Source organism: Halalkalibacter oceani (genome assembly GCF_040544555.1).
Lineage (GTDB): Bacteria > Bacillota > Bacilli > Bacillales > Bacillaceae_D > Halalkalibacter > Halalkalibacter oceani.
This window is the reverse complement of record NZ_JBEPKD010000015.1, coordinates 1-54735: the sequence shown is the minus strand read 5'-3', so window position 1 is coordinate 54735 and position 54735 is coordinate 1. Positions and strand designations below refer to the sequence as shown.

The window sequence follows — 54735 nt, the reverse complement described above, 5'->3', positions numbered from 1 at the left end:
CGACATCTTATTTTTAGAGGAACGCGACTTTTCCAGCAAAAAGCATCAACAACTTTACAACGTTATCAAGTATTTGGATGAGCAGAACAAACCAATTGACCTCATGACGGTTGTTGGAGAGTTTCACAAATTCGGTCAGGTCGACGAAATGGGCGGCGTCGAGTATTTGTCCAAACTGATCGACTCTGTTCCTACCACTTCAAACGCGGCCTACTATGCAAAAATCGTCCGATCAAAGGCCGTGAGGCGGCGTGGAGTGGAACTGGCTCGGGAGATTGAAAGGTTGTCCGGAGAAAGCTTCGACACAGACGAAGAGTATTTTGCCGCAGTGGAGTCAGCAGCCGAACGGATCAGGCCGCAGAACAGTGGAGAAATGGAAAGCCTTTCGCAGATTAAAGAGGGCTATTTCAAACATCTGACAACGCCTGTAAGTCGCATAAAAACGGGATTCGGACAATTTGATGAGTGGTCAAACGGTTTAGGGCGCACTGATCTGTTTATATCTGCCGGACGCCCGTCGATGGGGAAAACGGCACTGCTCTTGCAACGTATCAGGAACATTTTAGATAATCCGGATTGCGGCGTCGTCCTACTGTGGTCTCAAGAAATGTCTAAATACCAAATCATCGACCGTATGATTGCGAGCGCGACAGAAATCAAATTTCCTAAGATCAACCAAAAACAACTTGATGACTTTGAAATTGAGGTTGTGAGGGCCATGTACGAAAAACTCGAAAAAAAGCCGCTGTTCGTGCGCGATGCAGCTGGCGTTAATATCCAGGAGGTACGATCTATTTCCCGCCAATTTAAGCGCAGATACGGCAAGATTGACCTCGTTGCGGTTGACTATCTACAGATCATGGATATACCGCAGAAAAAAGGCGAGAGTCGATCTCAAGCAATTGGGAATGTAACGAGAGCTGCAAAAAACATCGCCAAAGATATGGATTGTCCCTTTATGTTGTTGTCACAAATGACCCGGGAGTCGGAACAGAAGAAAAAGCCTACACTGGCTGATCTAAAGGAATCAGGAAGCATCGAGCAGGACGCTGATGTCGTTGAATTCCTTTGGGAGAAGCCTGACGATGTAATGCGCGGCGGTAAGATAGTCCAGCAATTTATTGCGAAGGGTCGAAATATTGGTATCAACGAATTCCGGCTATTTTTCCGCGGCTATCTCCAAAGGTTTAGGGAGTTGTATGAATGATGAAGCGAATCGAAACCCCTGAACAAAAGGAGAAAGCACTCAAATGGATGGTCGAAATGGCGGGGCATCCTTTGGAGCCGGTTATCAAAGATGAAAAAACAAGGGCAATTTACGAGCGAACAGCAGCAGCAGTCCAAGACTACAATGATCGGTTTTATAAGGGGTTAGAGTACCCGTCTTTAGAAGAAGAAAAACAGGAGCCGCAGGAGAAGAAGCTTGATCTTAGTGGCTGGCTGGATTGAGGTGTGACATGGACTACTCAGAAGCTACTAGCCAACAACTCTATCAAATAGCAAATGACCGCACGGTGAGGCTGTCAGATCGGTATGAGGCGGCGAGAGATCTACAGCGGAGAAAGGGGAAAGATTATGCGTTATGTAGGAATCGATCCCTCCACTAAGACGGGTTTTGTCGCTCTAAGTGGAGCAGGCGAAGTCCTAAGAGCTAAGGAACTAACAGGAATCGGCGACAAAGACCCAAAGCGCATTACAACGTTAGTCCAGGAGGTTGTACAACATATAAAGCCCGGCGATGTGATTGGTATTGAGGGATTCAGCTACAACAGCCAAGGCCGCGGGATCGGATTTCAATTCGGCCTTGGTTATGCAATTCGGATAGCGATGTACAGCAGGAATCATTCATATACCGAGATCACGCCAGGGCAGCTTAAAAAATTTGCTACGGGCAGTGGAAATACGGCAAAAGCAGAGATGCCGGGACCGATAGCCGAGAATTGGGGTTACAGCCATCCGAGCGACAACGTTTTAGATGCTTATGTTTTAGCTAGGATCATGTTTTCGATCCGCAATAGGGAGCAGCTTACGTTTTCACTTACCGACTATCAAAAGGAAGTCATTGACATGATTATCAATCCAGCTGCCGCTAAAAAACCAAAGGCCAAGCGCAAAGCAAAGCGAGGTGATAAACGATGAGTCACCGAGATCAGCGAAACAAGCAGTTTAGACGTGAGATTTCTACCAAAATTGCTGAAATTCAATTTAAATATTGCCGTCCGTGCGAATTGCAGGAATGTGATAACTGCAAACAAGGCGAGAAGTTGCGGCATTATGGCGATCTACTGTTGAAAGATACACAAGAACGACGGAAAGAGCCTAAATTAAGCAAAAACCCCAAGGAGGTAAAACAGATGAAGCCAGCAGCCAGAATTTCAAAGACACCGGAGGAGGTCAACGGACTAACAAAAGATAAGTACAAAATGTTGAAAGATGAAGGGATTACCGATGCAGAGATAATTAAGGCCTATAAATTAAATACTTCTCGGTTCTCGTCAATTAAAGAAAAATGGGGGCTGCTGGGCTATCGAGGTACTGTCAGCAAGAACAAACAAAAAAGCCAAGCCCAAACAGTTGAAAGGCCAGAGTCCAAAAAGCCAGCAGAACAGGCGAATAATGCTGAGGTCGAACTAAGAAATCAACTCAATAAGATGAAAGACGAATTTAATGAACTGACTCAAAAGCACCAAGCCTTGGAGCAAACGCATGAAAAGCTCCTGAATGAAAACTCACAAGCAGCCGCTGAATTCCTGAAAATCAAGCGTGAGCTTGAGCAAACAAAAACTGCATTTGATGAGCTAGTTCTACAAAAACGCGACCTGCAAAATGACTTATCAGTTGCCGAGCGTAATCTTGATTTCCTGCGAGAGAAGGTTGAAGAAAAGGCAAATGACAGCTCCTACAAACAAAAATACTTAGTCATGGCGGCCGCGCTTAAGTTGCACTTGCCTGACGGGTTGGAGGTCAAATCATGAAATTCAATGGCATGAGTCCAATCGAACTGGAAATGGTACGGGATGAAATAAAGAAGGTAATCCCTGTTTTAGTTTCAATTGCTCCCGAAGTAGTAACTGCCACTTGCGAATATTACAAACACTATAACAAGCGCAATGACATCACTCCTCAGGAAGCCAGTGATCTTGCGGTAAAGACAGTGGTGAAAATTTTTGGCTTTGGAGGGTGAAGAATGAGAATGCTGATAGCTTTTGTATTGGCAATGCCTGTAATTTTTGCAGTTGAGGTCAGTTGGGTATACATTTTCGTTATTGGATTGCAGGTATTGGCGGGCTTGGATTTTGAATTGTTTAGAGAGAAATCGCAATTGAATAGCAGGATCAATGAGGAGAACAGAATCAATGCGAGAGATTAAGTATCGGGGAAAACGTATGAGTCTAAGATATCGGAGGCAAAACCATGAAAGTTCAAATTGAGGGAAACCTCTACCTTGAATCTGACAACCTATCATATCAGATCAAGGAATATAGCGGAGTGAAGAACAGCGAAGGCAAGGAAACATTCAACAGCTACGACGCTCTCTGAGCTTATTCTCGACGTGAAACTGATTGAGAAATACATTGAATCAAAGTTAACAGTTTAACGTCATATCAGCCTCACAGGAGCTTAAAACCATATCTGAAATTAAGGGAGCGAAAAACCATGCAAAAAACTGAATTAAGTGTTCTTTTCAAAAAGATGCAGAGAGACGACAAAAAAGATGTTCTTAAATTTGAATATCGGGGCAGTGAGGATGATCCGGTAGATGATAACGGCAATCCAACCAAGATCATTCTCCCACAAAACGTCTATGCGCTTGTTGGCGAAATGGTCAACATCGAAGTAGCCGGCTGCGAGTGCGGCCCAGTCACGGCAGAGCTGTCAAAAGCCAACAAGGACAGCAAAAAGGTTGTCCTAGACCTGAATCTCAAGGGTGACAGCAGCGACAAGGCTATTGATCTTTATCGCAAGGCCGGTCAAAACGTCACCTTGACTATTGAGCCAGCACAGGCCAGCTTGTTAGAGGATGAAGAGGCTAAGAAAAACGATCATGAAGGGATTGAGTATGCTGTTGATCTCGGCGGCAACGTAACAGAGATCAAGGACAAGAAAAAGGAAAAGGAAGTTGAGGAAAAGGAGACGGTTGCCGCTGCAGCAGAGGAAACGAAAGTGGATGTACCTAATGACGATGAATTGCCGTTCTAACGCAAAAGGGGCCGCTCGCCAGTAGCAGCCCCTCGACAAATTTGCATGTGGGCGCTTGTCCACATGCAGGCTTTAACTTAATTTGGTTAGTTATGTAGAGGGATAAAACAAAGTGGTAGGTAGCACTAAAGGTTTCGGAAGTAAGGAGTTGTCACTTACTTGATTCAAGGAACTGAACTCCCTTGTTTGTTATACCACTAATAACATAAGAAGTATTTCCATAATAAACATCTTCGACGTGAGCAACGAGGAGGTTATCTTCTTTAAGTTGAGCTATTACCTCAATAACAGTATTTTGATCATAATTTTCAAATGGGCCTTTAGAATAGAACTGATCGGATGCGATATCTTTAGTTAATTTACTAGCCTCAATTAATATAGTGACCATAATATCTTTTTTATTCAATGTGTTCATCCTTTCAGTTTATTAATTTACTATATTCTACCACATTGAGAAGACTATGCAAAAGCTGAAACCTCGTAAAAGGAAGTGAGAGAAAATGACATATGAAGAACGTATCCATAAGGCTAAGAAAGAACTCCAAGAATGGATAAAAATGCATGACGGAGTTATCCCGAGTGAAGATTTAGAGGCTTTTGAAAAAGATGTTGAGGAACGTCAGTGGCTTATACATCAAGCAGAAAAGGCCATCCGGTATGAAAAAACGCTAAAAAGAATTGCTACTCCTGGACTCGGTTTAGGCTATTGGGAAGCGAAAAAAGCGTTAGAAGATAAAAAGTAATCTGATCATTAAGCATATAAGGGTGGTAGCATTGGTAAAAATCAATGGAGAAATAGCAGAATACAGAGCTTCTTACGTGAAATTTGATGAATAGCACGACCGTATATCAAAGGAGGCCTCACATGCTAACAACTTTTCAAATCTTTTTATTTTATTGATTCTGCTCTTTGGCTTGGGGCCATGGGAGACAGAGATATAGAGAGAGATTACAATAAAGTTGCATATTAATTGCAGCAATGGGAACTATGACAGCAACATTTTTTGTTTAATGATGATGGGGTGTGATGCAAATGAGCTTTAACTTGCCGGAACTGGATAGAACAAGAACCAAAGAGGCCGTTGAAATCGCCCTTGAAAAGTATCGCTTGTTTAAATATCTTTCTTACGAAGAAAGGGAGGCAAACATAACGGCAAGTAGCGAGGAAAGGTTCCACGGCCCAACTAATGAGAGAAGCGATCAGACGGCACAGGTGGCTATTTATAACGCGGATCAACAGGAGTACAGGCGGCAGTTTTGCGAGCGGATAGAAAGGGCGGTTAAAAAACTACCTCCAATGGAAAGATTTTTGATCGAGAACCGTTATATGGTAAGCGATGCAGAGTATAAGACTGACCATAAGGTTTATTGTTTTGAATTTCAACCGCCTATTAGTCAAAAAACCTATGATAAAATTCGTTGGAAAGCATTTTATAAATTGGCCCTTAATTTAAATGTTGCAGTGACAATAAATGCCTAAAAGAGAGAGCTAACTTAGCTCTCTTTCTTTAGGTATGCCGAAGAACTTACCCATCTCAACAAAGGCTTGTTTAAGAGTTGAATCATGATAATTGGTTCTTCGGTACTCTCCATAATGATTATAGTAATACTGCACATAAGAGCTAAATGGGTCTGTATTCTTTTTGTTTTCCAACGATCTAAATACACTTTTTTCCTGGGATTGGAAAAAGTATGCTAGGCATTCTAAGTCATTAATTCCAATTTGATCCACAAATTTTACTGGGCTTGTAAATACAGATTGCAAGTCATTAGTAAATATCTCTTCATAAAAAGTTGGTGTTTTTGAAAGAGTATTGTATGTTGAAGATAAAATAAAGACTTTTTTTATATCAATAAAATAGCCCCTTTCCCTAAGTGCTTTGAATGTATCAAAGGCTTGTTTGTTTGGATTAAAGAAAAGTCGAGAAAAGTCCTTTCTAATAGTTTCAGTTGATGGTTTGGTTTTTGATTGTTTAGGGATTTTCCCGCTTTTTGCTTCAATAATCAATAAAGATTTGCCAAGTTTGATATATGCATCAGATGAACGCTTATTATCTTTATCATAATAAAATTCATCTATGTATTCATAAGATAACTTTGAATCACTTACACTGTTTTTCAATGTATCAGCAATATAAATTTCAAATAATCTACCAAAAAAAGTGAAAAATTTATTTGTTAATTTTTTGTCGTGTTCATAACATTTTATCAATTTGAAATATAAACCATCAAAAATTGACTGGTTGTGAATTTCGTTAGAAAACATAAACGCTCTATCGTCAATTTTAAAAAAAGGACTGGTTATTAAGTATTCATTATCAAATGCGTTATCGATTGTTTGAATCGCTTTATCTTTATATAATTTTGGATCTACAACAATATCGGCCAGAATTTTTGAAGATAAATCTGAATTGCGTAATTTGGAGAAATATGAATCTAGTTTTATTCCTTGTTGATAAAAATTGAATAAGTCTTTCAAACTATTCTTTAGCTTACCACTATGTCCTGCAGCTAGAAGAACATTAACATAGTCATCAATTTTATAACCGTAATATTGATAAAAGTCGTTATTGATATCCATATATTCATTTGGTTCAAACAATGATTTATTCTTTGCATATTTTTGAAAAAAAAGATTTTGTCTTATGATTGAACGGTCTATATTTGAATCTCTATAAAATAATGATATCTTCATATACATTTGTTCTATACTATCATTTTCATGGCTTAAATGTATGTGATCTGAAATCTGAAGTAGAATCATAACTACACGAACGACAAAATTACCAGCTGTAGTAACAGATGAAACAGTAGAAGGTGCTTTATTATTACCAAAAGCAAGAAACCATTTTATGGCGTATAAAATATTACTATTATCGAATGAAATTTCAAACTCTTCCTGCATTTTGACCGAAGCTTGTTCACAAATGATTTGGATTAATTGAGATTTAGAATCTTCATTAAGCCAATTCAAACAAGACAATACTTTCAAGGCATCCGATTGATTGATTTTATTTATATCGCGTTTTATTTTTTCAATGGGAACTTTGGAACCAAACAACCCCTCGTAAGTGATATAAACTTTCATATTTCTAATTGCTTTATCAAAAGAATTTTTCATATTGTCCTCCAATTGTGAAGAATATTTCTAAATTATAATGTAAATTACAGCCATGTACTTAAAAAACACTAAAAATTTATTAAAATAAGTCAAATTTAAGTTGAGTCATTTGTTTTTGCCTATGTTAAATTTATATCATCAGGAATTGACTAAGGGAGAAACCCCCTTCAGTCAATTCCTTTTCTTATGCGATTTCTTATATTTGCGACTCCATTCCTGGTTGAGCCAGTGTCTTCTCAGCTGGTTTAGCTTTATTTCACCTCCTTTCATCGTGACCCCAGCGATTAAGGTATGGATCGGGGCGGCTTGCCATCCGCCGCAAAAAGGGTGGTAAGGTTTGGTATCATTAAATAAAAGTTCACATTATAATTGAACTGTAAAATAAAAGGAGGGTTAAGATGAATAATAAACTAATTTGTCCAGTTTGCGATTTTGATCATATGCATATCTTGGGGTTTATTGAAGTGAGGGACGATGATGACTATCAAACAAAAGAGGTAATAGTAAACAATCAATACCGCATCCCAGTAAAGACTAGATATAATTATAGATCGCAAGGTAACATCCATCTCCTTTTTATATGTGAAGATGGTCATTTTTCGATCAAGAGCTTTGATGGTCACAAAGGTGTGGTTGTAATTGATGAGAACATATTAATGGACAACTTATCCTCATATTTAAACGGTGTATATAGAGAAAACCAAGCGTCTTGGGCGTTTAATTTCGAGCTTCTGGGCCATATTGAAAACTTTTTCCTTAAGGTAGAACAAGATAAAAGTCTTTATTAACTAATAGTTAGAGCTGGACCTGTAATATAGGCTCCGGCTTTTATTATGTCTAAAAGGTGATAGGATGGACAAAAGCAGTTGATGGTCCCAACCTGGGAGGGAGTCGTGTCAAAGGGGTTCGCCTGATAAGCGCATCTGGCTATGCACCTTCGACTGTTTTTGTGTGTTTGTAGTATTAGGTAATTTGTTGGAGGGTATTGGATTCTTTTGGCGAATTGTGTTTTGTGAAAGGGGGTTTTGAAGATAGGGGAAGAAGACATTAAGTTAATCTTCACATCGTTATTATCAGGCGCTTTGGGTACATTAATTGTTTTTTTCGTAACTTTAAATAATCAATATTGGCAGAGGAGACAAGAGAACAGACCGCATGTTAAAGTCGAGGAAGTCAGCGCGAATCTCAATTTACGAAATGTTGAATTTACAAAATACACCAAGTTGATAATTACCGATGACTACCAAGAAATTCTTAAAGAAGCGAAAAAACAAGGTGTTATTGATGACGAAGGTTTCGCAAAAACTAATTTCAATTATTTAAATGTTAAAAATGTGGGTAAAGGGAACGTATTAGAAGCTAAAGTTAAAATATCCATGATTTCGCATAGTGAGGAACAGTTGAAAAGCTGGTCTATTGTGGTTGATCTGCCAATTATAGAAGATGGCGAAGAGTTATTTGTTCCAACAGACAAAATGATAAGTGTCGGAGCATCTTATTATATTGACCACATCGAGTTATTCTATAAAAGTAACCTTGGAGAAAAATTAAAATATGAAAATAGTACTATTCATGAAGCGGACGATAGACGAACAATTATTGAAACTTTTTATAGAAAAAGGTTTCTAATAGGCGGATATAAGAAAATATATAATATTAAAGGTCGTTCAGTTAGTTGGATGTTACTGCCGATAAAAAAGAAATAATCCCGGCATAAATTAAGGGTTATTAAAGTAAAAATTTTTTCGATTCAAGGCTAAGCAACTTGAGATCACTTTAAAAGTGGTCTTTTTTATTACCTCCATAAAGCCCATCAAGAAACCGGTGTAGGATCGCAACCTTGCCGTTTTGTCTTGGTAGGCTTTTAGAGTTGATAAAGCTAAGGTGATGGGAATGAATAAATGCAAAGGCTGCATATGGGGGACAAAGCTAACCGACACTAAAATATTTTGTCACTTTAACCGCTGCGTCAAGCCGACGAATCAGGGCAAGGAGACAAAGTCTGAATCTCCTAAAAACTGGTGAGTGGACACTAATTAGCGTCCATCTTGAGTGGTAGCGGATTAGCGTCCAAAGTGGTAACTAATTAGCGTCCACTACTGGCAACTAATTAGCGTCCACTCAAACCAGTTTCTTCATTAGAGTGAAAATCCTAAAGAAAGATTTAAAGAAATATATTAAAGAAAACCTTGCAAATGTATTCGCAAGGGATTTTATTTTTTATTTTTGTAGTTAAAGGAGGGATCATCAATGCAGGTTAATTGTGATCAATGTCATGAGGATTTCAAGATAAAGCTCAAGACCAAGAAACACGGAATAGGAATCCAAGAGACTTATTTCAAGTGTCCTCATTGCAAATGTCATTACACATCTTTTGTCACCAATACGGAAGCAAGGCGAAGGCAAAAGGAAATCAAGTTAATGACAGATAAGCTTAGCAAGATAAAAGATGATGAGGAGTTATTGAAACAAAGGCAAGCGATCAGCAAGAAGAAAGCAGAGCTTAAGATCATTATGGATGGTTTGAAAAAGGTATATGGCTAAACAGGTCAATCCTTTTTACAAGTCAACAGCTTGGCTTAAATTCCGAGAGCTTGCTCTGCTTCGCGACAATCACTTATGTCAGCCTTGCTTAAGGCAAAAGCGGATCACGCCAGCAAACACGGTGCATCATATCAAGCCGATTGAGGACTTTCCTGAGCTTGCCTTAACTCTTGATAACGTAGAGAGTATTTGTCCTCCTTGCCACAACAGAGAGCATCCAGAGAAGGGTGGAGGACACAAGAAGAAAAGAAAAAAGAAAGTGAGAGTGATTGAGATGAAAGAGAATCCGGAATGGGTATAGCCCCCCTACCCCGAAAGTGTGGGATGGCTGGCCCCAGGACCGGGCGGGCCCTTCGCTTGTAACGCAGGAGTATTTTTCGTGCATAAGGGGGGGTGTAAATTTTCGTCTTTTGAGAGGGGGGAAAATAATTGTCTGGCGAGTACAAACCTAAAAACATCAGGCTAAAAGCAGCGAAGGAAGTTTTTTATACATTAGCTGCCGAATTAGAAAAAGTGGACAAATTTAACGACAAAACATATCTAATCATCAACAATTTTGCCCTTTTAGAGCAGATGAAGCTGGATTTAATTGCTGATATTCGCAAGCGTGGGGTTGTAGAGCTTTTTAAAAATGGCTCTCAAGAAATGATGAGAGATAACAAGTCAGTGGACAAGGTCATGAAAACCATCGAGCAGCAAAGACGTCTTCTCGCCGAGTTGCGACTCACGCCAGCTTCGGAAAGAGAGATAGTCGGGGTGGTGGCGACCGTTGAAGAATCAGACGAGTTCCAAAAATACTAAGCTCAAGACAACTGATTACGCCATTGCAGTTACCAGTCACCTTATAATCACGTCCAAAAAGGTGCATTTAGCGTGTAAAAGGCACTTATCAGACCTTGAAAGGCAAGGGAAGAAAGAGTTTCCGTATGTGTTCGATGAAGATCGCGGGTATCATCCGATTGGCTTTATAGAAAAGTTCTGCAAGCCGTCGCAGGGGAGCCATGACAAAATTGTCATGCAAGACTGGCAGCACTTCGTTATCGGATCGCTTTACGGATGGATTCATAAAGAGACTGGTTTACGTAGGTTCCGTGAGGGCCTTATTTTTGTTGCCCGGAAGAACGGGAAATCTGCTTTGGGCTCGGGGCTGTCGCTTTATGGATGCAGCAAAGACGGAGAAAGAGGGGCGAGGGTGTATCAGCTGGCAAACTCAAAAGCTCAAGCCCGGGTGTTATTCAACGAATGTAAAGCGATGGTTGAGACTTCGCCGGTGCTCAACAAGCACTTTGAGAGGACACTGTCAGAGATAAGATTCAGTGACACATTGTCCAAAATTGAGCCGCTTGCCACTGACTCAGAAAAGCTTGACGGTCTCAGCGCCCATATGGGCTTATTTGACGAGATTCACGAGTATAAGAACTATAAGCTTATCAACGTCATAAAAAACTCTACAGGGGCGCGTAAGCAGCCTCTGATGATCTATATAACGACGGCAGGGTATCAGTTGGATGGTCCGTTAGTTGATTACTATGAGCATGCAGCGGATGTGCTAAATGGAGTGGTCAAAGCTGATCGCTTTTTTTACTACCTCGCTGAATTGGATGAGGGCGATGACATTGACGATCCATCAAACTGGATCAAAGCCAATCCTAACCTGGGTGTCACAATTGATCTGGAAACTATGAAAGAGGAGTGGAATGATCGAAAGCATATTCCTGCAGAACGGGCTGATTTCATCACAAAAAGGCTGAATATCTTTGTGAAGGCCGATCAGCAATCGTTTTTGGATTATGAAGTGCTCAAGCGAAATGAAAAGGTTATTGATGTAAAGGAGTTATTGGGGCTCCCGTGTATCGGTAGTTTTGACCTTTCGGAGACAGAAGACTTTACAAGTGCATGTTTGGAATTTCCTCTGCCAGATACGGGAGAGGTTTTTGTATTGTCTCATTCTTGGGTTCCGCAACGGAAAGTAGAGGCCGACAATGAAAAAATTAACTATAGGGAGCTGTCCGATGCAGGATTATTGACGATTATACCGGGTGATTACATCAATTATGAGCATGTATTTGACTGGTTTGTGGAGCAAGCGGAGCTTTATGCCATCCAAAAAATTGCTTACGATCCGCATAATGCGTTCCATTTGATCAAAGCGTTGGAAGCTTACGGGTTTATAACAGAGCCGGTTAGACAAGGACATCTCACATTAAGTCAGCCGCTTAAGCATTTAAAAGAAATGTTTTTGGATGGGAAAGTCATTTACAACAACAATAAATTGCTCAAGTGGTACATCAACAATGTCAAGTTAGTGCCGGATCGCAATAATAATTGGATGCCAAGCAAACAAAACCGGTACCGGAAGATCGATGGCTTTGCTGCTTTGTTAACCGCGCATACGGAAGTCATGAAAATGATTGTCGAGCCAGCCGGTGACGGAAATATCAGCTTCGTCTCCGTCAATGACTTATTCAACTGAAAGGTGGTGAGAATTTGAAATGGTTCAGCCGATTTAGATCAGCTGCCAAAGCGGCTGTAGCAGGATGGAAAGGAAACGTATTTGACTTCTCAGGATGGGCCGGCCGTGTCTTTTGGGGCGTCGATAACGCTAAATTAGCCACAAATGAAACAATTTTTAGTGTGATTAGCCGACTTGCCAACACCTTATCCACACTGCCGATCAAGTTGTATCAAAGCTATGACATAGTGACTTCTCAGGTCTCCGATCTAGTCACTACGGCACCTAATCCAAACATGACAAGCTTTGATTTATTTAACAAGCTTGAGGTGGCGCGGAATGAGACAGGGAACGGCTATGCAATCATCATGCGCGACATCAGGATGCAGCCAGAGGAGATTTTACCGATTGATTCCTCACTGGTGACGCCTTTTTTAAATAGCGACGACGGTCATTTGTGGTATCAAGTCATCGGAGACAACGGTACTCACTATGTTCACAACATGAACATGATCCACGTTAAGCACATAACGGGAACGAGCCGGCTTGTCGGGATCAGTCCGATTAAGGTTTTGAAAAACACTCTGGAATATGACAAAGCTGTGCAGGAGTTTTCTTTGTCGGAAATGCAGAAGAAGGATAGCTTTATCTTGGAGTACGGTGCCAATGTGGACAGTGAAAAGAGACAGCGTATCATTGATGATTTCAAGCGATTTTATCGAGATAACGGCGGTATTCTTTTTCAGGAGCCCGGCGTAACGGTAAATGAGCTGGAAAGAAAATATTTTGCTTCGGACACGTTGGCGTCCGAAAAAATAACGCGGTCAAGAGTCGCGAATGTTTTTAACGTCCCTGCCTCATTTCTTAACGACTCGGAGGGAGCAAGCTTTTCGAGCAACGAGCAGCTGATGATCCAGTTTGTTCAGATGACGTTAACCCCGATAGCAAGGCAGTACGAACAGGAGCTCAATAAAAAGCTACTTACGCATGACCAGAGAATGGCAGGTTTTTATTTTAAGTGCAATCTCGGCGGGCTGCTGCGAGGGGATACTGCAGCAAGGACAAACTTTTATCAAGTAATGCTTAGGAGTGCAGGGATGACACCGAATGAAGTGCGACGATTAGAGGATTTACCACCTAAAAGCGGGCCGGCAGAGGAACTGTGGATTTCAGGCGACCTCTACCCGCTTGAGATGGACCCTCGTGATCGTAAGGCAAGCTCTGAGAAAGGGGGTGAAGAAAGTGAGCAAGCAGAAGAAACAACGTAAAAAGTTTTGGTCGATGAAGATGTCCGCTGACGGGAAGTCGGGGGATATTTTTATTTACGGAGAGATCACTAAATACGCTTGGGAAGAGTTAGGCGAAAAATCAGCGAAGGTATTCCAGCAAGAATTAGCTGATTTGGGCGAGGTTGAAACGATCAATCTATATGTGAATTCTCCAGGAGGTTCAGTGTTTGAGGGTTTAGCTATCGGTAATCAGCTAAAGCGCCATAAAGCTAGAGTTATAGCCCATGTTGATGCATTAGCAGCCTCAGTGGCAAGTGTAATTATCATGTCTGCTGACGAGATTAGAATGTACGAAAATTCAATGCTCATGATTCATAATCCGTGGGATTTTGTAATTGGAAATGCTGCTGAATTAAGAAAAGCAGCTGATGACTTGGATCGTATAGGTGAATCGGCCAAACTTGATTATTTATCGAAGGCCGGGGATAAGCTCACCGAAGAAAAACTCATAGAGTTACTTGACGCCGAAACATGGTTAAGTGCAAATGAAGCATATCAATATGGTCTGTGTGACGTTGTCTTGGAGGCAAATAATGCCGCTGCCTCTATTAGTGATAAATTATTTGCCAAATACAAAAATGTACCGAAACAACTGCTGGAAGATGACAATTTCCATCAACTGTCAGCTGAAGAGTTGGAACAACGCAAACGAATTGCTGAACAATCAAAACTTAACGCCAGTTATATTGGTGACTTATTAGGAGGAATGTAAAGTGAAAAAGTATTTGAAAATGAACCTACAACATTTTGGGGACAAGACGCTTTATGAGTTAAAGCAAAACCTTACGACAGTCGGTCAACAGCTGCAAAAAGTGGAAAACGAGCTCGCCTCTGCTGCTATCGATCCTGCGAAGTCCACTGAGGACATTCAAGCATTGCAAAAATCCCGGGATGATTTAAAGATGCGCTTTGATGTGATCAAGCAGCAGCACGATCAGCTCGAAGCGGAGCAAAAAGAGAAGTTTAAACAACGGCAAAAGGAAAATAAAGTGGGTTTTGACGGGTTATCAGAAAAGCAAAAAGTAATGAAAGCAAAAGCTGAATTTATTCGCGCTTCTCTCCAACGACGTCCAGTGAACGATGAAGCAAAACAACTAATCGCTATTCCTGCCGGTAATGAAACAGGTGGAGATAAATTCTTACCAACTAATTTGCAAAAAGAGCTTGTTCATGAGCCGTTTGCAAAAAACCAGCTCCGTAATGTTGCACAAGTAACAGCGATTAAAGGTTTAGAAAAGCCAAAAATCTCTTATTCTCTTGACGATGATGATTTTGTTACAGATGAGGAAACCGCTAAAGAAATTAAACTTACAGGTGACACTGTTAGCTTCGGACGATACAAGTTCAAAGTCAAAGCAAAGATTTCCGATACAGTTATGCACGGATCAGACGTCGAATTAGTGTCGTATATTGAAAATGCGTTACGGTCTGGGTTGGCTGCCAAAGAGAAAAAAGACGCGCTTACCGAGACTCCAAAAACCGGGTTAGAGCATATGTCGTTCTATCAAAATGGGCAGATTAAGAGAGTTAGAGGGGAAAATCTACAAAAAGCAATTAAAGCCGCGATTGCTGACCTGCATGAAGACTTCCGTGATAACGCTAAAATCGTAATGCGTTATGTAGATTACCTAGATATTATTGAATACCTTGCTAATGGGAATGCCACTTTATACAACGCCCAACCAGAACAAGTTTTAGGAAAGCCTGTTGAATTTGCGGATAGTGCTGTGCATCCGATTGTTGGTGATTTTCAGTATTTCGGGATTAACTACGACGGAATGACTTACGATACTGACAAAGATGTTGATTCCGGCGACTACTTATTTGTCCTAACAGCTTGGTACGATCAGAAGCGATCATTAAACTCCGCATTCCGTATCGCTGTAGTTGACGATACTCCCTGATCCGCCCCAAGGCTTAACGGTCACATCCAAAACAGCAACCTCAGTTAGCCTGTCTTGGGAGGCTGTTGAGTTTAGTGGGGGCATAGATAAATACGAGGTTTATAGAGATGGACAAGCGATAGGTACTCGTAAGGGGCTGACATACGCTGACAACGATTTATCGCCATCCGAGACTTACGAGTACCAAGTTGCTGCAATTGCTCTCAGCGGGGCTGTATCGAGCTTGAGCGAGCCGTTAATTGTGACGACAGACTCTGAGCCTGACCCGCCAGAAGACCCTGACGAGGATGACCCGTCAGAGGGTGATGAATAATGCTGGAATTAGCAAAAATATATTTGAGGATTGACGGAGCCGAGGACGATCAAACCCTCGGCTTTTTGCTTGATGCCGCAAAAGAGTATTTAGTTGATGCTGGCGTAAAGGAGCAACCGGAGTCTAAGACGTATCAGTTGGCTGTACTTTTGCTGGTCAGTCATTGGTATGAAAATAGGCAGGCCGTTGTCGTCGGGCAAACCTCAAAGCAGTTGGAAAACAGTCTGCAGAGTCTCATCCTGCAGCTGAAAGCGGGTGGAGCCGATGAACCCGGGTGATTTAAGGCAGAGATTAATTTTTCAGATCCCGTCAGGCGCAAAGGATGCTGATGGTTTCCCGATTCGGGAGCCGCAGGAGTACACAAAAGCTTGGGCCGAGCTTAAAACACTAAAAGGACGTACTTTTTATACAGCCGCTCAAAATAACATGCAGCATAATCGAGAGTTTACGATCCGTTATCAATCCAAGTTGGCTGACGGTGCGCGACCTAAAAACCTGCAAGTTATTTGGCAAGGGGTAGCCCATACCATCGAATCCATTGAGGACGACGACGGATTAAAAAAGTCAATGACCGTAATTGCAAAGGCGGTGAATTAATTTGAAGCTTGAATTTCAGGGCTTGGATCAGCTGGCGTCCCAACTGGAAAAGATGGGCTCTGAGGGCAACAAAATCCGAGATGAGGCCGTCAAGGATGGCGGGGAAGTGTTAAGTGAAACTGTAGAGAATCAGGCTCCGGTAAGAACAGGAACCTTGAAAGGCTCTATTGCTGTATCTGACCCAGCAAACGGCGAAGTCGAAGTCGGACCAAGCGATAAAGGATTTTACGGACGCTTTTTGGAGTTTGGCACAAGGAAAATGCGGGCCCGCCCCTTTATGGGACCGGCTTTTGAACAATCGAAGTCGAAAATCGAACAAAAGATGGCTGAAACCGTGAGAAGAGGGTTAGGGCTATGAATCAATTGGTTCTCTCGATTCTTGAGCCTCTGGGAGTGCCAGTTGCTTTCCAGACTTACACTGGTGATAAGACAACCTATATCACTTTCTTTGAATACAACCAGCAGGGAGCCCTAAGTGCGGATGATGAAGAAATCAAAACAGTCCACTCCCTGCAGGTCGATGTATGGTCACAAGGCAACTATGTCCAATTAGTAAAAGACGTAAAAAATGCAATGAAACAGGCAGGATTTATACGAGCTTTTGAAACTGAATTTTACGAGGATGACACGGATTACTATCACAAAGTGATCCGTTTTAATTATGTCTCGGATACCGAATAAGGAGTGATTGAAGATGGCATTAGTAGGACTTAAAGATATTCATGTTGCGTTACTAAGCGAGGACCGGACGTATGAAACACCAAAGAAACTCGCTCCGGCCATTACAGCTAACATTACACCAAATACAACACAAGCAACGTTGTATGGGGATGACCGGGCAGTCGAAACGGCGGAATCAATGGGGGATGTTGATGTTGAAATCAATGTAACAGACCTAAGTACCGCAGATTATGCGTTTTTGCTAGGGAAAACAGTCAATAGTGACGGTGTTGTAGAGGATAATTCAGATGATGTGGCACCATACGTTGCTTTGGGATTTTCAGCCCAAAAATCAAACGGGGCTTCACGCTACATTTGGCTTTATAAAGGCAAGTTTTCCATCCCGACTGACAGCCACCAGACAAAAGGTGAGTCTGTAGAGTTTCAGACCTCAACTATCGCTGCTAAATTTGTTGCCCGCGAAGATGGCAAATGGAGAGCGCGTGTTGATTCCGATGATTCCGGGGTTAGCGAGGACGTTATTGATAACTGGTTTGATGCGGTGTATGAGCCTACTACTCCCTAATGATCCCCCGGATAACGGGGGAGAACCTGATCCAGATGAGGAACAAGAGCCTGAACCGCCAGAAGAAGGAGATGGAGAAGAATGAATAACATGAAAGTCACACTTGAGATTAATAAAAAAGAAAAACAGTTTATAGCCCCGTCTATTAAGGCGCGGGCTTTTCGGCGTGCGCTTGAACTAAATGCAAAACTAGATTTTGAAAACCTAACAGTTGATGACCTTGACACATTAACGGGCTTTGTTTGTGAGGTATACGGTAATCAATTTACAGTTGATGATCTTTATGACGGACTGCCGGCTGCGGAATTTCTGCCTACATTGACTGACACGATGACTGCAATTGTAAGCGGAGTAGGCGGTGCAGAGGGAAACGAGGGAAACGATCAGGGGAAGTAACGCCACAAGAGGCGTATGCTTCCATCAAACAGTTATATAAGGACTTATTAAAGAGAAATGGATGGACACTCGCTGCGATAGATGAGATGGACATCCATTTTTTCTTTGAGCTTTACAATTCCAGCGTCGAAGAGAAACAGGTCTACATTGACCAGATTCTGTAGGTGAGGGGGTGAATAGAATTGGCAACAGTCGGTGAGTTAAAAACAAAAATATCCCTAGACTCGGCGCAGTTTGAACAGGGCATGGCCGGCATTAACCGGCAGCTTAAGAGCTTGCAGAATGAGCAAAAAGCTGTCACGTCAACCGGTACTGGCTTTGCCCGTGGTGTGGATGAGTTACGGGCAAAGTCAGATGTTTTAACCAGGACACTTGATCTGCAGCGGGCAAAAGTGGAAGAGTTGCGACGCAGATACGAGGAAAGCCGAAAGGCAACCGGGGATAACTCTGCCGAAACTCAAAAAGCGCAGGCGGCCTATAACAAGGCCGTGGCCGAAATGAATAAAACGCAAACAGCTCTAAAAGGTGTGACAGCAGAGCTTGATCGGCAGACAAATCCTTGGCGCAAAATGGAAACCAGTCTTAAGCAGGCGGGGGAGCAATTTAAAAAAGTCGGCGACAGCATGAAGAATGTTGGCCGTGATTTATCCATGAGAGTAACGGCTCCCATTGTTGGTTTGGGCGCATTGATGATGAAAACAGGAATGGATTTTGAAGCTGCTATGTCAAATGTCGCAGCTATCTCTGGGGCAGCCGGTGATGATCTGGCAAAACTCGAAGCAGCTGCTCGTGATGCCGGGGCGACAACGTCAAAAAGTGCATCTGAGGCAGCTGACGCGCTTGGATATATGGCATTGGCCGGCTGGGATACTCAACAGATGCTCAGCGGTTTGATGCCTATTTTGAGACTGTCAGAAGCTGCAAATATGGATTTAGGACGGGCATCAGACCTCGTAACAGATTCAATGGCTGCGTTAGGCATTCAAGTGCAAGATTTACCTCACTACTTAGATCAAGTCGCACAAACAGCTAGAAGCTCAAACACAAATATTGATGCATTGATGGAAGCGTTCCTAGTTGCTGGTGGAACACTTGCCTCTTTTAATGTGCCGATCGAAGAAGCGAATGCATTGCTAGGGATTATGGCGAACCGTGGTTTTAAAGGCTCCGAGGCAGGCCGTGCATTAAATGCGATATTTACCAATTTAACCAGCGGAGCCGGACAAGCCGGCGTCGCGATGGAAGAACTTAACCTATCCGCGTTTGATAGTGAAGGTAGTTTCAAAGGATTAGAGGCGGTTTTACGCGAAGTAGGAGCTGCTACCGCTACAATGACGGATGAACAGCGAGCACAATATGTGTCAATGATCGCTGGTAAAGAGCACATGAAGACGTTTCAGGCTTTGATGGCTGGCCTAAATGATGAATATGGGGAGCTAAAACAAAACGTAATTGAGTCAAATGGCGCTTTAAATGATATGGCATTGACTATGCAAGCCAATGCGAAAGGGAACATCGATCAGATGAAATCGGCATTTGAAGAACTATCAATTGCTTTTTCAGCGCATCTTTTGCCTGCTTTTACGGATTTAATCATTAAACTAACGGAGATTTTTACTTGGATCGGACAACTTGATCCAGAAACGCAGAAGTTAATTCTTACGTTAGCTGGCGTCGCGGCAGCTATTGGCCCCTTATTGATGGTGCTTGGGAGTTTAGCGACAGGGATTGCAAGCGTCATGACAATTGCTGGTTCATTATCAGGTGTTATCGCTGGAGCTGGAGGATTAGGGGCAGCACTAGCGGCACTCGCAACAGGTCCTGTAGGTATCACAGTTGCTGCCCTTGCGGGATTAACAGCCGGAGGGATCGCTCTATATAAAAATTGGGATACTTTGACGGAGAAAGGAAATGGGTTAGGGCAATTATTAATCGGTTTATCAGGGCCGATAGGCATGATAGTTGCATCAATTAAAGGCGTTGAATATGCCATGAGTGATGCGTTGCCAGAAATAGAATTGTTTGGAGAAGGCATATCCGAAGAAACGGCCAAGGCCGTCGGTGCTTTTCTTGAGTTAAACGAAAAAGCTACAGCTGCTTTAAACGAGTTGGTTTGGAGCGGGCAAGAAGTGACAACAGAAATGAGAGACAGCATCTCATCTAACTTTGAACAAATGGGAGCTCAAATTACCGGGAGCTTAAATGAGAAAAAAGATGAGGCTGTAAGCATCATGCAAAATCTTTTTGCTGAGTCTACACAAATTGTGGAGGAAGAACAACAAACTATCATCCAAAGTGTCCAGGATGGCTATGATGAGCAAGTTGCGAGAGTCGAAGAGGGGAACGCCAAAGTCCAGGGAATTATGGCAAGAGCATCCGAAGAAAAACGGTCGCTCACTCAATGGGAAAAAGGCGAAATCAACCGTATACAACAGGAGATGGTTGATACCGGGATACAAGTTTTAACCAAAAATGCCGAGGAACAGCAGCTTATCTTGGGACGTATGGAGCAGCAAGCAGGAGAAATCACTGCTAGGCAAGCTGCTGAAGTAGTTAAAAATGCAGCAGATCAAAAAGATAAAGTTGTTCAAGAGGCGCAGGATCAATATACACTAACGGTCGCTGAGATCGAAAGGCAACGAGATCAACTTGGGGCAATTACTAAAGAACAGGCTGACAAGCTAATAGAAGAAGCTCAACGTCAGCGTGATGAGAGTATTAATTTTGCTGAGGAAATGCATGGGAAAATAGTTACCGAGGCCCAGAAACAAGCGCAAGAGCATGTCAATCACGTAGACTGGGAAACCGGAGAAATCCTGTCAAAGTGGGAAGTCTTTAAAAATGACATGGGGCAAAAATGGAGAGAAATGCTTGCGAATGGCCGGGAGAATTGGACACAGCTTGGTAGCGATATTAGAAGTCGAGCCGAGCAAATAGCTTCTGACACCACTCAAAAAATTGAGGGAATGAAAAATAGCATCACCGCGAAATTTAGTGAAAAAGTGACGGCGATCCGCGGGAAAATGGATGAAGCGAAGTTGGCAATTTCGACGAAATGGAATGAGGCCGAAGCTTTTTTGCGATCAATTAACCTCATGGAAATCGGTCAAAATATCATCCAAGGCTTAGTGAATGGAATCACTCAAAAAGTCGAAGACGTAAAAACCGCTGTTAAAAATATTGCCACAACGGTTACTGGTGGCATTAAGAGTGCATTAGACATTCGTTCACCGTCCCGTGTTACAGACAAACTTGGACAGGATACCGGGAAAGGCTATGCCCAAGGGATCACGAAAACAACATCGGATGTTAAAAAGGCTGCGGATAAACTAGCCGACAATGCATGGCAGCCGATTACAAATGCAACCACTCGCGCCATTACCTCAATCATGCAGGATGCTGCTAAAGCTGGCAAGGCTGCAAAAGACGGAGCTGCCCGGGTAAAGGCAGAGTTTGATGAAGCCATGAAGTCATCAGCCAGCCGTTATGAGCTTGGTCAAATTAGCACAGAGCAATATGTCGCTGCGTTAAAGGCAATCGAGTTTGAGTTTGCTAAGACGGCCGAGCAGCGGCGGAAAATTGCCAAAACCCTAAAGGATACCGAGGAGAAATACATCAAAGAAACCTTTGATACTTCTATGAAATTCATTGAGCGACGCAAGTATTTTAATCAAATGACGCTCGAGCAAGAATTAACATCTTACGAGAGGATGATCGAACGCTACAAGGCGGGTAGCGAGGAATATGAGAAGCTGGAACGTGAAATTTATCGCGTGAAAAAGGCTTTGGAAGAAGAAAAACAAAAACTTGAGAAGGAAGCTTTTGATAAATCAAAGGCGTGGATCGATGAGCGTAAATACTACAATCAACTGTCGTTAGCCGAGGAACTGGCCGCTTGGCAGCGGGTTCATGACACGCATATCAATAACATCGAACTTCGCAAGCAAGCCGAGAGAGAAATGTACCGGGTGCGACAAGAAATTGCTGAAAGAATTAAGCGAATTGATCAGGATTATTACAACAGAAGACAAGAAATTAACAATCGTTTAATCAGCGAAGAGAAACGCCTGCGTGATGAATATCAAAAGACCTTAGATGCCCGAACAAAGTCTCTTGTGAGCTTTGCGGGTCTTTTTGATGAGGTTACACAGAAGGAAGAAGTGAGCGGCCAGCAACTGATTGAAAACCTTCGCGGTCAAGTCACGACGTTTGAAAACTGGTCACGCAACATTGCCAGCTTAGCAAAGCGCGGTATTGATAAGGGACTGCTTGCAGAACTACGAGAAATGGGGCCAAAAGCGGCGGCTGAGATTGCTGCTTTAAACGGGCTGACCGACGCCGAACTTTCTGAGTACAGCAACTTGTTTAAGCAGAAAAACCAACTGGCGCAGCAGCAGGCCGAGAGCGAATTGGAAAAATTAAAGAACACGACCGACAGGCAGATTAAGCAGCTTAAAGAAAATACAAAGTTGGAACTCGACGAATTGCGCCTCGAATGGTCGCGGCAAGTTAATCAGATCCGCGAAGGAACAACAGGTGAGTTTATTGGCATGGCCGAGGAAATGCCGGACGTCGGTAAGTCTGCGATGGAAGGTCTTAAGGACGGCATGATTGAGATGCAGGAGGATTTAATCGCAACCGCTAAGAGCATTGCCGACAAGATCAGCCAGACCTTCAAAGATGCCTTTAATGTCGCGGCTCCCGCGCCACCTCCAATGCCAAGTCGCGGAGGGGGAAGTGGCAGTAGCCTCTCTGATGCTGCTAAAAAGATTGGTGATGCTGTCAGTAAAGTTGGTGGGGGATTGGTGCCGAGCATACCAAAGGGTATTGTAGGAGCTATCACTGGAGCAGTACGATCATCCTCATCTGGATCAGCTTCATCCTCCAGCAGCGTGACAAACAACATCACCATTAACGCTAACAGTGACCGGTCAAGCCCGTCAGAGATTGCCCGTCAGGTCACTAATGCATCTAAGCGTATGGCGATGGGGTGATAAAGTGAAAAAATTAACCTTAAAAGGTCATTTAGGATCGGTAGAGCTTGGTAATACCGGTCCTTTTATTTTGGTCGAATTAGACGGGGAGAGTGCGACGCCTAATGAGGTCCAGCTGCAAAAGGCTCCCTATCAAGCCGGCGCCACAAAGGTAGGCATGGTATACGAGCCGAGATACCTCACTATTGAGGGGGCGATTGTTAGCCAAAACAAACAGGAGATTGCGAGGTTAAGGCGTGAGCTGCAACGCGCACTGGTGGCTGATTATGACATTGAACTAACCTATGATCATCACGGCGGCACTAATCAAATCGTTGCCAGTGTGGAGTCAGCGCCTTATTTCCCCCCGAAACGCGAGGGAGTTTTTCAGCATTTCATGGTCAATCTTGTTTGCCCGGAACCTTTTTGGCTCGATCCGTATGTCAGCGGAGAACAAATGGCTTACCTCATGGGCGGTCTTAAATTTCCGCTTGTGCTGCCGACGCAGTTTGCACACAGAGGCTATCAGCGAGTCTTTGAAAATGTGGGAGATGTTCCGACGCCGGTCGAGATTGAGTTTAAAGGGCCAGCAATTAATCCAACTGTCTCTAATCTGACGACCGGCGAGTATATGGCCGTCGGGCGAGAACTTGGGGAACATGACATCCTGTATGTCGATACGACATTCGGGAAGAAGCGTGTTGAGATAAGGAGAGCAGACGGGACAGTAGAAAACGCAATGCACTATATTACTGATCTTAACGTCGCCTTTTTCCAGCTGGAATTAGGTGAAAATTTACTAGAGTATTCCAGCAACAACGACAGCACGCTCACTCGTGTAAGGGTGAGCTACAGAAACCGATATTGCGGCATTTAGGAGGGGTTCCTTTGTCCAAAGTTTATAAACGACATTGCGATAGATGCGGGAATTATTACGAGGGCTCGGGTCGTAAGTACTGTTCTACAAAATGCTATGGTAAAGGTAAGCCTACAGAAACCTTCGAGGAAGCTAAAGAAAGGTTCTTGTCAAAAGTTCCAAAAGGCGTAAGTAAAGAAGAATGTTGGAACTGGCAAGCTGGAAAAAGTCAGGGGTATGGGACGATGACGTATCAAGGTAAGACTCAATACGCTCATCGTTTGTCATACTCTTTTTTTAAAGGCAAGGTACCTTCAGATTTGGATGTATGTCACTCATGTGACAACCCTGTATGTGTAAATCCGAATCATTTATTTCTAGGTACTCACCAAGATAATATGAAGGATCGCGACAGAAAAGGAAGGAATAGATGGACCAAACAGAGGAGAAAAATCATGTTCGCTAAAGGATATTTCCATACGGCGAAATTGCGAGCGGATGACGTAATTAACATTAGGAGGGAAAGAGAAAAGTGGGGAACCAGTTACAGTGATTTAGCTCAAAAATATAACACGACTGTAAGTAACATTCAACATATCATCAACAGAGAAACGTGGAAGCACATTTAAGGGAGGGAGATAGAATGCCAGAATTTAGTTTGCCGTTTGACAGCATCGCATCAGATTTACGAGAGTACCCGGCAGAGCAGTTTGTGCAATACCTTAAGCCTTTGATCAATACCGGCATCCTCACCGATCCCGATACGCTCAAGGTGGAGGCAAGAGAGGGCATGACGGTGCAAGTACAGACCGGCTACGCATGGATCGAGGGCTATGTCTACAGCCTGTATGACGTGCCTCTGCCCATCACATTGGCGGGGGCTCACAACACGCTTGATCGTATTGACCGCATTGTGCTAAGGCTCGATTTGTCGCTGTCAGCGCGGTCAATTGAGGTGAGAGTGCTGCAAGGGGAGCCTGCTGCTAATCTTGTACCTCCAGCTCTGACACGGGAGGGCAACATTTACGAGCTATCGCTGGCTCAGGTCCGGGTGACAGCTGGACAGAGCTTTATCAATGCAGCGGACATTACGGATGAGCGCGGGGATAAAGAATTATGTCCGGTGGTGTCCTCTAACATTCTGCCGAGCATTAATGATGCGCTGCAGGTCGTGATTGACCGTGTGGACGCTTTGACAAGTCGCATTGATAATTTAAAAGTGGAAGGCAATACACCTAGCCTTACGGATTTTCCATTTCCGAATTATAATGCTTCTTCCGTTGTTTATATAGATAATCGCTACACACGTGATGTTACTACTATTTCAAGTTCATTTGAACGTACACAGTGGACATGCTCTGATTCTGATGAAAACAATGTCTATATAGGCGATAGTAAGGGATACGTAAGGGCGTTTCGTAAGAGTGATTTCTCATTAATTTGGGAAACAATACCTTACACAGCAGGGAATCCGTATATTCAAGACATCATGGTCACGCATAATAGTGTGTATGTAATTTCCGTTAATACGTCTGCTTGGACTTTCCGTATCTATAGACGTAATCTTGTGAATGGTGGTCATATGAACTCTTCCACAATTGATGCAGCAACACCGAAATGGTGCTTAGGTTTGGATGCGAACGGGAATGTGTACGTTTCTAATGGCTCTAATTCCATTAGGGCGTTTAGTAATACCCTAAATTTGCTATGGTCTGCTACATTTGACACGAGTGCTAGTTATCAGGTTTATGCTATTAGTCGTTTTAAGCCAGGCAATTCAAATAATCACATCTATTTCACCACATGCACTGATTCTACAACGAGCGGACCTAACCGATTTTATAAATTTAATATTTCTGACCAAAGTGTGGTTTGGAGAGCAGATAACGTATTTGGAAGCAATGCGTCCAGTGGAGCAGGAACGTCAATAGAGGTTATTGGTAGTACAGGATCATCTGCTAGGATTGTCGCAACGGCAAATGGAAGACCATACAACCATAACGGAGAGCACACAAACAAATATGGGTGGCTTACGCAGACGGGTTCCCCGAATTTAAACGGGGTTGTTCTTAGAGAAAGTGACGGGGCGATTGTTTTTACTATGCCTGGCGGCCTAGACTATCAACTTAGCCTTGTAGGAGACATTTACTATCACACTAATATGGCCAGCGATTTTCTACGGGCTAACCGTAATGCTACCGGGTATAACAATAGCTCTCTTAATTACTTTTACCAAAGATCACAATCAACTTGGGGAACTATGGCAAATTCCAGGGCACGTCTTTTACGAGGGTACTTTGATTCAGATGGGCACTACTATCAACTAGCATCCGGTTACTTTATTGAAAAGTTCTTTGAGGTTCCAATGAGTTACAATTTAACATAAGGAGGAAGTCAAATGGTCTTTGTGGTTATCGGTCAGAATCAGGAAATTGTTAGAACGCATTATTTTCCTGATGAACTGACCGAGGAGGAAAAGGAAGGCGGGTACCTTGTGAATCAAGAGGATCTGCTTCCCTCCAAGGATGGATATTCAGTTTGTTACAATCCTGAAACAGAAGAATTTTATTACCGGGAAGAGGTTATCGAACCGGAAGAGCCGGAGCCGCTCGATCCGATCGAAGAACTGGAGCTTAATCTCTATGAAGCCCTCGCCGAAGTTTACGAGGGGCAGATCACCGCCCAGCTCGACGCCTATGAGGCTACGGCTGCTGTGTACGAAGAGCAGGTAATCGGTCAATTGAACACTTATGAGGCTATTGCTGAAATGTACGAATTAATCTTTGCAGGAGGTGAGGCAAATGTCTAAGGCTAAAATTATCGAGGCTTATAAAGCGCTGGTACAGGCTGGCCGGCGGTCATTGGAGGACGGCACCGACGTTCTAGCAGTCCCGGTTAACATAAGAGAGGACGTAAGGAAGGCAATCGAAAATGAATAGGTTACGCAGTTGGCGGCAGCGGATCACGTTGGCGTTTTTAATTTTATTTAAGGGAGATGATCGTATGTTGGTAACGGTATATGTGACATTGGTGATTGCAGGCAGACGGACATTTGAGGCGGTGCCGGCTAACCTTAAGCCGGGAGTAGAAGCAGAGCTTGAAGCTCTTGGATTAGGGGAGGATGGGAAACCGTTGGAAGGGTGAAAGGAAGGCCACTATTGGTCTTCCTTTTTGATGAAGTTGTTTGTGATTAGGGAGAACTTTGGAGTCCTTTGATTGGCTATTTCTTGGCGAAGCAGTTCGATTTGTTCTTCAATGTCTTTGTCAGTTGTTTGGCTTTGTATTTTAGACTCTATTACTTTCAGCTGTTCGGATATGGCATTTAGGGATTTTTTGTTATCTTCAGTATCCTTCGAATTAAAAAGATTAAGTACAACAGAAAATGACATAGAGATCAAAGCAATGGATAACCCGGCATAACTAAGTTCTAATCCTTTATCTAAATAGCCGAATGCTGCTACTATAGCCATTAATACTCCTGTACCAAGAAATAAAAGACACATGATTATTTGATACCAACGGGAAAAGCGTGAATGTATCATTTTAAGAACCCCCAATCATTTTAATAATTATATCGGTCAATTAGAACTATTACTAAAGTTAGGTGGTGACCCATGAAACCAATCCGCATCATCGACGACCAATTTAACTTGCTTGGAGAGATCGACGCTTACGAGAGCTTCATGTTGACGCGCCGCTGGCACAAGGCAGGCGAGTTTCAGTTTGTAGTCAACAGATACGCCAATAACGCTCAGCATCTTCATGAGGGCGCGCTGCTTGTGCCTGGCAACGATACCCACAAAGCAGTTGTCATTGAGCATATGGAAGTTGAGTTAACGGAGTCGGGTAAAGCGTCGGAAAACTGGACGATAAGAGGCTCTACACTTGAAGGCATCTTGAGAAGATTACCGGCCATCCCACCAGAAGGAGCTGCCACTGAATCAACAAACGGACCAGCAGAGACGCACATGCGTAAGCTGGTCCTTACTAATGTCATCAATCCGGCTGATGCAAAGCGTGCCATATCACAAGTGGGGCTTGCTGCTGTAGATCAAGAGCGAGGCAATAATGACCTGTGGGAGACGCGCTGGAAACAGCTTGACGAGGAGCTGGAGCGCATCTCCCTGCTGACCGGCTTAGGGTGGTTTGTTACGCTCGATTATGACCAAAAGAAATGGCTATTTGATGTGAAAGAAGGAAGCAATCTCACGACCAGTCAGTCCGATTTGCCGCCGGTCATATTGTCACCTGATTTTGACGCTGTTCAATCTCAAAGATTTGTCGATAGCGTACTTGACTATAAAAACATTGCGTATGTCGCAGGGCAGGGCGAAGGAGTTGACCGGCTTATCGTGCAAGTTGGAGACGTGGACGCTGAGGGCTTAGATCGATATGAGATGTTTGTAGACGCTCGGGACATCGGAAACGGTGATGCAGAGCCGACAGAGGATGAGGATGGCAATGTGGTCTATCCAGATGGCTGGCTGACGGAAGAGGAAATTCTCGACCTCTTGAGGCAGAGGGGCGAAGAGAGGCTTGCCGAGCGGCAGAGAATCAGAACCTTCGAGGGCACGATCCTCGACAGTTGTCCGTTTGTGTACGAACGAGATTGGGATTTAGGGGATATTGTGACCATCCAGAATAGGGAGTGGGGCGTCACTATGGACGAGCGTATCACAGAGGTGGTTGAGACTTACGAGCGGTCAGGCTTTAGGTTGGATGCTGTGTTTGGTAAGGATTCGCCGACGGTGATGGATAAAGTGCGACAGGGATATAGGGATGCTACTGTAACAAGCCGGGGTTAATCGCCAGTGAAAGACAAATAAGAATGACACCTGAACAGGTGTATTTTTCAGGCTTGAAACTCATACTGTTTGTAAAGAGGTGATGTATGTGTGCTTTCACGGAACTTATGAATTCGTCGAAGTGATCAATCCCAACCAACAAAGTAAACGAGTGAAGATAGATGCCTGCATATCTGATGAAATACGTTCGTTGAATGATCAAGGTATTGTTACTTTGGGGTCATGTTGCGGACATGGAAATGCTGGCCAAGTTGAGGACTGGGAAAATGCTTTTGGTAAATGGAAAAGTTGTGGAAACCCACCTTTAGCATTAATTGATGAAGTATCAGTTAAATTAGCCGCAAATCTTGGATATAGGCCTTTTCCATATATGTATGCGGACGGTATTTCAAACGGGGTATGGCAAATGTATTTAAAGACTGGGTGTATTACAAAAGACGATTGCCAAAAGTGGCATGACAAGGAAGGGCAGAAGCCCTTATCCTTATCCGGTATCTTGTGAACGATAACACCAATAGCATCCATTGTATCCACTGCGAATCAGTTGAGCGATCTTCCAGTCATCGTTTATATCCTCACGGTGACTGGGAAGAATTTCATGGATTCTGCAATTTCCGGTAGTGTAGGCTGTTCGATGTATTTCTTTGGTGTTATGGTTAACAATGTATTTTGCCAAGGGAATCACCTCCTTTATTCTTGTGTTTTCGACACATAGGAGGAATTACCCTTCTTTTTTACTGATAAAGGGAATCTTAAGCGCGACAAACACCACTCGCTGAGTAGGTGTATTTTTTATGTAGTAAGGTGGGGGCACCAACCTCCAATACAGAGATAAGGGGAGGGAGTAAGCTTGGAGGAGGAAAAAGACATGCGAGAGGTGGTTCAGGATCATGAGAATCGTATCCAGTCACTCGAAATCTATAGGCAGGAGCAGGAGCTGGCAAACAGTGAGCTGAAACTTCAGCTGGCTGAGACTGAAAAAACCGTCCTCAAAGAGAGTGGAAAACAGCAAGAGCTTTCCCAGCAACTTTTGAATCATGTCCTGAAAAATGACGTATACGCCCGAGAGCATCGACGCTATACTCATCAACAAATTTGGAAACTGTTAGGCTTGCTTGTTGGGAGTGGAGGACTGATTTATTTGCTAGTTGACAGCTTTATTAACAGATAGCTGCATCTAAAAAGGTGCGGCTTATTTAATTATAAGGAGTTGGTAAAGATGGAACCTGTTTTACTATTTGCGACTGTCATATCGCCAATTATTTTAGCGTTAGTGGAGCTGCTTAAGCGATCAGTGTCTTTGTCTAAAAACATCGTTCCCCTCGTCTCGCTCATCATCGGCCTGATCGTCGGGGCTGCGTCATACCCGTTTACAGAGCTGGAGCTTATCTTGCGGTTATGGGCCGGCGCGCTGGCTGCTTTGGCGGCGACTGGATTGTTTGAGTTGGGCAATGAGCGTGAGGGCAGAACAAAGGCAAAGGAGGATTGAAATGGAACTAATAACGGAATGCGTATGTTGCGGAGCCGCGATCAATTGGGACGTAGCGTTATTTGAGGAAGGCGACCATGGGGAGCCAGTATGCCCGGAATGCGAGGAGTGTGAAACGAATGACTAAAAAAGTTTTTCTCGATCCTGGTCACGGAGGCCAGGATCCAGGAGCGGTGGCAAACGGACTGCAAGAAAAAGACATCGTATTACAGATCGCAAGGCGTACACGGGACATTTTATTAAATGAGTACAGTGGTGTCCAAGTGCGCCTGAGTCGCGAAAACGACGTCTTTATTGCATTGTCCGAACGTGCCCGACTTGCTAACAGCTGGGGAGCGGATTATTTTAGCAGCGTGCATGTTAACGCCGGAGGCGGCACAGGTTTTGAATCTTACAGGTTTAACGGAACCACGAGCCAAGCCACTGTTGCCAATCAGAACGTATTGCATAACGAGATTATTAGAGCGGTCAAAGTAGTAGACCGTGGAAAAAAAGCGAAAAATTTCGTTGTCTTACGAGAGACGAACATGCCCGCGGTACTGTTAGAGTTTTTGTTTATTGATAACAGCGCAGACGCGGCCCTGCTACGAAAGCCAGCATTTTTAGAGCTGTGTGCGCGAAGTCATGCGGAGGGCCTTGCAAACATTTTCGGGTTACAACGTAAAGGAGGGGGTAATGTTAGTGGGAACAAGCCCAGCAGCTGGGCAGAAGCAAGCTGGAAAAAGGCGCTGCTTAAAGGTGTGATGAATGAGGGACAAGGGCCAAAGGAGCCGCTCACACGCGAGCAGCTGGCTGTAATCTTTGACCGGATCGGGATGTTAGAATAATAAATAAAAGAAGTTGCATAAAATTATTAATAAGTGTACAAGAAACAAAGCACTGATATTGCGGTGCTTTGTTTCATTCATTTTATATCTGTGAAATAAACATCTCCTCCATACAGAACATAACTATCATAGATCTTTTCATCCTGCTTCTTCCACCAATTATGTCGAATCGAATTGTTGTTAGGACACGATTTTTTAAATTCGTTGAATACGATTTCAGTCATAAGAATTGGTGGAACTTGTAGTTTTAAAGGGACTTCAATAACTTTTGAACTAGGAAAAGCACTAATTTTATTAGAATAAAACCAATACACATTATTATTTTTTAGTTGAATCATATTATAATTCATTATATAACCTTCCGAAAAAAATTCTTCAAAAGTAATATCATAATATCTATTTTCAGAAAAACGTTTATCAATTATATAGAAATATCCTTGTTGGACTTCTTTCTTTACTTCAACCTCTTTATTCGCAAGATCCGTTAGTTTACTTGCCACATTTGCGGGTCGCCCTAACCAAACTAGTGATTTGTATGGTGCGTTCTCATCACCGTTTTTTATAATTCCACCTTTTGATACCAACATTCTTCCATAGTCGATGCCTATACCACAAGTTATTTCGTTGTGTGTGAAGTGTTTATTTAAAATATATTTTGCAATAGAATTCAATAAAATTGCAGTATTCACAGCGTTTTTAAAACAATTTTCCACATCAAATATCACCATTATACGATCACCAATAATATTACGCACTTTACCACTATAATATTGAGCCGCTTTCACCATTGAACGCATAAAGGCACCATAAAGTTTTGTTAATGTGTTGGGCTTGTGTTTTAAATTGAGATCTGTCGATTTTCGAATATCAATATATAACACACATGTCTGTATTTTCTTAGCCTTCACTTCTTTTTTATCAAGGTTAGGATAAGTAATTCCAGTATCGTTTATTGTTGGTACTTGTTCAGTATCTGTAATCGTTACTTCAAAATCGGAACTTAGAATTATTTTTATGTCGTTTTCTAATTCTTCTTTAAGTTCTTTTAATCCCATCCCCAATTACCCCTTTGTGATATAATAGTTTCTAAAAATGGAGCAAATAATGGACACTGAAAAATTATTAATACAATTAAATAAAAATGATCAATGGATTCAAAATGTAGATACCAAGATATCTATATTATTAACTTTTCTCGGTGTATTTAGTGGATTTATCCTAGCGCTAGAAGATATTGAAAAGCTATTTGATTTTAACTCTGATGACTATCTCTGGATTCTTACATTGTTTTTTTTGCTGACAGCATTTTTTGTTATACTTAGCATTCGATATTCGCTGAAGGGAATGAAGGCTACCTTAAAAAACAAGAATCCAGGTCTTTGGTTTTTTGGGGATGTGGCTAAATATCAGCACTCATCGTATTTTGCAAGAAAAAAACTAAACCAAACTGACGAGCAGTTCGATGAAGAATTATTAATCCAAATATATAACACAGCTAAGATAGCTAATGAAAAATTTATATTGTACAACAGATCATTATATTGGACAAAATATGCAGTATTGTCTTATATTTTATATCATGTGTTTAGTATCTTTATCTAAGAGCTTTTTAAGATTATCTAGCAGTAATTCGTGCTATCCTCACGTTGTCAGAGATAGATCTTTAGGTCCGACTTAGGGTAATCTAATTGCGGTGATAGCGCCACTTGTTGTTACTGTCATACCTATACCGCCAAACGATTAAACCGAGCGAGCAATGATGATTTAAATAACAGCGATCGTTTTCTCATTATCCACCTCATCTCCTTTAGTTGTGAGTTTAATCCCATATTTCGACATGTAGGTTGAAATACCTTCATGAAATAATGAAAGCCCCTCTCTCGTAAACAAGGGCTGCAAACCTTATTCGACAGACTTACTCTTAATAATACCCGCAAGTATGAATATTACTGTTCGCGGGTCTAAATCATACCTTTTAGCAACTTCCTCCACGGATTCCTCCATGTCTTTAAAAATACGAGTGAGATTTATCTCTTCCATTTAAAGCCCTCCTTATTTTAAATATTGTTGCATCAACTCCCCCACATGACGGCGCATCGAATCGGGGGTGTAGCTGACCTCTAACTGATACCTCTTACATACCAGTAAATATCCCGCTTCCTGCTCATAAACACTAAGTCCGGTTCTACGCATTTCTTTCCTCAAATCCCTTAAATCCGTCGTGATTTTGCTGATCGCATTGTCGATCAACTCAGTGTACAAAGAAGGAATTTTAAAATTTGCCTGTTCGACCTTAAGTCGATCCTGCTCAAAAACTCGTCGGGCAAGAGGGAGGAATATAAAGCGTTGAGCTAACTTACGAATGCCTTCGTCCTGTAAAATCGGCATAGCGATCAAATCCTTTCGGCATATTTTAGTTGTTCAAACTTTATGTAGATATAATTCCCATCAGCAAGTTCCACTCTGATTTGACGGTGCTCTTCGTCAACTAAGTCCACAACACCCGACGCCTCTCGATAATAGCCATCATGCCAATAAGTAACGCGCAGTTCTAACCCATGCCGGAGAGCATCAAGAATCAAAACACCGAGTCGTTTAAGCTCTTGATCATCTAGCTGAGGAGATGGAAGTTTTCTCTTTTCAGCCTTAAGTCGTTTGATCTCTTCTACCTGTTTGGGCAGCATGATCCTATAGCTTTCCCAAATTAAATTCTGTCCCGGTGTAAGCTTGTTGTATTTCATGGTGTGCCACCTCGTTTTTGTATTATTATATGCGAATGTGAGTTCGTATACAACGATCAAAAAATGGAAATGTACGTTCGTATAAAGGGGATAAAAAAAGAGCCGATTAAGGCCCTTTAGTCACTCGATAATATCAGCTAATAAAGCTGGCACTGTTATTTCCCAACCGGCTTGCGAAGTATATGAATGAGATCCCATTATTGTACCGTATACGGTTACTATATCCTCATCAATAAAATCAGTATATCCTTCGTACTCTACCCAAACAATATCATTAAAATCATAACCGTAACTTGATTCTGTGACCGCTAAACGAATTATTGTCCAACCATCACCTTCTTGTATTTGAACGATTTCACCAGTGTATTTCACATATTCGCCCGCATACCTATCTGGATTTTTATTAAGATGTGCGAAACTAATTTCTTCAGCTATGGACTTTTTCTGTTCAAGTTCTAGCTGTTTAACTTCTTCTGCAGTGAACCCTTCTGTAATTTCAATTTCGCCAAGGGGAATCTTATTTACATTAAATCCAATATCGGTCTCTTCGACTGAGCCTGGAATATCAAAAGAATTAATGAAATTATTGTAGTCACCATATACCTCATTAACCACTTCATTATCGTAAGAGCCAAAACTTGCTTTTATTGGGTAGTGGCCATTTTCAATTGTATCACCTTCGCCAAGAGTGACAGAGAACCCGCCGTTTTCTACAATGCCAAATCCCGGCATTACAGGGAAGTCGTATTCATTTTCTCCTTCAAGACTAACACCGATTTCAATTCCATCAGCTAAGTTGGTTTTCCCCTTAACAGTGATTATCTTATTTTCGGCATCAAATGTGGCTTCAATAAGCTCTAATGTTAGTTGCTCTTTTGTGATTTCTTCCTCTTTATCGTCTAGGGTTAATTGGTCGTTTAATTCTGTATCTTCTGCATCTGCTGTAACTTCCTGCGCATCAGGTAGAGGTGTTGTTACTATAGCTGTGATGAAAAAGATAATAATTGCGCCACCAAGGAATAATGATGATTGTTTGCGGTTTTTAAATTTGAAAAGAGATGGTCTTATTAATGCAATGAAGAAAGCCACAAAAGACAAAAAGGACAATAAAACAAAGAATAAATACATGTCATTCCTCCTAAGATTATCTTCTTACATTATAAAAGTGGAGGTCAAAAATAAACAGTCGTTCGACAAAACAAGACAGATTATTTACGTTTGTTTTTCAAATCTATAGCAACATCCATATATCTTCAACCATTGATCTCATCACAAATCTACAGCTTGTTAAAATCATAGGAACTACATATGAAAATTGAAATGCTCGTTGTGTTGATGGTTATCTCTGTTTTGTTGTTAATCGCCATTCCTAATATGGCGAAAAACAATGAGGTCGCTGCTGATAAAGGATGTGAAGCGACGATTAAGCTGTTGCAGACACAGGTTCACGCATATGAAATTGAAACAGGAGATGAGCTTAATGAGCTGAGTGATCTTGTCTCCGGTCGCTATGTCGAGAGCATTGAATGCCCCGACGGTTCGATCCCCGTGTTTAATGAAGGCATTGTGAGTGAGCCTTCATCCTCATGAAACAGACTCCGAATGGTTTTACTCTGATTGAAAATTTAGTTGTTCTCTCTATTTTGGCAACGCTGATTCTTCTCCCGCTTGTTAGGATTCCCCATGAAATGTCACCTGACTACCAGTCAGATTTTGCTGCGCAACAAATAAAGGCTGATTTGCTTCTTGCTCAGCAAGTGGCGATGTCTTCAGGCCGGCCCACCTCTGTAAGATTTGATAATACGAGGAAAGAATACCTCATTCGCTTTTCCTTTTATGATGTTTATTTATCGAAAGCTTATCCGCTGGATGAGATGAGATTTGAGCAAGGATCGCTTGGAACTCAGTCGATTGGTTTTTTGGCGAGCGGCCATCCGAGCCGTTCTGGTTCTTTTATTATACAGGCTGGTAATGAGCGGTATCACTTTACGATTTATTTAGGGAAAGGGATGATTTCCTATACGAAATTGTAATGGATTCACTTTAATGGAAGTTACGTTTGCCCTCAGCTTCCTCGTTGTCATCAGTGGTACATTCCTGCCATTGCTGGCGGTTGTTTATCAGGAACGGCTTACTGTCGAAGAAGAGGTGAAAGCATTGGAAGCACTTGAAGCTGAAACCTATCACTATTTGACCGGGACGGCGGGTCAAAAGAGAGATCCGTCCATCAGGAGAGAGGATACGGGCGGCGGCCTGATAAAATTCTGTTCTCAATGGACAGGAGTTAATGGACGTGATTATGAAAAATGTCTTTACGCCGCACGATGAGAAAGGCTTCACCCTACTGGAAATGCTGCTTGTTTTGTCCCTGATTCTCCTCCTTCTTTCCCTTTTTCCCCTTATGATGAATGTCAACCTCAGCGCGAGCAAAGTTTTCCCCGGACAAGATCAGGAGGTGACGATGTTTTTTAACCATTTATCGAAGGACATCAGGGAAGCGACTGAGGTGGTAGGTGGCCGTAACCAATTGCTGATCGAAAAGGGAGGAAACGAGAGCCTTTTCATTGAATTAATGCCGTCGCAACAAATCAGGCGCCTGCGGAATGGGCTTGGGCATGTGTTGCTGCTGGAGCGGGTGCGTTCCTTTTCATGCCGGACAACCGGCCGACTCGTTCACTGCGAGGTCGAGTTGACAGCTGGCGTGAAAAAACAGAGGACGATGGCGATGCTGTATCCCTATGAACGAAGGGAGGCGGAAGGTGATTGAATGCTAAAGGATTTATTTACCCGTTAACGATCTTGCTCAGTCTGCTGCTTTGCGCTGTCTTATTCCAGCAAATCGCCGCCTATGCGACAGCGAAGCAGTTTGTTGAACAGCAGGAAAAGCATCTCGAATTGCAGTCGCTGCTGCAAATCGGCATTGCCGAATTTCAAAAAGAACGGTCTGAACCGGTGGAAGGTGAGATTTACACCTTTTCATATCCGTCCGGGACCGTTACACTTGAAGTTAGAGAGAAGGCTGAAGACTTTAGCGCAATCAGCGTATTGGCAAGGCTGAAGTCGGGAGAGCAGCGCCAGGCCAGTTTTCAATACAGGTGGCCGGACGCTGTAGTTGAAGGGTATCAGGAGGTCTAAAGGGTGAAGCAGCATTATTATCTTACTGGGTTTATGGGGTCCGGAAAAACAACAATTGGACAAGCTCTGGCAAATGAGCTGTCTTTTAACGTCATTGACACAGATCAATGGATTGAAGAGCAGGAGAAGCAGAGGATCAGTGAGCTGTTTCAAACAAAGGGAGAACCCTATTTCCGAAAACAAGAAACGAAAGCATTGGAAACAATTGCAGGGCAGCGGCTCATTATTACAACAGGGGGCGGCATTGTCATAAAAGAAGAAAACAGACAGTTAATGAAGGAAAAAGGAAACATTATTTATTTGAAGTGCGATATTGAAGAAATTTTGCGACGTTTGCAAGATGATGAAACAAGGCCGCTTTTGCAAGGGAAGGATAAGGCTAAAATCGAACAGTTATTTCTTGCAAGAAAGGCTTTTTATGAAGACGCCGATATAATTATCGACACGACAGGAAGAACGGTCAACGACATTATAAATGAGCTGAAAATGCTAATAGTTCAGTGAGATTTTGTCCATACTACTAGTAGTATGGACAGGAGTGATCATGATGTCGTTCAATGACTATGTCAAATTTGTAACGCAGCAGGTTGTCTTGAAAATGGAGGAACCGAAAACAGAGAAGGAAGACCGGAAAGCAGAGAGGATGCCGTTTCCAGTCCGGGCTTTTGGAATGATTCCGCTTGGATTGTCGATTTTTTGGCGGAAAAGAGTGAAAAAAAGACAGTAAAGGAGGAGGGGAGATATCCGCTATCTCTTGCTAAGAAGTTGCTTCGGCAGGCGCGATAATCCCTCCTTTTTTTGTGCTTTCACGTCATTGGCCAGTGCCTTTGCAGGTGCTTCTCCCATGCCTCCAGACGAAAAGACAGGCGCTTTGAAGGGGGCCGGTGGAGAAATTTCATTTATTTGCCTTGCCAACTGTACTATAATGTAGGTAGATGGTCAGTTGGGGAGTGAAAAAATGGACCAAAATACATTGAAAATCACCAATGTACTGTCTGATCCTACTCGTTTTTCGATTTATCAATTTATCTCTAAGCAACGTGGAGATGTAACGGTACAGGAAATCGCTGATCAGTTCAGTATTCATCCAAATGTCGCGCGGCTTCACCTTACGAAACTTGAAGATGTACAAATGATTGATTCGACAACGAAGAAGACTGGGAAAGGGGGACGCCCCAGTCGTTTTTACCGGCTTTCCGGCGAAGTGATTCAGCTCCAATTTCCGTTTCGCGATTATCAGCGTCTGGCGAATATCGCGTTGCAGTCTTTGGCTGATTTTGGCGAAGCCGGGCTTGAAGCGCTTGAAAAAATCGGCTTCAAATATGGCAGAGAAAGCGCAGAGGCTTATGTTCAGCAATTTCAAGTCGATCATCAGAAGCTGAGCCGGGCGGAAAAAGTAAAGATTATTGAACAAATTGCCGTCAATCAGGGACTCGATCCTGAAGTTCGATATGATGAAAAACGGAATGAGATTCATCTTAGCATTTACAATTGTACATTTAAAGAATTGATGTCCGAGCACTCTTTATCTTTATGCTCGATGCATCATCAGCTGTTTAATGGTATTTTTTCATTCTTTTTTGGGGAGCATACGGTTAAGGAAAACAGCAAGATGACAGATCCGGAAGCCCAGGCGTGCCTGTACTCTGTCATTGCGCTTGCCGATGAATCGTGACACAGTTTTGCCACGGTTCTGGCATTTACAAGTGAAGGAACAGTCGTATATAATAAAAGCTGTACTAATCATTTGCTATCCTAAGCCGTTACTTCCACTGGAAGACAGTAGCTTTTGCAAGAAGGAGGGGAACTCAAATGGATCGTATGTTTCGCGTTTTAGCGTTTTGGACAGGGATCTTTGCTGTCTTGTTCTTTGCCGGGGATATGTTTAATATGTCATTGCTTTTCTTTGCTCAAACAGGAGCGTTATTGGCACTGAGTTATTTAAACTTGTCTGAGCGTGTCTATGTCTATATTTTCGGCGCCTATTTGACGATTTTCTTTGTAGGCTTCACTTACTACTCAACATTCTTGTTAGTACCAAGCTTCGGCGGACATTAAAATAAGGTACATAAGCACATAAAAGAGACTGACATCTGTCAGTCTCTTTTATGTGGCGCGACTTGCAAAAGGCTTTTTTTCCCTTTTGAGAAGGCCCTTCTTATTAGTTGGTTATTACTATTGACATAGTGATAAACTCTTTATAAAATAAAAGACATTGATAGCTCTTTAACATTGATTGGGAGTCCCCCTCCCCCTCATTGTTCATGCATCAATAAGATTTACTCCCCTTGAGGTCTCCAGCTAGTGGAGACCTTTTTTTGCGAGAAGGAAGAGCTTGAGACAAAACGAAATCATGTCCCTTGCCACAAGCTTGCTTCCCTGTTGTTCTTTAGAAGCCGGAGAGAAAAGGGTTGCTGTCCATTTCCTGTCCGATTGTTGTCGTCGAACCATGCCCGCACGCAACAACGGTATTTTCCGGAAGCTCCAGCAGCTTGTCATGAATGCTTTGCAGCAGCTGGGAGTGATTTCCGCCCGGTAAGTCGGTGCGGCCGATGCTGCCAGCAAACAAGGCATCTCCGGAATAGACAATTTCCGCTTCCTCCTGATAGTAGGAGACACTGCCAGGGGAGTGGCCCGGTGTTTCAAGAATTGAGAATTGAAATGGTCCAATTGTTAACTGTTCTTCTTTATCGATCAGTTTTTCGGCGGCCTTTGCTACAATCGGTTCATTTCCCGTAAAGCGGGCAGAGCCGTTTTTGGCCGGGTCCAGAAGCCAGTCCTTTTCAGCGATGTGAAGATAAACAGGACAAGCGAATGTTTCCCTGACGGCGTCGACGGCGCCAATATGATCAAAATGGGCATGGGTTAGTAAAATCGCCAATGGAGTTAATTCCTGATTTTGTAGCCACTTTACAAGCTCATCTCCTTGTGAGCCGGGGTCGATGACAACAGCTTCCTTTTTTTCATTTTCAATAATATAGGCATTCGTTTGCAGGGGACCGAGTGGAATTTGTGTCCATTTCATTAAAAAACCTCCAAGCAAAATAAGATAGCCTAATGATACAACACGAAATCGTTCTCGACAAACGTTAAAAAAGAGAGTAAAATGAAACCAAAATGCCCAACCTATAGAGTGAGAAGAAATGTACCAGCATTGTCAAAATGATAAGCTGCCATGATCCTCAATTTTGTTTATAATAAGACTGTTAAGCTGGGTGCAGAAATTACATAAGGAGGCGAAGTCAAGATGTTCTTATCCATTACACTATTACTTGTCGCGATCTTGAGTGCGATTGGAATCGCGCGTGAGCTTCGTAGAAAGAACTTTTTTGCTGTTGGGTTTGCAGCGATTTCGTTCGTTGTCTTTGGAGCCTTTTCAATTGCTACAATTGTATCCATTCTAACGACTGGTGGAGGCGCACCAACAGGACATTAATTTGAAAGAGGGTGTTCCCGAATATGGGACACCCTCTTTTATTTGTTGGAATGCGCCTCGAACACCTGCTGCTGCAAATAAAACATTCCCCCATTGATGATCGAAACATGAATTTGCGGTTCATATTGCTCGATTAATGCCTGTTTTTCCACCTCGTAGCTTTCCGGTTTTTCCGTCTGGCCTTCATAAAAGCTTTCAAGCAGCGCCAAGTCATTTTCCATCCGTGCGATTGCTTCCTTGGCCCATGAGTCATCTTCATTTTCGGCGTAAGTCCGCACCATTTTCTGCATTCGAATCAAGCCGCTTTGGACTTTAATCAGCGGAGTTAAAGTAAAGCAAAAATCCGGTATTTTCGGTGTCAAGTTTTTCTGTGAGACACGATCAAAAAAGTTCTGGACAATTTGCCCGTGAATCAGATTCAGACCGAGGGAAAGCAGGACGTCTTTCTTGCGGTCACACTGAAAGGATACTTTGGCATTGAGGCAGAGCCATGGATGGAGGGGAATCGATGACTGCCCTGTAGCCTGAACCTGTTCGTAAAGCCGGATAAAGCCGCCGAGCTCACGCGTTGAATGAAATAGCTGGCGAAGCCGCGGCGAACCGAAATGGATTTGCTCTCCCTTGATTCCTTCGGGCGCCGCATGCTGATCGGTAATAAACGTCACTTGCATCGGCTGCGGGACTCCGCCTGTTTTTTCAAGGTAATGCCAGTAAAAAGGCCGGTTCATTAGAAGCTTGTCCAGTTCAATCGAAAGCTGGACGGTCAGATGGCCGGGACCGTTCTCAAGGATCGGACTGTCATTTGCCGAAAAGTACCTCTGCAAAAAATTATGAACCTGAGCCTGTTGCATCGATGTTCTCCTCCTTATCGCGCGCTTCACTTGCCGCTTCGTTCATGATTGCTGCCAAATGATCAAATTTGATCCGCATCTCTCCCTCCGATTCGGATTCGAGCAAAATTTCCTGTACATGCTCTTCGATGCCTGAAAACTCAAGATTGGTCAAAATGTCATCAAGCTCGCCGACGACCGCTTCGAATAAGTGGATTTTCTCATATAATAACGTCAAAATATGCTGCTCGACCGTATCTTCGACAGCGAAATTGTAAATATGAACATCGTTTTTCTGACCGAGGCGGTGAATCCGTCCGATCCGCTGCTCAATCCGCATCGGATTCCAGGGCAGGTCATAATTGATAATATGGCTGCAAAATTGCAGGTTAATCCCTTCACCGCCTGCTTCCGTGGCGATCAGCACCTGGGCGTGATTGCTGAAGAGCTCGCGCATCCAATCCTTTTTCCCACGTTTAAACCCACCGCGAAACGGAACGGAGGAAATACCATTCTGCTTCAGGAACCATTGTAAATAAAGCTGAGTGGCGCGGTATTCCGTGAAAATGATTACTTTGTCGTTAATGTTTTGAATCAGCTCAAGTGCTTTTTCAGCTTTGGCATGTCCGGTTACATGCTGAATATTGGCGAGCAGTGCTTCGGCCCGGGGCGCGGTTCGTCCTTCTTTATGAGCACGTTCGACGATGTTTTTCAACGTCATAAACGCCGCTTCCCTGCTGCTGCACAGCTCCCGTTTCAAGGTGAGCAGCGCAAAGTGGTTCGAGTCATCCCCGAGCTGTTCAATCTCTTCATAAAAGGCGCGCTCGCTTTCGCTGAACGTGATCGGCACGGTTTCAACGATGCGCTTCGTCCAGGTAATTCCTGTTTCAGCCCGCCGGTTGCGCACCATCACTTTATTGATCAGCTCCTTTAATTTTTCCTGGTTTTTCGGGGAGCGCTTGGAGGAACGGTATTCCTTTTCGAATGACTGAATATCACCTAAATGACCAGGCTTCAATAAAGAGACGAGATTAAAGATTTCCTCGAGCTTATTTTGCACGGGCGTTGCGGTTAACAGCAGGCAAAACTTCTTTTTTAACAGGCGGATGAATTCATAGTTTTTTGTTTTTGGATTTTTGAGCTTATGCGCTTCGTCAATAATGACGAGATCATAGGGCTGCGCCAGCACGAGATCGCGGTGAGGCTGACGCTTGGCTGTATCAATTGAGGCGACGACAACGTCACACTGCTCCCATACATATGTTTTTTTTTGCGGAATCGCCGGAATGTGGAACTTTGTGTTTAATTCAATCGCCCATTGCGAGACGAGGGAAGCAGGGACAAGAATAAGCACCTTTTTGACGAGGCCGCGAATCATGTATTCTTTTAAAATCAAGCCGGCTTCAATCGTTTTCCCGAGACCGACCTCATCGGCGAGGATCGCTTTGCCGTTCATCTGCTCGATAACAGTGTTGGCGACCTCGATTTGATGGGGAAAAGGACTAAGCTTCGGTAAGTATTTAGGCGCAAGAAGGCCATGAAAATCAGGAATGGCCTGATGGATTTCCGCCTCGTAAGCTAAGGTGAAAAGCTCCCAATTCGACCACGGGCCATCCTGATGTAATCGTTCAAGAAATTCATTATTCCAAGTTTGATCAAAATGGATATTGACCATTGCTGATCCTCCTTCCTTTTGAATAAAATCCGAATGTAACAGCATCATGCTAAATAAATATATGAATTTTAGAAATATGTTATTGCATAAGGGAACGGATCTTGATAGGATATTACTATAAATTCCGAACAAAGTTGTTTATCTTGATTCCTGCTTCTTAGTATGTACCAATTGCAGGAAATCATTCTATCATTGGCGGATGAGAATAAGGGGAGAGACTGCGGATGGATGGCAGCGCCGAAGGAGCAAGCGCCAGCATAGCTGGATGTGTGAATCTCTCAGGCAAAAAGACTCTTATTTGACGCAGCTCTGGAGAGTGCTCAATTGAGCCACCTACGAAGACACTTTATTTGCGGATAAAGGAAACTTTCTGGTTACAGGACAGAGTTATACACGTTTATTTTCGTGTATAACTCTGTCCTTTTTTTGTACCTGTCGTATAAGAAAAGCCGCTGCGCGGTTTTCGACATTTAAGGAGGGTGAAACATGACAAAGGGAAAACGAACACCGTTATTTACGCAATATGAAAAAAGCGGGGCAAAGACGATTGATTTTGGCGGCTGGGAGCTTCCGGTGCATTTTTCGAGTATAAAAGAGGAGCACGAAGCCGTTAGAAACCGCGCTGGTTTATTCGACGTCTCGCATATGGGCGAGGTCGAAGTGAAAGGCGAGCAGGCGTTGTCCTATTTGCAACATCTCGTCACAAATGATGTCGCAAAGCTGAAGGACGGCCAGGCGCAGTATACGGCGATGTGCTATGAGGACGGTGGGACCGTCGATGATTTGCTGATCTACCGCAAAGCAGAGGATGATTTTTTGCTTGTCATTAATGCGGCGAACATCGAGAAGGATGTTGAATGGATGCGGCGTCATAAGCGTGAAGGTGTGACGATTACCAATGTTTCGGAGGAAATGGCCCAGCTCGCGCTCCAGGGACCGCTTGCGGAGCGGATTTTACAGCGTCTTGCAAAGGATGATCTTTCGGCGATTCGCTTTTTCCACTTTGCCGACGGGCTTGATGTCGCCGGTGTAAAGGCACTCGTTTCGCGCACAGGTTACACGGGCGAGGACGGCTTTGAGCTGTATTGCGCTGCCGGCGATGCGGCTGCTCTTTGGGAGAACATTCTCGAAGCCGGAAAGGATGACGGCTTAGTACCATGTGGCCTTGGGGCACGCGATACGCTGCGCTTTGAAGCGCGCCTGCCATTGTACGGCCAGGAGCTGAGTGAGCAGATCAGCCCGCTTGAAGCCGGAATCGGCTTTGCGGTAAAGCTGAAGAAAGAAGCTGATTTTATCGGCAAGGCGGCGCTGACTAAGCAGAAGGAAGAAGGACTGCGGCGAAAGCTTGTCGGTCTTGAAATGCTTGAAAAAGGCATTCCTCGTACTGGATACGAAGTGTTTGCCGCTGACAAGCAGATCGGCTTTGTCACAACAGGAACGCAGTCACCGAGCCTGCAAAAAAACATTGGTCTGGCGCTGCTTGATCATGCTTACACCGAGCTTGGTACGGAAGTGACCGTTCAAATTAGAAAAAAACGTCTGAAAGCGCAAGTGATCTCAACGCCGTTTTATAAGAAAAAGGACTAACCGGCGCCGGAAATGAATTCAGCCGATATGTTGATTACAAAGTATGAGGAGGAACAAGGATGAACCACCGTTATTTGCCGATGACAGCCGCTGATGAGCAAGCGATGCTTGAAACGATTGGCGTTCAGTCGATTGAAGAACTATTTTCAGATATTCCCGCTTCGATTCGTTTTAAAGGAAAGCTGAACGTGAAGGAAGCATTAAAGGAACCGGAGCTTTTGCACTATTTTGACAAGCTGGCACAAAAAAATGTCTCATTGAAGCAGTATCCATCATTTTTAGGGGCCGGCGTCTATCAGCATTACATCCCGTCGATTGTCGATCACGTCATCTCCCGGTCAGAGTTTTACACGGCATATACCCCGTATCAGCCGGAGATTTCGCAGGGAGAGCTGCAAGCGATCTTTGAATTTCAAACGATGATTTGTGAGCTGACAGGGATGGACCTTGCCAATTCGTCGATGTACGATGGTCCGACGGCGCTGGCGGAAGCGGCGATGCTCAGCGCCGGTCATACGAAAAAGAAAACGATTCTCGTCTCAAAAACGGTTCATCCAGAAGCGAGGGCGGTGCTGCAAACGAACGCGACCGGCCAGCGCTTGAATGTTATCGAAATAGAGGCGAAGAACGGCGTGACCGACCTTGAGCAGCTAAAGGAAGCGTACGGGGATGACACGGCATGTGTCGTCGTTCAGCATCCGAATTTCTTCGGCGTGCTCGAGCCGCTTGCCGAGCTTGAAGCGATCACTCACCAGCAGAAAGCTCTTCTTGTCGTCTCAAGCAACCCGCTTTCGTTAGGAATCCTCGCTCCGCCGGGGCAATTCGGCGCTGATATTGTCGTCGGCGATGCCCAGCCGTTCGGAATTGCGCCGCAGTTTGGCGGTCCGCACTGCGGCTTCTTCGCCACGACGAAGCAGCTGATGCGGAAGGTGCCGGGGCGGCTCGTCGGTCAGACGCAGGATGAGCATGGCCAGCGCGGCTTTGTGCTGACGCTGCAGGCGCGCGAGCAGCATATCCGGCGGGAAAAGGCGACGTCGAATATTTGCTCCAATCAGGCATTAAATGCCCTTGCGGCGTCTGTCGCGATGGCGGCGCTCGGGAAAAAAGGTGTTCGTGAAATGGCTTATCAAAATGTGCAAAAGGCAGCCTACGCGCGAGCGCAGCTTAAAAAGCATGGCGTGAAGCTTGCTTTTGCCCAGCCGAGCTTCAATGAATTTGTCATCGAAGTGAACACTCCTGTGAAAGAAGTGAATGAAAAGCTGTTTGAAAAAGGAATCATCGGCGGCTATGATCTTGCTCAGAATTATCCGGAATTAGCCGGTCATATGCTGGTTGCTGTTACAGAAGTGCGGACAAAAGCGGAAATTGAAGCATTTGCACAAGAAATGGGGGCATTATAATGAAGCGAAAGGATCAGCCATTACTTTTTGAAAGAAGCAAGCCTGGACGAATCGGTCACAGTCTGCCTGATCTTGATGTACCGGAACAGCCGCTTGCGGACTTGCTGCCAAGGGACTATCTTCGCACGGAAGAACCGGAGCTGCCGGAAGTGTCTGAGCTGGAAATCATGCGGCATTACACCGCCTTATCGAAGCGAAATCACGGTGTTGACTCGGGCTTTTATCCGCTTGGGTCATGTACGATGAAATATAATCCGAAGGTCAATGAGGATGTCGCCCGGATCGAGGGACTGGCTCACGTTCATCCGTATCAGCCGGCACATCAAGTTCAGGGCTCACTTGAGCTGTTGTTTGAACTGCAAACCGCACTTGAGGAAATTACCGGCATGGATCAGGTCACGCTTCAGCCGGCTGCCGGTGCTCATGGAGAGTGGACCGGGCTGATGATGATTCGTGCTTTTCACGAGGCGAACGGTGATTTTGAACGGACGAAGGTCATTGTACCTGACTCGGCTCACGGGACGAATCCGGCTTCGGCGACGGTCGCCGGCTTTGAATCTGTCACTGTCCGGACGGACGAGAACGGTCTCGTCGACCTGGAGCATTTGCGGGAAGTGACAGGCGCCGATACGGCAGCTTTAATGCTGACCAATCCGAATACGCTTGGGCTGTTTGAAACCTATATTGAAGAAATGGCGGCGATCATTCATGGCGCCGGTGGAAAGCTTTATTATGACGGGGCGAATTCTAACGCGATTCTCGGGATTACCCGTCCGGGAGACATGGGCTTTGACGTCGTTCATTTAAACCTTCATAAAACGTTCACAGGTCCGCACGGCGGCGGCGGTCCGGGCTCTGGTCCAGTCGGCGTCAAAAAGGATTTGATCCCGTTTTTGCCGAAGCCGCTGATCGTAAAACGCGGTGATGCGTTCGCGCTTGATTATGACCGGCCGCAATCGATTGGCCGGGTGAAGCCGTACTATGGCAATTACGGCATTAACGTCCGCGCCTACACCTACATCCGGACGATGGGGCCGGAGGGTCTGCGGAAGGTGTCTGAATATGCCGTCTTAAATGCCAACTATATGATGCGACGGTTAGAACCGTATTATGACCTTCCTTATCCGCAGCATTGCAAGCATGAATTTGTCCTGTCAGGAAAGCGCCAGAAAAAGCTGGGCGTCAGAACGTTGGATATTGCGAAGCGGCTGCTTGACTTTGGCTATCATCCACCAACGATTTATTTCCCGCTTAATGTGGAAGAGTGCATTATGATTGAGCCAACGGAAACGGAAGCGAAGGAAACGCTTGACGAATTTATTGAGGCCATGATCCAAATCGCCAAAGAAACAGAAGAAAGTCCTGAGATTGTCCAGGAGGCTCCGCATGAAACGGTCATCTCCCGCCTCGATGAAACGACAGCGGCGCGAAAGCCGATCCTACGCTATGAAGCGGCGGCCAGGTAAAGCGGGGAGTAACACGTAACGGAAATGAACAAGAAAAGGAGATGGCTCAAAAGGCTGAAAAAAGACCTTCTGAGACATCTCCTTTATTTTTTCTTGATTTTGCCTGTCCATTTTTTGAAGCCGCCTTTTAGCTGATAAAGGTCTTCAACGCCGCGTTTCTTTTTCAGAATTTGGGCGGCCTGCTGGCTTCTTGCCCCTGATTGGCAATACAAATAAACAGGCTGGTCGGTGCGGACCTCGTTCATTCGCTGCTTGAGCTGGGACATCGGGATATTTCTTGCTCCAAGTATATGACCGCCCTCATATTCCCGTGGTTCGCGGACATCAATTAATTGGGCTTTGCGGTACCCTTTAATGAATTCCTCTTGCGTCAGGGTTTTTAAATATTTGGGTTTGACAAAACGCCGGAAAAGCAGGGCGGCTAAAAACCCTAAAAGAATCAACCATAAAATTTCCAATTTCTCTCTACACCCCTTTACTTGTTTTCCATGTTGCTAGAAAAAAGCGGCTAACCATCAGCTTTCTCTCGGTCGGTTTTTCCTTTGTTCATTATAATGGGGATAAGCTATTTCTGCAATCAATAGTATAGAGGCAAGCTGCTTGGCGATGACGGCTGTCTTTGTTAAAATGATGAAGTTGACATTCAGATGGAAAGAAGCGATGCATAATGAAGGAAGTATGGCGTTTTATTGACTCGGGCGCATGTTCACCGGCGTACAATATGGCTTTGGACGAAGCATTGCTGACATGGCATAGCGAAGGGCGGATTCCGCCGACGATCCGCTTTTACGGCTGGGATCCGGCGACGTTATCGATCGGCTATTTTCAGAAGGTGGAAAAGGAAATCCATTTAGATAAAGTTCGCGAGTACGGACTCGGCTTTGTCCGCAGACCGACAGGAGGCCGCGCTGTACTCCACGATCAGGAGCTTACATACAGTGTGATCGTCTCAGAGGAGCACCCGGATATGCCGGCGACGGTCACAGAAGCGTACCGAGTTATTTCACAAGGGATATTGGAAGGCTTTACCGATGTCGGGCTTGAGGCCTATTTTTCCATTCCGCGGACGGAAGAGGAACTGAGCTCGTTGAAAAACCCGCGCTCGGCGGTTTGCTTTGATGCGCCGTCATGGTATGAGCTCGTTGTGGAAGGACGGAAAGTGGCAGGCAGCGCGCAAACGAGGCAGAAAGGTGTCATTTTGCAGCACGGCTCGATCATTTTAGATATTGATGAGGATAAACTGTTTGATCTTTTCAAATATCCGAGCGAGCGGGTCCGGGAAAGAATGCAGCGGAACTTCCGCAATAAAGCGGTGGCGATTAATGCGCTGCGCAGTGAGCCGTTGACGATGGAAGAAGCGAAGCAGGCTTTTCGAAAAGGCTTTGAGAAAGGATTAAATATTACGCTTGAACCTTATACGTTATCGAAGGAAGAGGATGAGGAAGTCAGACAAATTGCGCGCAACCGCTATGAAACAGATGAATGGAATTTCAGAAAGTGAAGGAGGCTGGGACAAAAGGTTGTTTTTTTACCTTTTGCCCAGTCTCTAAGCAATGAGCGGAACCGCCACGATCTTTTAAAGCCCGTTGTGAGTGGGTTTCTCACAACGGGCTTGTGGCGTGTGAAGCCATTGCCAGTAGGCCCAAAGCTAGTTTTGTCTCAAGCTCCTTCTTCTAAGGCTTTTGGCGCATTTCTTACTATTTTTGCGGCAGGAGCTGGCGGAATTTCTCCTGCAGGTCTTTTGTTACGGGTCCTGGTACATAGGACGTGCTCAGCTGGCCTTTGATTTGGCTGATCGCGGCGATTTCCATTGTTGTACTTGTTAAAAATGCCTCGTCGGCATGCTCAAGCACGTCAACCGGAAACGGTTCCTCAACAACTTCATAACCATTTTGTTTGGCAAGATCGATCACGACCTGGCGCGTGATGCCGTTTAAGATCAGGTTGGTCGCCGGGTGGGTATAGAGAACCTTGTCCTTCACGAGAAAGAGATTAGAGGAAGAGCCTTCGGTGATAAAACCGTCACGCTGCATGATCGCTTCCTGGCATTGCTGATCAGCGGCCTCCTTTTTGGCGATAATATTCCCAAGGAGGTTGATCGTTTTTATATCACAGCGAAGCCAGCGAATATCGTCCGTAAGCCAGACATGGACCGCTGCGCTTGGAGCAGCCGCTTTTTTTGGCAACGGCTGGGTAAAGGCGGTAAGAACCGGCTTGCAATTTTTGGTATAAAGATGATTTCGTGGTTCTATGCCCCGGGTCACCTGTAAGTAAACAAGGCCATTAACGAGCTCGTTGGCCGCGATTAGTTTATCGAGCAGGTCAATCAGTTCCTGTCCGGAATAGGGCAGTGTCATATCAATTTTCGCGCTGCTTTCTTCCAGACGGTTAAGATGTGCTTCCTTGGCAAAGGGCACGCCTTCATACACGCGGATCACTTCATAAATCCCGTCACCGAAGTAATAGCCGCGGTCATCAATATGAAGATGTGCCGTTTCTTTCCGTACTAAATCAGCATTTTGCAGAATGTAAGTCATGTTTATTCCCCCATCTAAATCTGGATAACAACATATGAACATTAGAAAAAAATTTTGTCAATGCTTTTGCTGAAATTGGGCAATGAAGCGAACGACAGCCAGTTCGAAACCATCTTCATTCTGGCAAGAGACAAAATGGTTCAATTTAGCTCGAAAATATCGGTTTTTTTTTCGGAAACTCATTTTTGCTGCTCTTTTTATCCCTTTTCTCAGTTGACATTTTTCGCTTGGATTAAAATGATTACTATATATAGTGTGATTCATAAAAAAGGGAGTACAATATATTGAATAAGGGTAGAGATATGTGGTAAGCTTACCCATGATATAAAAAACAACAAGAAAAGACGCAATGAAATACTTAACAGGTAATGAATAGCGAATGAAAGAGGAGGAGAGGCGAAATGGCGATGACGATGTCGAACGCAATGCGTGTTAATGTTGCACGTTTAAATGAAGATATCGCCCAATTTGCGCAGGTGCATCCGATCACAGAGGATATGCATATTACAAAAAAAGGTGTGTCGAGATTGGTGATGCTCGATCGGTATACCTTTAAAGATACCGAGAAAAAGACACTCAAGGAAGGGGACTTCGTCGTATTGACGGTGAAGGCAGATCCTAAATTTCCGGCGAGAGGCTATGGCTTTGTGATTGAATTGGATCGCGCGCAAAATCAGGCAAAGGTTTTGGTCGATGAAGATTTCCGCGGCTCGCTTGAGGGCGAGGAAGCAGAAAGTGGAATCGTCGTTCGTTCTCTCGATACGATTGAGAAGCCGCTTGAGCTGTATTACGAACAAATTGCCAAGCGGAATGCAACAGGTTTGGCGTCGGTTGAAACGACTCCGGAAAAGCGCCAGGAAGCATTTGAGCAATTTTATGAGCAGCTTGTGGCGATGAACTTTATTCCGGCGGGAAGAGTGCTCTACGGGGCGGGGGCGGAAACGGATGTAACGTATTTTAACTGCTACGTGATGCCTTTCGTTCAAGATTCGCGTGAAGGGATTTCGGAACACCGCAAGCAGGTAATGGAAATTATGAGCCGCGGCGGCGGTGTCGGCACGAATGGCTCGACGCTTCGTCCACGCAATACGCTGGCAAGAGGAGTAAACGGGAAATCGTCAGGATCGGTTTCCTGGCTTGATGATATCGCCAAGCTGACGCATCTTGTCGAACAGGGTGGATCAAGACGCGGGGCGCAAATGATCATGCTCGCTGACTGGCATCCGGATGTGCTGGAGTTCATTATTTCCAAGATGCAAAATCCGCGGATTTTACGCTTTCTCCTTGAGCAGACAGCCGATGATCAAATCAAAAAGCTCGTAAAGGACAAGCTTGCTTTTACTCCGCTGACGCCGGTTGAAGAATCGATGTATCAGGGGATTGTCAATTATAAAACGATTGAGGGCCAGGGCGGCTTTGATCCGAAAGTGATTAAGGATGCCGAAGAAAAGCTGCGCATTGGCGGACATTATTCGGTCAACAATCCGGAGTTTCTGACCGGGGCGAATATTTCCGTCTGCTTGACGAAGGAATTTATGGAAGCTGTTGAGAAGGACGAGGAATATCAGCTTCGCTTCCCGGATGTTGAAAATTACGATGAGGCGGAGATGCGCGCCTATAATGAACTGTGGCATACGATCGGCGATGTCCGTGAATGGGAAGCGCGCGGCTATGCCGTTCGTACGTACCGGACGATTCGCGCGAAAGAATTATGGAACTTGATTAATATTTGTGCGACATATAGCGCGGAGCCGGGAATTTTCTTTATCGACAATGCAAATGACAAAACGAATGCGAAAGCGTACGGACAAAGCGTTGTTGCGACGAACCCTTGCGGCGAGCAGCCGCTTGCGCCTTACTCTGTTTGTAATCTCGCTGCGATCAACCTTGCCGAAATGGCCGATAAGAAGGCGAAGCGGATTGATTTTGCGAAATTGAAGCGCACTGTTGAAGTCGGCGTGCGGATGCAGGACAATGTCATTGACGCGACACCTTACTTCCTTGAGGAGAACACGAAGCAGGCGAAAGGAGAGCGTCGCGTCGGACTTGGCGTGATGGGGCTGCATGACCTGCTGATCTATTGTGAGACGGTCTATGGCTCAGAGGAAGGAAACAAGCTTGTCGATCAAGTATTTGAAACAATTGCAACAACCGCTTACCGGACAAGCATTGAGCTGGCGAAAGAAAAAGGCAGCTTCCCGTTCCTGGTAGGCAAGACGGAAGAAGAAACACAACAGCTGCGCCATGCTTTTATCAATACAGGCTACATGAAGGAAATGCCTGAGGATATTCGTCAGGGCGTGTTGGAGCACGGCATCCGCAATTCCCACCTCCTAACGGTTGCCCCGACAGGAAGTACGGGGACGATGGTTGGCGTCTCTACCGGTCTGGAGCCATATTTCTCCTTCTCCTATTTCCGCAGCGGCCGTCTCGGGAAATTCATCGAGGTGAAAGCGGAAATTGTCGAAGAGTATTTGAAGGCGAATCCGGATGCTGATCCGAATCATTTGCCAGAATGGTTCATCTCGACGATGGAACTGTCTCCGGAAGCTCACGCCGATGTTCAATGCATTATTCAGCGCTGGGTAGACAGCTCTTTATCGAAGACAGTCAACGCGCCAAGAGGCTATACGGTGGAACAGGTTCAGGCTGTTTATGAGCGTCTGTACCGCGGTGGCGCCAAAGGCGGAACGGTTTATGTTGATGGCAGCCGTGACGCGCAAGTGCTTTCCTTAAAAGCGGAGGATAACCGTTTTGATGAAGAGGAAGAAACTCCGGCTCCTGCGAAGGAGCAAAAGGTTGTTCTTGTTAATACGGTCGCTGATCTAAGATCAACGAATGTGACGATCGGTTCAGAGGTCGGCAATACATGCCCGGTCTGCCGTGAAGGTACGGTTGAAGACTTAGGCGGCTGCAATACGTGTACAAGCTGCGGCGCTCAGCTGAAGTGTGGACTATAAACGTAACATCAGGCCCGGGAAAAGGCTGGTTTTCACCTTTTCCCGGGCTTTTGTTTTGCAAGGTTTACAACATAGCCAGGGGCCAAGCTTCGTACATTGCTTCTAAGCAGGGCTAGCCGGCAAGGCAAGCGACAATCGTTAACGCAAAGATGGAATCGTTTTACATGAATTTCCACGGCGACATTGTCCTGCTCCTATAGTTTGTAGTAAAATAAAAATGCTTATGTATGAAGAAAACGCACGAGTACGATGAATGGCTGCAAAATGGAGGAGACTTATGCCAACACCTAGTATGGAAGATTATTTAGAACGCATTTATATTTTAATAGAGGAGAAGGGCTATGCCCGTGTCTCCGATATCGCCGAGGCATTAGAAGTCCATCCTTCATCGGTTACGAAAATGGTTCAGAAGCTTGATAAAAGTGATTATTTAATATATGAGCGGTACAGAGGCCTGATCCTGACAGCGAAAGGGAAGAAGGTCGGGAAAAGATTAGTCTACCGCCATGAGCTTCTTGAGGATTTCTTACGTTTGATCGGAGTGGATAACACTCATATTTACCGGGACGTCGAAGGGATTGAACATCATCTGAGCTGGGATGCGATTGACCGGATCGGTGATCTTGTCCAATACTTTCAGGAAAGTGAAGGACGGGTCAAGCAGCTGCGTGAAATTCAAAAAAGAAATGAAGACCATTAAAATAAGAGCTTGAGACAAAACTAGCTTTGGACCTACTTGTAATGGCTTCACACGCAAGAGTAATGGCTCCGCACGTTGCGTGCGCGCCTTACTTCGACAAACCCGCTCGCAGCAAGGCTTTCAAAATCAGGCAACGGTTCCGCTCATTACTTGGAGGCTGGGCAAAAGGTAAAAAAACCTTTTGCCCAGCCTTGTATATTAAGCACAAGAGGTTCGCTACCTCTAGTGCTTTTTTTAGTATAGTTTTCTATACTAAAAGCAACGCTGTGGATTAGTAGCCCAGCCTACAGTACTTTTTAGTAACTGGTTTTATAGAGAATCTAACCACAGCTCTTTGTTTAACTGTTAATGAGTTAGTTAACGCTAGACGTTTCATTTCCACAAGGATACAGGACAAGGAGTGCGTGGCTTGACAGCACAGCGTATTTTTTTAGAAAGAAGGGATTTCGATGATTTATGCAGGGATCGACGTAGCGAAACAGAAACATCAGGTGGCCATTCTTGATGAGGAAGGGAACGTCTATCAAGACAACTTGGCTATCCCCAATAATTATGCAGGATTTCAAACACTCCATGACATCCTTAGCCATCTTCAAACAGAGACAGCACAAGAATGCCAAGTCGCGATGGAAGATACAGGCCACTATTCTCTTCCCCTTCTCCAATTTTTAGAGAAGCATGGGTACTCCACTTATTGTTATAATCCTCTCTTAATCAAAGAATTTTCTAAGGCCCATACCTTGAGAAAAACAAAAACGGATAAAATGGATGCCTTAGTGATTGCCAAAAAGCTGATGGTGGATGGGGAAAAACGAGAAAAAAAACGAAACCAGATTTCTGTTGAACTGAAAGAATTAACACGGCATAGACGAAGACTTGGAAAACACCAATCTTTTCTAAAAACCCAATATACGCGGATACTGGAAAAAAGCTTCCCTGAGTTGGCGACATATGGGAAAGTCAGACATTCTGCTTATATGATAAAGATTCTAAAGAACTATCCAAGTCCAAAGAAAATCGCCGCAGCTCATTCAAAGACCCTTTCTTCCCTGCTAGGGGGAAATTCCAGCCAATTGTCGGCCTCTACCCTCCAACAACTAGCAAAGGAAAGCGTTGGCTACTGTTCTGAAGTGACAGAATTAGAATTAATTCAGACGATCGAACAGCTCGATTTGTATGAAAAGCAAATAAAAAAAGTCGATAAACGTATTCAGGAAATAATGGATATACTCGATTCGCCAATCGTAACCATTCCC

Annotated in this window: 70 protein-coding genes and 1 riboswitch (1 of these 71 only partly in view); of the genes, 57 read left to right on the top strand and 13 right to left on the bottom strand. The window is 44.1% G+C overall.

The annotated features are described in order from the left end of the window. From ABMB67_RS15515 to ABMB67_RS15480, 8 genes are all read left to right on the top strand, one after another. On the top strand, positions 1–1207 hold the 3' portion of the coding sequence (locus ABMB67_RS15515; protein ID WP_354572627.1) for a replicative DNA helicase. It extends 80 nt beyond the left edge of the window; 1207 of the gene's 1287 nt are visible here — the last part of the coding sequence; its start codon lies off the left edge, out of view; its stop codon occupies positions 1205–1207. Beyond that, positions 1204–1449, top strand: coding sequence for a hypothetical protein (locus ABMB67_RS15510; RefSeq protein ID WP_354572626.1), 246 nt, complete (start codon positions 1204–1206; stop codon positions 1447–1449). Before ABMB67_RS15515 ends, ABMB67_RS15510 begins: the two co-directional genes overlap by 4 nt. A 126-nt stretch (positions 1450–1575) precedes the next feature. Beyond that, entirely contained in the window at positions 1576–2139 is a 564-nt protein-coding gene (locus ABMB67_RS15505; protein WP_354572625.1) for a hypothetical protein, read from the top strand. Next, positions 2136–2975, top strand: coding sequence for a hypothetical protein (locus ABMB67_RS15500; protein WP_354572624.1), 840 nt, complete (start codon positions 2136–2138; stop codon positions 2973–2975). The genes ABMB67_RS15505 and ABMB67_RS15500 overlap by 4 nt, the downstream gene beginning before the upstream one ends. Further along, a complete protein-coding gene (locus tag ABMB67_RS15495) occupies positions 2972–3184 on the top strand; it encodes a hypothetical protein (protein ID WP_354572623.1) in 213 nt (70 codons plus the stop codon). The genes ABMB67_RS15500 and ABMB67_RS15495 overlap by 4 nt, the downstream gene beginning before the upstream one ends. 3 nt (positions 3185–3187) lie before the next feature. Beyond that, positions 3188–3370 carry a hypothetical protein gene (locus ABMB67_RS15490; RefSeq protein ID WP_354572622.1) on the top strand — a complete coding sequence of 61 codons (183 nt, stop codon included), beginning with the start codon at positions 3188–3190 and terminating at the stop codon, positions 3368–3370. Between the two features lie 44 nt (positions 3371–3414). Continuing rightward, entirely contained in the window at positions 3415–3540 is a 126-nt protein-coding gene (locus tag ABMB67_RS15485; protein WP_354572621.1) for a hypothetical protein, read from the top strand. Between the two features lie 117 nt (positions 3541–3657). After that, positions 3658–4200 (top strand): hypothetical protein, encoded by a 543-nt coding sequence (locus tag ABMB67_RS15480; protein ID WP_354572620.1) that lies wholly within the window; start codon positions 3658–3660, stop codon positions 4198–4200. 151 nt (positions 4201–4351) lie between these two features. On the opposite strand, the gene ABMB67_RS15475 is transcribed toward ABMB67_RS15480, so the two are convergent. After that, positions 4352–4606, bottom strand: coding sequence for a hypothetical protein (locus ABMB67_RS15475; RefSeq protein ID WP_354572619.1), 255 nt, complete (start codon positions 4604–4606; stop codon positions 4352–4354). 94 nt (positions 4607–4700) lie between these two features. On the opposite strand from ABMB67_RS15475, the gene ABMB67_RS15470 reads away from it, so the two are divergent. Continuing rightward, the gene (locus tag ABMB67_RS15470; protein WP_354572618.1) at positions 4701–4943 is read left to right on the top strand and encodes a hypothetical protein; all 243 of its coding nucleotides are present in this window, start codon (positions 4701–4703) and stop codon (positions 4941–4943) included. Between the two features lie 290 nt (positions 4944–5233). Further along, positions 5234–5680 (top strand): ArpU family phage packaging/lysis transcriptional regulator, encoded by a 447-nt coding sequence (locus ABMB67_RS15465; RefSeq protein WP_354572617.1) that lies wholly within the window; start codon positions 5234–5236, stop codon positions 5678–5680. Between the two features lie 9 nt (positions 5681–5689). Here the strand turns inward: ABMB67_RS15465 and ABMB67_RS15460 are convergent, their stop codons facing one another. Further along, positions 5690–7321: a hypothetical protein gene (locus ABMB67_RS15460; RefSeq protein WP_354572616.1), complete on the bottom strand. Its 1632-nt coding sequence runs from the start codon at positions 7319–7321 to the stop codon at positions 5690–5692. Between the two features lie 398 nt (positions 7322–7719). Between ABMB67_RS15460 and ABMB67_RS15455 the strand changes: the two genes are divergently transcribed. The 23 genes from ABMB67_RS15455 (at position 7720) to ABMB67_RS15345 (ending at position 27035) form a co-directional block, all read left to right on the top strand. Then, positions 7720–8109 carry a hypothetical protein gene (locus ABMB67_RS15455; RefSeq protein WP_354572615.1) on the top strand — a complete coding sequence of 130 codons (390 nt, stop codon included), beginning with the start codon at positions 7720–7722 and terminating at the stop codon, positions 8107–8109. Between the two features lie 237 nt (positions 8110–8346). Beyond that, positions 8347–9027 (top strand): hypothetical protein, encoded by a 681-nt coding sequence (locus ABMB67_RS15450; protein ID WP_354572614.1) that lies wholly within the window; start codon positions 8347–8349, stop codon positions 9025–9027. 544 nt (positions 9028–9571) lie between these two features. Further along, entirely contained in the window at positions 9572–9865 is a 294-nt protein-coding gene (locus ABMB67_RS15445) for a hypothetical protein (protein WP_354572613.1), read from the top strand. Continuing rightward, the gene (locus ABMB67_RS15440) at positions 9858–10166 is read left to right on the top strand and encodes an HNH endonuclease (protein ID WP_354572612.1); all 309 of its coding nucleotides are present in this window, start codon (positions 9858–9860) and stop codon (positions 10164–10166) included. Before ABMB67_RS15445 ends, ABMB67_RS15440 begins: the two co-directional genes overlap by 8 nt. 128 nt (positions 10167–10294) lie before the next feature. Further along, complete coding sequence (locus ABMB67_RS15435; protein ID WP_354572611.1) at positions 10295–10666, top strand: P27 family phage terminase small subunit; 372 nt, start codon at positions 10295–10297, stop codon at positions 10664–10666. Beyond that, positions 10635–12338: a terminase large subunit gene (locus ABMB67_RS15430; protein WP_354572610.1), complete on the top strand. Its 1704-nt coding sequence runs from the start codon at positions 10635–10637 to the stop codon at positions 12336–12338. Before ABMB67_RS15435 ends, ABMB67_RS15430 begins: the two co-directional genes overlap by 32 nt. A 14-nt stretch (positions 12339–12352) precedes the next feature. Further along, positions 12353–13585: a phage portal protein gene (locus ABMB67_RS15425; RefSeq protein ID WP_354572609.1), complete on the top strand. Its 1233-nt coding sequence runs from the start codon at positions 12353–12355 to the stop codon at positions 13583–13585. Between the two features lie 13 nt (positions 13586–13598). Next, positions 13599–14318, top strand: a complete 720-nt coding sequence (locus ABMB67_RS15420) for a head maturation protease, ClpP-related (RefSeq protein WP_354572665.1) — start codon at positions 13599–13601, stop codon at positions 14316–14318. A gap of 19 nt (positions 14319–14337) precedes the next feature. Then, on the top strand, positions 14338–15510 hold the full coding sequence (locus ABMB67_RS15415) for a phage major capsid protein (RefSeq protein WP_354572664.1): 1173 nt from the start codon (positions 14338–14340) through the stop codon (positions 15508–15510). Further along, a complete protein-coding gene (locus ABMB67_RS15410) occupies positions 15494–15823 on the top strand; it encodes a fibronectin type III domain-containing protein (RefSeq protein ID WP_354572608.1) in 330 nt (109 codons plus the stop codon). Before ABMB67_RS15415 ends, ABMB67_RS15410 begins: the two co-directional genes overlap by 17 nt. Further along, complete coding sequence (locus ABMB67_RS15405; RefSeq protein ID WP_354572607.1) at positions 15823–16101, top strand: head-tail connector protein; 279 nt, start codon at positions 15823–15825, stop codon at positions 16099–16101. The genes ABMB67_RS15410 and ABMB67_RS15405 overlap by 1 nt, the downstream gene beginning before the upstream one ends. After that, positions 16088–16420 carry a phage head closure protein gene (locus ABMB67_RS15400; protein WP_354572606.1) on the top strand — a complete coding sequence of 111 codons (333 nt, stop codon included), beginning with the start codon at positions 16088–16090 and terminating at the stop codon, positions 16418–16420. Before ABMB67_RS15405 ends, ABMB67_RS15400 begins: the two co-directional genes overlap by 14 nt. 1 nt (position 16421) lies before the next feature. Beyond that, positions 16422–16778 (top strand): HK97-gp10 family putative phage morphogenesis protein, encoded by a 357-nt coding sequence (locus ABMB67_RS15395; protein WP_354572605.1) that lies wholly within the window; start codon positions 16422–16424, stop codon positions 16776–16778. Further along, positions 16775–17101, top strand: a complete 327-nt coding sequence (gene gp17, locus ABMB67_RS15390) for a tail completion protein gp17 (RefSeq protein ID WP_354572604.1) — start codon at positions 16775–16777, stop codon at positions 17099–17101. Before ABMB67_RS15395 ends, gp17 begins: the two co-directional genes overlap by 4 nt. 13 nt (positions 17102–17114) lie before the next feature. Beyond that, the gene (locus ABMB67_RS15385; protein ID WP_354572603.1) at positions 17115–17666 is read left to right on the top strand and encodes a major tail protein; all 552 of its coding nucleotides are present in this window, start codon (positions 17115–17117) and stop codon (positions 17664–17666) included. Positions 17667–17747: 81 nt separating this feature from the next. Next, a complete protein-coding gene (gene gpG, locus ABMB67_RS15380; RefSeq protein ID WP_354572602.1) occupies positions 17748–18062 on the top strand; it encodes a phage tail assembly chaperone G in 315 nt (104 codons plus the stop codon). Between the two features lie 182 nt (positions 18063–18244). Then, positions 18245–23056 carry a phage tail tape measure protein gene (locus ABMB67_RS15375; RefSeq protein WP_354572601.1) on the top strand — a complete coding sequence of 1604 codons (4812 nt, stop codon included), beginning with the start codon at positions 18245–18247 and terminating at the stop codon, positions 23054–23056. Beyond that, complete coding sequence (locus tag ABMB67_RS15370) at positions 23028–23912, top strand: phage tail family protein (RefSeq protein ID WP_354572600.1); 885 nt, start codon at positions 23028–23030, stop codon at positions 23910–23912. Before ABMB67_RS15375 ends, ABMB67_RS15370 begins: the two co-directional genes overlap by 29 nt. An 11-nt stretch (positions 23913–23923) precedes the next feature. Further along, on the top strand, positions 23924–24520 hold the full coding sequence (locus ABMB67_RS15365; protein WP_354572599.1) for an HNH endonuclease: 597 nt from the start codon (positions 23924–23926) through the stop codon (positions 24518–24520). Between the two features lie 14 nt (positions 24521–24534). Continuing rightward, positions 24535–26277, top strand: a complete 1743-nt coding sequence (locus tag ABMB67_RS15360) for a hypothetical protein (protein WP_354572598.1) — start codon at positions 24535–24537, stop codon at positions 26275–26277. A gap of 12 nt (positions 26278–26289) precedes the next feature. Continuing rightward, a complete protein-coding gene (locus ABMB67_RS15355; protein ID WP_354572597.1) occupies positions 26290–26700 on the top strand; it encodes a hypothetical protein in 411 nt (136 codons plus the stop codon). After that, a complete protein-coding gene (locus tag ABMB67_RS15350; protein ID WP_354572596.1) occupies positions 26693–26830 on the top strand; it encodes a CD1375 family protein in 138 nt (45 codons plus the stop codon). Before ABMB67_RS15355 ends, ABMB67_RS15350 begins: the two co-directional genes overlap by 8 nt. Before the next feature lie 64 nt (positions 26831–26894). Then, the gene (locus ABMB67_RS15345; RefSeq protein ID WP_354572595.1) at positions 26895–27035 is read left to right on the top strand and encodes a CD1375 family protein; all 141 of its coding nucleotides are present in this window, start codon (positions 26895–26897) and stop codon (positions 27033–27035) included. 11 nt (positions 27036–27046) lie between these two features. Here ABMB67_RS15345 and ABMB67_RS15340 read toward each other — a convergent pair whose 3' ends face one another. Then, positions 27047–27361: a hypothetical protein gene (locus ABMB67_RS15340; protein WP_354572594.1), complete on the bottom strand. Its 315-nt coding sequence runs from the start codon at positions 27359–27361 to the stop codon at positions 27047–27049. A 144-nt stretch (positions 27362–27505) separates the two neighbouring features. Between ABMB67_RS15340 and ABMB67_RS15335 the strand changes: the two genes are divergently transcribed. The 6 genes from ABMB67_RS15335 to ABMB67_RS15310 all read left to right on the top strand — a co-directional run bounded on the left by ABMB67_RS15335 (position 27506) and on the right by ABMB67_RS15310 (position 31012). Beyond that, positions 27506–28696, top strand: a complete 1191-nt coding sequence (locus ABMB67_RS15335; RefSeq protein WP_354572593.1) for a siphovirus ReqiPepy6 Gp37-like family protein — start codon at positions 27506–27508, stop codon at positions 28694–28696. Positions 28697–28784: 88 nt separating this feature from the next. After that, positions 28785–29198: a hypothetical protein gene (locus ABMB67_RS15330; RefSeq protein WP_354572592.1), complete on the top strand. Its 414-nt coding sequence runs from the start codon at positions 28785–28787 to the stop codon at positions 29196–29198. Between the two features lie 366 nt (positions 29199–29564). After that, positions 29565–29867, top strand: a complete 303-nt coding sequence (locus ABMB67_RS15325) for a hypothetical protein (RefSeq protein WP_354572591.1) — start codon at positions 29565–29567, stop codon at positions 29865–29867. A gap of 48 nt (positions 29868–29915) precedes the next feature. Next, complete coding sequence (locus tag ABMB67_RS15320; RefSeq protein ID WP_354572590.1) at positions 29916–30185, top strand: holin; 270 nt, start codon at positions 29916–29918, stop codon at positions 30183–30185. Position 30186: 1 nt separating this feature from the next. Beyond that, the gene (locus tag ABMB67_RS15315) at positions 30187–30312 is read left to right on the top strand and encodes a hypothetical protein (RefSeq protein WP_354572589.1); all 126 of its coding nucleotides are present in this window, start codon (positions 30187–30189) and stop codon (positions 30310–30312) included. Continuing rightward, positions 30305–31012, top strand: coding sequence for an N-acetylmuramoyl-L-alanine amidase family protein (locus ABMB67_RS15310; RefSeq protein WP_354572588.1), 708 nt, complete (start codon positions 30305–30307; stop codon positions 31010–31012). The genes ABMB67_RS15315 and ABMB67_RS15310 overlap by 8 nt, the downstream gene beginning before the upstream one ends. Before the next feature lie 77 nt (positions 31013–31089). Here ABMB67_RS15310 and ABMB67_RS15305 read toward each other — a convergent pair whose 3' ends face one another. After that, complete coding sequence (locus ABMB67_RS15305) at positions 31090–32067, bottom strand: adenylate/guanylate cyclase domain-containing protein (RefSeq protein WP_354572587.1); 978 nt, start codon at positions 32065–32067, stop codon at positions 31090–31092. A 49-nt stretch (positions 32068–32116) separates the two neighbouring features. Here ABMB67_RS15305 and ABMB67_RS15300 point away from each other — a divergent pair, with 49 nt between their 5' ends. Then, positions 32117–32614 carry a Pycsar system effector family protein gene (locus ABMB67_RS15300; protein ID WP_354572586.1) on the top strand — a complete coding sequence of 166 codons (498 nt, stop codon included), beginning with the start codon at positions 32117–32119 and terminating at the stop codon, positions 32612–32614. Positions 32615–32914: 300 nt separating this feature from the next. Here ABMB67_RS15300 and ABMB67_RS15295 read toward each other — a convergent pair whose 3' ends face one another. The 4 genes from ABMB67_RS15295 to ABMB67_RS15280 form a co-directional block, all read right to left on the bottom strand. Continuing rightward, complete coding sequence (locus ABMB67_RS15295) at positions 32915–33052, bottom strand: hypothetical protein (protein WP_354572585.1); 138 nt, start codon at positions 33050–33052, stop codon at positions 32915–32917. 12 nt (positions 33053–33064) lie between these two features. Then, complete coding sequence (locus ABMB67_RS15290) at positions 33065–33400, bottom strand: YhjD family protein (RefSeq protein WP_354572584.1); 336 nt, start codon at positions 33398–33400, stop codon at positions 33065–33067. Between the two features lie 5 nt (positions 33401–33405). Next, positions 33406–33753: a YolD-like family protein gene (locus ABMB67_RS15285; protein ID WP_354572583.1), complete on the bottom strand. Its 348-nt coding sequence runs from the start codon at positions 33751–33753 to the stop codon at positions 33406–33408. A 120-nt stretch (positions 33754–33873) separates the two neighbouring features. Then, complete coding sequence (locus ABMB67_RS15280) at positions 33874–34881, bottom strand: hypothetical protein (RefSeq protein WP_354572582.1); 1008 nt, start codon at positions 34879–34881, stop codon at positions 33874–33876. Positions 34882–35061: 180 nt separating this feature from the next. Between ABMB67_RS15280 and comGC the strand changes: the two genes are divergently transcribed. The 9 genes from comGC (at position 35062) to ABMB67_RS15235 (ending at position 38946) form a co-directional block, all read left to right on the top strand. Further along, positions 35062–35343 carry a competence type IV pilus major pilin ComGC gene (gene comGC / locus ABMB67_RS15275; protein WP_354572581.1) on the top strand — a complete coding sequence of 94 codons (282 nt, stop codon included), beginning with the start codon at positions 35062–35064 and terminating at the stop codon, positions 35341–35343. Further along, positions 35340–35786, top strand: a complete 447-nt coding sequence (gene comGD, locus ABMB67_RS15270; RefSeq protein ID WP_251224030.1) for a competence type IV pilus minor pilin ComGD — start codon at positions 35340–35342, stop codon at positions 35784–35786. Before comGC ends, comGD begins: the two co-directional genes overlap by 4 nt. A 13-nt stretch (positions 35787–35799) precedes the next feature. Continuing rightward, complete coding sequence (locus tag ABMB67_RS15265; protein ID WP_354572580.1) at positions 35800–36081, top strand: hypothetical protein; 282 nt, start codon at positions 35800–35802, stop codon at positions 36079–36081. Beyond that, on the top strand, positions 36053–36520 hold the full coding sequence (gene comGF, locus ABMB67_RS15260; RefSeq protein WP_251224062.1) for a competence type IV pilus minor pilin ComGF: 468 nt from the start codon (positions 36053–36055) through the stop codon (positions 36518–36520). Before ABMB67_RS15265 ends, comGF begins: the two co-directional genes overlap by 29 nt. Beyond that, positions 36517–36888 carry a competence type IV pilus minor pilin ComGG gene (gene comGG / locus ABMB67_RS15255; protein WP_354572579.1) on the top strand — a complete coding sequence of 124 codons (372 nt, stop codon included), beginning with the start codon at positions 36517–36519 and terminating at the stop codon, positions 36886–36888. The genes comGF and comGG overlap by 4 nt, the downstream gene beginning before the upstream one ends. A 33-nt stretch (positions 36889–36921) precedes the next feature. Further along, the gene (locus ABMB67_RS15250) at positions 36922–37392 is read left to right on the top strand and encodes a shikimate kinase (RefSeq protein ID WP_354572663.1); all 471 of its coding nucleotides are present in this window, start codon (positions 36922–36924) and stop codon (positions 37390–37392) included. Between the two features lie 40 nt (positions 37393–37432). Continuing rightward, complete coding sequence (locus tag ABMB67_RS15245; protein ID WP_390189164.1) at positions 37433–37615, top strand: YqzE family protein; 183 nt, start codon at positions 37433–37435, stop codon at positions 37613–37615. A 231-nt stretch (positions 37616–37846) separates the two neighbouring features. Continuing rightward, complete coding sequence (locus ABMB67_RS15240) at positions 37847–38563, top strand: helix-turn-helix transcriptional regulator (RefSeq protein ID WP_251224027.1); 717 nt, start codon at positions 37847–37849, stop codon at positions 38561–38563. 137 nt (positions 38564–38700) lie between these two features. After that, positions 38701–38946, top strand: coding sequence for a DUF2626 domain-containing protein (locus tag ABMB67_RS15235; protein ID WP_251195693.1), 246 nt, complete (start codon positions 38701–38703; stop codon positions 38944–38946). A gap of 331 nt (positions 38947–39277) precedes the next feature. Here the strand turns inward: ABMB67_RS15235 and ABMB67_RS15230 are convergent, their stop codons facing one another. Continuing rightward, positions 39278–39913, bottom strand: a complete 636-nt coding sequence (locus ABMB67_RS15230; protein WP_251224026.1) for an MBL fold metallo-hydrolase — start codon at positions 39911–39913, stop codon at positions 39278–39280. Between the two features lie 222 nt (positions 39914–40135). Between ABMB67_RS15230 and ABMB67_RS15225 the strand changes: the two genes are divergently transcribed. Further along, a complete protein-coding gene (locus tag ABMB67_RS15225; protein WP_251224025.1) occupies positions 40136–40324 on the top strand; it encodes a DUF2759 domain-containing protein in 189 nt (62 codons plus the stop codon). A 38-nt stretch (positions 40325–40362) separates the two neighbouring features. On the opposite strand, the gene ABMB67_RS15220 is transcribed toward ABMB67_RS15225, so the two are convergent. Together ABMB67_RS15220 and ABMB67_RS15215 are read right to left on the bottom strand one after the other, a co-directional pair. Beyond that, positions 40363–41175 (bottom strand): YqhG family protein, encoded by an 813-nt coding sequence (locus tag ABMB67_RS15220; RefSeq protein WP_354572578.1) that lies wholly within the window; start codon positions 41173–41175, stop codon positions 40363–40365. Next, positions 41153–42829 carry a DEAD/DEAH box helicase gene (locus ABMB67_RS15215; RefSeq protein ID WP_251224023.1) on the bottom strand — a complete coding sequence of 559 codons (1677 nt, stop codon included), beginning with the start codon at positions 42827–42829 and terminating at the stop codon, positions 41153–41155. The genes ABMB67_RS15220 and ABMB67_RS15215 overlap by 23 nt, the downstream gene beginning before the upstream one ends. Positions 42830–43028: 199 nt before the next feature. Continuing rightward, a riboswitch (glycine riboswitch) is annotated at positions 43029–43133 on the top strand. A 182-nt stretch (positions 43134–43315) separates the two neighbouring features. On the opposite strand from ABMB67_RS15215, the gene gcvT reads away from it, so the two are divergent. From gcvT to gcvPB, 3 genes are read left to right on the top strand one after another with little or no spacing between them, the layout of a single operon-like run. Continuing rightward, positions 43316–44416 (top strand): glycine cleavage system aminomethyltransferase GcvT, encoded by a 1101-nt coding sequence (gene gcvT, locus ABMB67_RS15210; protein ID WP_251224022.1) that lies wholly within the window; start codon positions 43316–43318, stop codon positions 44414–44416. 59 nt (positions 44417–44475) lie between these two features. Next, entirely contained in the window at positions 44476–45816 is a 1341-nt protein-coding gene (gene gcvPA / locus ABMB67_RS15205) for an aminomethyl-transferring glycine dehydrogenase subunit GcvPA (protein WP_354572577.1), read from the top strand. Further along, a complete protein-coding gene (gene gcvPB / locus ABMB67_RS15200) occupies positions 45816–47282 on the top strand; it encodes an aminomethyl-transferring glycine dehydrogenase subunit GcvPB (protein WP_354572576.1) in 1467 nt (488 codons plus the stop codon). The genes gcvPA and gcvPB overlap by 1 nt, the downstream gene beginning before the upstream one ends. Positions 47283–47365: 83 nt before the next feature. Here the strand turns inward: gcvPB and ABMB67_RS15195 are convergent, their stop codons facing one another. Further along, positions 47366–47740: a rhodanese-like domain-containing protein gene (locus ABMB67_RS15195; RefSeq protein WP_354572575.1), complete on the bottom strand. Its 375-nt coding sequence runs from the start codon at positions 47738–47740 to the stop codon at positions 47366–47368. Between the two features lie 206 nt (positions 47741–47946). Between ABMB67_RS15195 and ABMB67_RS15190 the strand changes: the two genes are divergently transcribed. Beyond that, a complete protein-coding gene (locus ABMB67_RS15190) occupies positions 47947–48783 on the top strand; it encodes a lipoate--protein ligase family protein (RefSeq protein WP_354572661.1) in 837 nt (278 codons plus the stop codon). Between the two features lie 196 nt (positions 48784–48979). On the opposite strand, the gene dat is transcribed toward ABMB67_RS15190, so the two are convergent. Next, positions 48980–49819, bottom strand: a complete 840-nt coding sequence (gene dat / locus ABMB67_RS15185) for a D-amino-acid transaminase (RefSeq protein WP_251224017.1) — start codon at positions 49817–49819, stop codon at positions 48980–48982. A 401-nt stretch (positions 49820–50220) separates the two neighbouring features. Here dat and ABMB67_RS15180 point away from each other — a divergent pair, with 401 nt between their 5' ends. The 3 genes from ABMB67_RS15180 to ABMB67_RS15170 all read left to right on the top strand — a co-directional run. Then, positions 50221–52779 carry a vitamin B12-dependent ribonucleotide reductase gene (locus ABMB67_RS15180; RefSeq protein WP_354572574.1) on the top strand — a complete coding sequence of 853 codons (2559 nt, stop codon included), beginning with the start codon at positions 50221–50223 and terminating at the stop codon, positions 52777–52779. 277 nt (positions 52780–53056) lie between these two features. Beyond that, entirely contained in the window at positions 53057–53479 is a 423-nt protein-coding gene (gene mntR / locus ABMB67_RS15175; RefSeq protein WP_251224015.1) for a transcriptional regulator MntR, read from the top strand. Between the two features lie 449 nt (positions 53480–53928). Beyond that, the coding region (locus ABMB67_RS15170) for an IS110 family transposase (RefSeq protein ID WP_354572573.1) at positions 53929–54735 on the top strand (807 nt) is incomplete at its 3' end.

What these genes read in the sequence shown, in the direction of transcription:
- ABMB67_RS15225 (WP_251224025.1), top strand. Translation starts at nt 40,136, where the DNA reads ATGTTCTTATCCATTACACTATTACTTGTCGCGATCTTGAGTGCGATT.
- ABMB67_RS15485 (WP_354572621.1), top strand. Translation starts at nt 3,415, where the DNA reads ATGAAAGTTCAAATTGAGGGAAACCTCTACCTTGAATCTGACAACCTA.
- ABMB67_RS15215 (WP_251224023.1), bottom strand. Translation starts at nt 42,829, where the DNA reads ATGGTCAATATCCATTTTGATCAAACTTGGAATAATGAATTTCTTGAA.
- ABMB67_RS15305 (WP_354572587.1), bottom strand. Translation starts at nt 32,067, where the DNA reads ATGGGATTAAAAGAACTTAAAGAAGAATTAGAAAACGACATAAAAATA.
- ABMB67_RS15265 (WP_354572580.1), top strand. Translation starts at nt 35,800, where the DNA reads ATGGAAGTTACGTTTGCCCTCAGCTTCCTCGTTGTCATCAGTGGTACA.
- ABMB67_RS15465 (WP_354572617.1), top strand. Translation starts at nt 5,234, where the DNA reads ATGAGCTTTAACTTGCCGGAACTGGATAGAACAAGAACCAAAGAGGCC.
- ABMB67_RS15480 (WP_354572620.1), top strand. Translation starts at nt 3,658, where the DNA reads ATGCAAAAAACTGAATTAAGTGTTCTTTTCAAAAAGATGCAGAGAGAC.
- ABMB67_RS15245 (WP_390189164.1), top strand. Translation starts at nt 37,433, where the DNA reads ATGATGTCGTTCAATGACTATGTCAAATTTGTAACGCAGCAGGTTGTC.
- ABMB67_RS15290 (WP_354572584.1), bottom strand. Translation starts at nt 33,400, where the DNA reads ATGCCGATTTTACAGGACGAAGGCATTCGTAAGTTAGCTCAACGCTTT.
- ABMB67_RS15405 (WP_354572607.1), top strand. Translation starts at nt 15,823, where the DNA reads ATGCTGGAATTAGCAAAAATATATTTGAGGATTGACGGAGCCGAGGAC.
- ABMB67_RS15385 (WP_354572603.1), top strand. Translation starts at nt 17,115, where the DNA reads ATGGCATTAGTAGGACTTAAAGATATTCATGTTGCGTTACTAAGCGAG.
- ABMB67_RS15295 (WP_354572585.1), bottom strand. Translation starts at nt 33,052, where the DNA reads ATGGAAGAGATAAATCTCACTCGTATTTTTAAAGACATGGAGGAATCC.
- ABMB67_RS15230 (WP_251224026.1), bottom strand. Translation starts at nt 39,913, where the DNA reads ATGAAATGGACACAAATTCCACTCGGTCCCCTGCAAACGAATGCCTAT.
- ABMB67_RS15240 (WP_251224027.1), top strand. Translation starts at nt 37,847, where the DNA reads ATGGACCAAAATACATTGAAAATCACCAATGTACTGTCTGATCCTACT.
- ABMB67_RS15495 (WP_354572623.1), top strand. Translation starts at nt 2,972, where the DNA reads ATGAAATTCAATGGCATGAGTCCAATCGAACTGGAAATGGTACGGGAT.
- ABMB67_RS15355 (WP_354572597.1), top strand. Translation starts at nt 26,290, where the DNA reads ATGGTCTTTGTGGTTATCGGTCAGAATCAGGAAATTGTTAGAACGCAT.
- ABMB67_RS15235 (WP_251195693.1), top strand. Translation starts at nt 38,701, where the DNA reads ATGGATCGTATGTTTCGCGTTTTAGCGTTTTGGACAGGGATCTTTGCT.
- comGC (WP_354572581.1), top strand. Translation starts at nt 35,062, where the DNA reads ATGAAAATTGAAATGCTCGTTGTGTTGATGGTTATCTCTGTTTTGTTG.
- ABMB67_RS15510 (WP_354572626.1), top strand. Translation starts at nt 1,204, where the DNA reads ATGATGAAGCGAATCGAAACCCCTGAACAAAAGGAGAAAGCACTCAAA.
- ABMB67_RS15505 (WP_354572625.1), top strand. Translation starts at nt 1,576, where the DNA reads ATGCGTTATGTAGGAATCGATCCCTCCACTAAGACGGGTTTTGTCGCT.
- ABMB67_RS15220 (WP_354572578.1), bottom strand. Translation starts at nt 41,175, where the DNA reads ATGCAACAGGCTCAGGTTCATAATTTTTTGCAGAGGTACTTTTCGGCA.
- ABMB67_RS15460 (WP_354572616.1), bottom strand. Translation starts at nt 7,321, where the DNA reads ATGAAAAATTCTTTTGATAAAGCAATTAGAAATATGAAAGTTTATATC.
- ABMB67_RS15500 (WP_354572624.1), top strand. Translation starts at nt 2,136, where the DNA reads ATGAGTCACCGAGATCAGCGAAACAAGCAGTTTAGACGTGAGATTTCT.
- ABMB67_RS15370 (WP_354572600.1), top strand. Translation starts at nt 23,028, where the DNA reads ATGCATCTAAGCGTATGGCGATGGGGTGATAAAGTGAAAAAATTAACC.
- ABMB67_RS15400 (WP_354572606.1), top strand. Translation starts at nt 16,088, where the DNA reads ATGAACCCGGGTGATTTAAGGCAGAGATTAATTTTTCAGATCCCGTCA.
- ABMB67_RS15325 (WP_354572591.1), top strand. Translation starts at nt 29,565, where the DNA reads ATGCGAGAGGTGGTTCAGGATCATGAGAATCGTATCCAGTCACTCGAA.
- gpG (WP_354572602.1), top strand. Translation starts at nt 17,748, where the DNA reads ATGAATAACATGAAAGTCACACTTGAGATTAATAAAAAAGAAAAACAG.
- ABMB67_RS15335 (WP_354572593.1), top strand. Translation starts at nt 27,506, where the DNA reads ATGAAACCAATCCGCATCATCGACGACCAATTTAACTTGCTTGGAGAG.
- ABMB67_RS15250 (WP_354572663.1), top strand. Translation starts at nt 36,922, where the DNA reads ATGGGGTCCGGAAAAACAACAATTGGACAAGCTCTGGCAAATGAGCTG.
- ABMB67_RS15315 (WP_354572589.1), top strand. Translation starts at nt 30,187, where the DNA reads ATGGAACTAATAACGGAATGCGTATGTTGCGGAGCCGCGATCAATTGG.
- mntR (WP_251224015.1), top strand. Translation starts at nt 53,057, where the DNA reads ATGCCAACACCTAGTATGGAAGATTATTTAGAACGCATTTATATTTTA.
- comGD (WP_251224030.1), top strand. Translation starts at nt 35,340, where the DNA reads ATGAAACAGACTCCGAATGGTTTTACTCTGATTGAAAATTTAGTTGTT.
- ABMB67_RS15440 (WP_354572612.1), top strand. Translation starts at nt 9,858, where the DNA reads ATGGCTAAACAGGTCAATCCTTTTTACAAGTCAACAGCTTGGCTTAAA.
- comGF (WP_251224062.1), top strand. Translation starts at nt 36,053, where the DNA reads ATGAAAAATGTCTTTACGCCGCACGATGAGAAAGGCTTCACCCTACTG.
- ABMB67_RS15415 (WP_354572664.1), top strand. Translation starts at nt 14,338, where the DNA reads ATGAACCTACAACATTTTGGGGACAAGACGCTTTATGAGTTAAAGCAA.
- ABMB67_RS15310 (WP_354572588.1), top strand. Translation starts at nt 30,305, where the DNA reads ATGACTAAAAAAGTTTTTCTCGATCCTGGTCACGGAGGCCAGGATCCA.
- ABMB67_RS15340 (WP_354572594.1), bottom strand. Translation starts at nt 27,361, where the DNA reads ATGGCTATAGTAGCAGCATTCGGCTATTTAGATAAAGGATTAGAACTT.
- ABMB67_RS15490 (WP_354572622.1), top strand. Translation starts at nt 3,188, where the DNA reads ATGAGAATGCTGATAGCTTTTGTATTGGCAATGCCTGTAATTTTTGCA.
- ABMB67_RS15420 (WP_354572665.1), top strand. Translation starts at nt 13,599, where the DNA reads ATGAAGATGTCCGCTGACGGGAAGTCGGGGGATATTTTTATTTACGGA.
- ABMB67_RS15285 (WP_354572583.1), bottom strand. Translation starts at nt 33,753, where the DNA reads ATGAAATACAACAAGCTTACACCGGGACAGAATTTAATTTGGGAAAGC.
- gcvPB (WP_354572576.1), top strand. Translation starts at nt 45,816, where the DNA reads ATGAAGCGAAAGGATCAGCCATTACTTTTTGAAAGAAGCAAGCCTGGA.
- gcvT (WP_251224022.1), top strand. Translation starts at nt 43,316, where the DNA reads ATGACAAAGGGAAAACGAACACCGTTATTTACGCAATATGAAAAAAGC.
- ABMB67_RS15350 (WP_354572596.1), top strand. Translation starts at nt 26,693, where the DNA reads ATGTCTAAGGCTAAAATTATCGAGGCTTATAAAGCGCTGGTACAGGCT.
- dat (WP_251224017.1), bottom strand. Translation starts at nt 49,819, where the DNA reads ATGACTTACATTCTGCAAAATGCTGATTTAGTACGGAAAGAAACGGCA.
- ABMB67_RS15280 (WP_354572582.1), bottom strand. Translation starts at nt 34,881, where the DNA reads ATGTATTTATTCTTTGTTTTATTGTCCTTTTTGTCTTTTGTGGCTTTC.
- ABMB67_RS15345 (WP_354572595.1), top strand. Translation starts at nt 26,895, where the DNA reads ATGTTGGTAACGGTATATGTGACATTGGTGATTGCAGGCAGACGGACA.
- ABMB67_RS15180 (WP_354572574.1), top strand. Translation starts at nt 50,221, where the DNA reads ATGGCGATGACGATGTCGAACGCAATGCGTGTTAATGTTGCACGTTTA.
- ABMB67_RS15320 (WP_354572590.1), top strand. Translation starts at nt 29,916, where the DNA reads ATGGAACCTGTTTTACTATTTGCGACTGTCATATCGCCAATTATTTTA.
- ABMB67_RS15455 (WP_354572615.1), top strand. Translation starts at nt 7,720, where the DNA reads ATGAATAATAAACTAATTTGTCCAGTTTGCGATTTTGATCATATGCAT.
- ABMB67_RS15445 (WP_354572613.1), top strand. Translation starts at nt 9,572, where the DNA reads ATGCAGGTTAATTGTGATCAATGTCATGAGGATTTCAAGATAAAGCTC.
- ABMB67_RS15470 (WP_354572618.1), top strand. Translation starts at nt 4,701, where the DNA reads ATGACATATGAAGAACGTATCCATAAGGCTAAGAAAGAACTCCAAGAA.
- gcvPA (WP_354572577.1), top strand. Translation starts at nt 44,476, where the DNA reads ATGAACCACCGTTATTTGCCGATGACAGCCGCTGATGAGCAAGCGATG.
- gp17 (WP_354572604.1), top strand. Translation starts at nt 16,775, where the DNA reads ATGAATCAATTGGTTCTCTCGATTCTTGAGCCTCTGGGAGTGCCAGTT.
- ABMB67_RS15300 (WP_354572586.1), top strand. Translation starts at nt 32,117, where the DNA reads ATGGACACTGAAAAATTATTAATACAATTAAATAAAAATGATCAATGG.
- ABMB67_RS15360 (WP_354572598.1), top strand. Translation starts at nt 24,535, where the DNA reads ATGCCAGAATTTAGTTTGCCGTTTGACAGCATCGCATCAGATTTACGA.